This is a genomic window from Pseudomonas sp. PDM02 (genome assembly GCF_014852285.1).
Classification (GTDB): Bacteria; Pseudomonadota; Gammaproteobacteria; order Pseudomonadales; family Pseudomonadaceae; genus Aquipseudomonas; species Aquipseudomonas migulae.
The window spans coordinates 55,991-113,661 of record NZ_JACVBL010000004.1 but is presented as its reverse complement, the minus strand read 5'-3'; the positions used below and the strand labels follow the sequence as shown (position 1 = coordinate 113,661).

47 protein-coding genes and 2 pseudogenes (1 of these 49 cut by a window edge) are annotated in these 57,671 nt (G+C 60.1%); 24 read left to right on the top strand and 25 right to left on the bottom strand.

The features are described from left to right. The 14 genes from aceA to nuoN all read left to right on the top strand — a co-directional run. On the top strand, nucleotides 1-401 hold the 3' end of the coding sequence (aceA, locus tag IB245_RS08905) for an isocitrate lyase (RefSeq protein ID WP_008032724.1). The gene continues 925 nt to the left of window position 1, outside the view; 401 of the gene's 1,326 nt are visible here — the last part of the coding sequence; its start codon lies off the left edge, out of view; it ends in the stop codon at nucleotides 399-401. A 640-nt stretch (nucleotides 402-1,041) separates the two neighbouring features. Beyond that, nucleotides 1,042-1,455 (top strand): NADH-quinone oxidoreductase subunit A, encoded by a 414-nt coding sequence (locus IB245_RS08900; protein WP_003223812.1) that lies wholly within the window; start codon nucleotides 1,042-1,044, stop codon nucleotides 1,453-1,455. 10 nt (nucleotides 1,456-1,465) lie between these two features. Beyond that, nucleotides 1,466-2,140, top strand: coding sequence for a NuoB/complex I 20 kDa subunit family protein (locus IB245_RS08895; RefSeq protein WP_008032725.1), 675 nt, complete (start codon nucleotides 1,466-1,468; stop codon nucleotides 2,138-2,140). Between the two features lie 72 nt (nucleotides 2,141-2,212). Next, a complete protein-coding gene (gene nuoC, locus IB245_RS08890) occupies nucleotides 2,213-3,997 on the top strand; it encodes an NADH-quinone oxidoreductase subunit C/D (protein ID WP_008032726.1) in 1,785 nt (594 codons plus the stop codon). 2 nt (nucleotides 3,998-3,999) lie between these two features. Next, nucleotides 4,000-4,497: an NADH-quinone oxidoreductase subunit NuoE gene (gene nuoE / locus IB245_RS08885; RefSeq protein WP_008020715.1), complete on the top strand. Its 498-nt coding sequence runs from the start codon at nucleotides 4,000-4,002 to the stop codon at nucleotides 4,495-4,497. Further along, entirely contained in the window at nucleotides 4,494-5,849 is a 1,356-nt protein-coding gene (gene nuoF / locus IB245_RS08880; RefSeq protein WP_008032727.1) for an NADH-quinone oxidoreductase subunit NuoF, read from the top strand. The genes nuoE and nuoF overlap by 4 nt, the downstream gene beginning before the upstream one ends. A gap of 137 nt (nucleotides 5,850-5,986) precedes the next feature. Then, a complete protein-coding gene (gene nuoG / locus IB245_RS08875; protein ID WP_192227330.1) occupies nucleotides 5,987-8,701 on the top strand; it encodes an NADH-quinone oxidoreductase subunit NuoG in 2,715 nt (904 codons plus the stop codon). Further along, nucleotides 8,698-9,705, top strand: a complete 1,008-nt coding sequence (gene nuoH / locus IB245_RS08870; protein WP_008032732.1) for an NADH-quinone oxidoreductase subunit NuoH — start codon at nucleotides 8,698-8,700, stop codon at nucleotides 9,703-9,705. Before nuoG ends, nuoH begins: the two co-directional genes overlap by 4 nt. 12 nt (nucleotides 9,706-9,717) lie before the next feature. Further along, nucleotides 9,718-10,263 (top strand): NADH-quinone oxidoreductase subunit NuoI, encoded by a 546-nt coding sequence (nuoI, locus tag IB245_RS08865; RefSeq protein WP_008032736.1) that lies wholly within the window; start codon nucleotides 9,718-9,720, stop codon nucleotides 10,261-10,263. 9 nt (nucleotides 10,264-10,272) lie between these two features. Continuing rightward, nucleotides 10,273-10,776 (top strand): NADH-quinone oxidoreductase subunit J, encoded by a 504-nt coding sequence (gene nuoJ / locus IB245_RS08860; RefSeq protein ID WP_008032738.1) that lies wholly within the window; start codon nucleotides 10,273-10,275, stop codon nucleotides 10,774-10,776. A 2-nt stretch (nucleotides 10,777-10,778) separates the two neighbouring features. Further along, a complete protein-coding gene (nuoK, locus tag IB245_RS08855) occupies nucleotides 10,779-11,087 on the top strand; it encodes an NADH-quinone oxidoreductase subunit NuoK (RefSeq protein ID WP_007940879.1) in 309 nt (102 codons plus the stop codon). Continuing rightward, nucleotides 11,084-12,937 (top strand): NADH-quinone oxidoreductase subunit L, encoded by a 1,854-nt coding sequence (nuoL, locus tag IB245_RS08850; protein ID WP_008032743.1) that lies wholly within the window; start codon nucleotides 11,084-11,086, stop codon nucleotides 12,935-12,937. The genes nuoK and nuoL overlap by 4 nt, the downstream gene beginning before the upstream one ends. Nucleotides 12,938-12,977: 40 nt before the next feature. Then, nucleotides 12,978-14,510 carry an NADH-quinone oxidoreductase subunit M gene (nuoM, locus tag IB245_RS08845; protein WP_008032746.1) on the top strand — a complete coding sequence of 511 codons (1,533 nt, stop codon included), beginning with the start codon at nucleotides 12,978-12,980 and terminating at the stop codon, nucleotides 14,508-14,510. Between the two features lie 7 nt (nucleotides 14,511-14,517). Next, nucleotides 14,518-15,981, top strand: a complete 1,464-nt coding sequence (nuoN, locus tag IB245_RS08840) for an NADH-quinone oxidoreductase subunit NuoN (protein ID WP_008032749.1) — start codon at nucleotides 14,518-14,520, stop codon at nucleotides 15,979-15,981. Between the two features lie 596 nt (nucleotides 15,982-16,577). On the opposite strand, the pseudogene IB245_RS08835 reads toward nuoN, so the two are convergent. After that, nucleotides 16,578-16,799 (bottom strand): annotated as a pseudogene (locus IB245_RS08835) (carbohydrate ABC transporter substrate-binding protein); the annotation flags it as partial. 196 nt (nucleotides 16,800-16,995) lie between these two features. On the opposite strand from IB245_RS08835, the gene IB245_RS08830 reads away from it, so the two are divergent. Both IB245_RS08830 and IB245_RS08825 read left to right on the top strand, forming a co-directional pair. Continuing rightward, nucleotides 16,996-18,321, top strand: coding sequence for an OprD family porin (locus tag IB245_RS08830; protein ID WP_192227329.1), 1,326 nt, complete (start codon nucleotides 16,996-16,998; stop codon nucleotides 18,319-18,321). Nucleotides 18,322-18,543: 222 nt separating this feature from the next. Further along, nucleotides 18,544-19,239, top strand: a complete 696-nt coding sequence (locus tag IB245_RS08825; RefSeq protein ID WP_192227328.1) for a hypothetical protein — start codon at nucleotides 18,544-18,546, stop codon at nucleotides 19,237-19,239. A 181-nt stretch (nucleotides 19,240-19,420) separates the two neighbouring features. On the opposite strand, the pseudogene IB245_RS08820 reads toward IB245_RS08825, so the two are convergent. The 8 genes and pseudogenes from IB245_RS08820 to IB245_RS08785 all read right to left on the bottom strand — a co-directional run bounded on the left by IB245_RS08820 (nucleotide 19,421) and on the right by IB245_RS08785 (nucleotide 26,162). Then, nucleotides 19,421-19,754: pseudogene (locus IB245_RS08820) on the bottom strand (DUF2790 domain-containing protein). 79 nt (nucleotides 19,755-19,833) lie between these two features. Continuing rightward, complete coding sequence (locus tag IB245_RS08815; protein ID WP_192227327.1) at nucleotides 19,834-20,034, bottom strand: co-regulatory protein PtrA N-terminal domain-containing protein; 201 nt, start codon at nucleotides 20,032-20,034, stop codon at nucleotides 19,834-19,836. 191 nt (nucleotides 20,035-20,225) lie between these two features. Further along, complete coding sequence (locus IB245_RS08810; protein WP_192227326.1) at nucleotides 20,226-21,968, bottom strand: extracellular solute-binding protein; 1,743 nt, start codon at nucleotides 21,966-21,968, stop codon at nucleotides 20,226-20,228. A gap of 47 nt (nucleotides 21,969-22,015) precedes the next feature. Beyond that, nucleotides 22,016-22,288, bottom strand: coding sequence for a DUF2160 domain-containing protein (locus tag IB245_RS08805; RefSeq protein WP_032829048.1), 273 nt, complete (start codon nucleotides 22,286-22,288; stop codon nucleotides 22,016-22,018). Between the two features lie 10 nt (nucleotides 22,289-22,298). Continuing rightward, on the bottom strand, nucleotides 22,299-23,099 hold the full coding sequence (locus tag IB245_RS08800; protein ID WP_008032760.1) for a carbohydrate ABC transporter permease: 801 nt from the start codon (nucleotides 23,097-23,099) through the stop codon (nucleotides 22,299-22,301). 8 nt (nucleotides 23,100-23,107) lie between these two features. Then, on the bottom strand, nucleotides 23,108-23,974 hold the full coding sequence (locus IB245_RS08795; RefSeq protein ID WP_008032762.1) for a carbohydrate ABC transporter permease: 867 nt from the start codon (nucleotides 23,972-23,974) through the stop codon (nucleotides 23,108-23,110). Next, the gene (locus tag IB245_RS08790) at nucleotides 23,971-25,068 is read right to left on the bottom strand and encodes an ABC transporter ATP-binding protein (protein WP_008032763.1); all 1,098 of its coding nucleotides are present in this window, start codon (nucleotides 25,066-25,068) and stop codon (nucleotides 23,971-23,973) included. Before IB245_RS08790 ends, IB245_RS08795 begins: the two co-directional genes overlap by 4 nt. Further along, complete coding sequence (locus IB245_RS08785; protein WP_008032765.1) at nucleotides 25,068-26,162, bottom strand: ABC transporter ATP-binding protein; 1,095 nt, start codon at nucleotides 26,160-26,162, stop codon at nucleotides 25,068-25,070. Before IB245_RS08785 ends, IB245_RS08790 begins: the two co-directional genes overlap by 1 nt. Before the next feature lie 381 nt (nucleotides 26,163-26,543). Here IB245_RS08785 and IB245_RS08780 point away from each other — a divergent pair, with 381 nt between their 5' ends. Beyond that, entirely contained in the window at nucleotides 26,544-28,382 is a 1,839-nt protein-coding gene (locus IB245_RS08780; protein ID WP_192227325.1) for a sigma-54-dependent Fis family transcriptional regulator, read from the top strand. A 215-nt stretch (nucleotides 28,383-28,597) separates the two neighbouring features. On the opposite strand, the gene cysS is transcribed toward IB245_RS08780, so the two are convergent. Together cysS and IB245_RS08770 are read right to left on the bottom strand one after the other, a co-directional pair. Next, nucleotides 28,598-29,980 carry a cysteine--tRNA ligase gene (gene cysS, locus IB245_RS08775; protein WP_008032770.1) on the bottom strand — a complete coding sequence of 461 codons (1,383 nt, stop codon included), beginning with the start codon at nucleotides 29,978-29,980 and terminating at the stop codon, nucleotides 28,598-28,600. 17 nt (nucleotides 29,981-29,997) lie between these two features. Beyond that, nucleotides 29,998-31,698: a glutamine--tRNA ligase/YqeY domain fusion protein gene (locus tag IB245_RS08770; protein WP_192227324.1), complete on the bottom strand. Its 1,701-nt coding sequence runs from the start codon at nucleotides 31,696-31,698 to the stop codon at nucleotides 29,998-30,000. A gap of 250 nt (nucleotides 31,699-31,948) precedes the next feature. Between IB245_RS08770 and IB245_RS08765 the strand changes: the two genes are divergently transcribed. Next, nucleotides 31,949-32,452 (top strand): peptidylprolyl isomerase, encoded by a 504-nt coding sequence (locus IB245_RS08765; protein WP_008032775.1) that lies wholly within the window; start codon nucleotides 31,949-31,951, stop codon nucleotides 32,450-32,452. Then, entirely contained in the window at nucleotides 32,449-33,192 is a 744-nt protein-coding gene (gene lpxH, locus IB245_RS08760; protein ID WP_192227323.1) for a UDP-2,3-diacylglucosamine diphosphatase, read from the top strand. Before IB245_RS08765 ends, lpxH begins: the two co-directional genes overlap by 4 nt. Nucleotides 33,193-33,299: 107 nt before the next feature. Here lpxH and IB245_RS08755 read toward each other — a convergent pair whose 3' ends face one another. From IB245_RS08755 to IB245_RS08725, 7 genes are all read right to left on the bottom strand, one after another. Beyond that, entirely contained in the window at nucleotides 33,300-34,829 is a 1,530-nt protein-coding gene (locus IB245_RS08755; protein WP_008032779.1) for a DHA2 family efflux MFS transporter permease subunit, read from the bottom strand. A gap of 175 nt (nucleotides 34,830-35,004) precedes the next feature. Then, nucleotides 35,005-36,207, bottom strand: a complete 1,203-nt coding sequence (locus tag IB245_RS08750; RefSeq protein WP_192227322.1) for an efflux RND transporter periplasmic adaptor subunit — start codon at nucleotides 36,205-36,207, stop codon at nucleotides 35,005-35,007. 15 nt (nucleotides 36,208-36,222) lie between these two features. Then, on the bottom strand, nucleotides 36,223-37,692 hold the full coding sequence (locus tag IB245_RS08745) for an efflux transporter outer membrane subunit (RefSeq protein WP_192227321.1): 1,470 nt from the start codon (nucleotides 37,690-37,692) through the stop codon (nucleotides 36,223-36,225). Then, a complete protein-coding gene (locus IB245_RS08740) occupies nucleotides 37,689-38,162 on the bottom strand; it encodes a MarR family winged helix-turn-helix transcriptional regulator (RefSeq protein ID WP_008032787.1) in 474 nt (157 codons plus the stop codon). The genes IB245_RS08745 and IB245_RS08740 overlap by 4 nt, the downstream gene beginning before the upstream one ends. Nucleotides 38,163-38,398: 236 nt before the next feature. After that, nucleotides 38,399-42,067, bottom strand: coding sequence for a translocation/assembly module TamB domain-containing protein (locus IB245_RS08735; protein ID WP_192227320.1), 3,669 nt, complete (start codon nucleotides 42,065-42,067; stop codon nucleotides 38,399-38,401). Continuing rightward, complete coding sequence (locus IB245_RS08730) at nucleotides 42,064-43,791, bottom strand: autotransporter assembly complex protein TamA (RefSeq protein ID WP_032832898.1); 1,728 nt, start codon at nucleotides 43,789-43,791, stop codon at nucleotides 42,064-42,066. Before IB245_RS08730 ends, IB245_RS08735 begins: the two co-directional genes overlap by 4 nt. 67 nt (nucleotides 43,792-43,858) lie before the next feature. Next, nucleotides 43,859-44,509, bottom strand: coding sequence for a GNAT family N-acetyltransferase (locus IB245_RS08725; protein ID WP_192227319.1), 651 nt, complete (start codon nucleotides 44,507-44,509; stop codon nucleotides 43,859-43,861). Nucleotides 44,510-44,826: 317 nt separating this feature from the next. On the opposite strand from IB245_RS08725, the gene xthA reads away from it, so the two are divergent. Together xthA and IB245_RS08715 are read left to right on the top strand one after the other, a co-directional pair. Further along, nucleotides 44,827-45,639 carry an exodeoxyribonuclease III gene (gene xthA / locus IB245_RS08720; protein ID WP_008032791.1) on the top strand — a complete coding sequence of 271 codons (813 nt, stop codon included), beginning with the start codon at nucleotides 44,827-44,829 and terminating at the stop codon, nucleotides 45,637-45,639. Between the two features lie 201 nt (nucleotides 45,640-45,840). Further along, on the top strand, nucleotides 45,841-47,181 hold the full coding sequence (locus tag IB245_RS08715) for a substrate-binding domain-containing protein (protein ID WP_192227318.1): 1,341 nt from the start codon (nucleotides 45,841-45,843) through the stop codon (nucleotides 47,179-47,181). 1,147 nt (nucleotides 47,182-48,328) lie between these two features. Here IB245_RS08715 and IB245_RS08710 read toward each other — a convergent pair. Further along, the gene (locus tag IB245_RS08710) at nucleotides 48,329-48,847 is read right to left on the bottom strand and encodes an ankyrin repeat domain-containing protein (protein WP_008031507.1); all 519 of its coding nucleotides are present in this window, start codon (nucleotides 48,845-48,847) and stop codon (nucleotides 48,329-48,331) included. 96 nt (nucleotides 48,848-48,943) lie between these two features. Next, nucleotides 48,944-50,782 carry a long-chain-acyl-CoA synthetase gene (locus IB245_RS08705; RefSeq protein ID WP_192227317.1) on the bottom strand — a complete coding sequence of 613 codons (1,839 nt, stop codon included), beginning with the start codon at nucleotides 50,780-50,782 and terminating at the stop codon, nucleotides 48,944-48,946. Nucleotides 50,783-51,114: 332 nt separating this feature from the next. Here IB245_RS08705 and IB245_RS08700 point away from each other — a divergent pair, with 332 nt between their 5' ends. Beyond that, nucleotides 51,115-51,393, top strand: coding sequence for a DUF3509 domain-containing protein (locus IB245_RS08700; RefSeq protein ID WP_008031503.1), 279 nt, complete (start codon nucleotides 51,115-51,117; stop codon nucleotides 51,391-51,393). A 134-nt stretch (nucleotides 51,394-51,527) separates the two neighbouring features. On the opposite strand, the gene mtnC is transcribed toward IB245_RS08700, so the two are convergent. Genes mtnC through aroC form a run of 5 tightly spaced genes read right to left on the bottom strand, consistent with a single transcriptional unit; the run spans nucleotide 51,528 to nucleotide 55,662 of the window. Further along, complete coding sequence (gene mtnC / locus IB245_RS08695) at nucleotides 51,528-52,211, bottom strand: acireductone synthase (protein ID WP_192227316.1); 684 nt, start codon at nucleotides 52,209-52,211, stop codon at nucleotides 51,528-51,530. A 4-nt stretch (nucleotides 52,212-52,215) separates the two neighbouring features. Further along, complete coding sequence (locus IB245_RS08690; RefSeq protein WP_008031498.1) at nucleotides 52,216-52,761, bottom strand: 1,2-dihydroxy-3-keto-5-methylthiopentene dioxygenase; 546 nt, start codon at nucleotides 52,759-52,761, stop codon at nucleotides 52,216-52,218. Nucleotides 52,762-52,773: 12 nt separating this feature from the next. Continuing rightward, nucleotides 52,774-53,394, bottom strand: a complete 621-nt coding sequence (locus tag IB245_RS08685; protein ID WP_008042783.1) for a methylthioribulose 1-phosphate dehydratase — start codon at nucleotides 53,392-53,394, stop codon at nucleotides 52,774-52,776. Continuing rightward, the gene (locus tag IB245_RS08680; protein WP_008042787.1) at nucleotides 53,391-54,542 is read right to left on the bottom strand and encodes an MFS transporter; all 1,152 of its coding nucleotides are present in this window, start codon (nucleotides 54,540-54,542) and stop codon (nucleotides 53,391-53,393) included. Before IB245_RS08680 ends, IB245_RS08685 begins: the two co-directional genes overlap by 4 nt. Nucleotides 54,543-54,570: 28 nt before the next feature. After that, entirely contained in the window at nucleotides 54,571-55,662 is a 1,092-nt protein-coding gene (gene aroC / locus IB245_RS08675) for a chorismate synthase (protein WP_008031492.1), read from the bottom strand. An 83-nt stretch (nucleotides 55,663-55,745) separates the two neighbouring features. Here aroC and IB245_RS08670 point away from each other — a divergent pair, with 83 nt between their 5' ends. Both IB245_RS08670 and IB245_RS08665 read left to right on the top strand, forming a co-directional pair. Continuing rightward, on the top strand, nucleotides 55,746-56,744 hold the full coding sequence (locus tag IB245_RS08670; protein ID WP_008042789.1) for an alpha/beta hydrolase: 999 nt from the start codon (nucleotides 55,746-55,748) through the stop codon (nucleotides 56,742-56,744). Between the two features lie 110 nt (nucleotides 56,745-56,854). Then, the gene (locus IB245_RS08665) at nucleotides 56,855-57,646 is read left to right on the top strand and encodes a hypothetical protein (protein WP_008042791.1); all 792 of its coding nucleotides are present in this window, start codon (nucleotides 56,855-56,857) and stop codon (nucleotides 57,644-57,646) included. The last annotated feature ends 25 nt before the right edge of the window (nucleotides 57,647-57,671 follow it).

The following is a 57,671-nucleotide window of genomic DNA, read 5'->3' as shown; positions in this document are numbered from 1 at the left end:
TCGCTGAAGCGATCAAGAAGGAATACCCGGACCAACTGCTGTCGTACAACTGCTCGCCTTCCTTCAACTGGAAGAAAAACCTGGACGACGCGACCATCGCCAAGTTCCAGCGCGAACTGTCTGCCATGGGTTACAAGCACCAGTTCATCACCCTGGCCGGCATTCACAACATGTGGCACAGCATGTTCAACCTGGCGCACGACTACGCCCGCAACGACATGACTGCCTACGTGAAGCTGCAAGAGCAGGAATTCGCCGACGCCGCCAAGGGTTACACCTTCGTGGCTCACCAGCAGGAAGTGGGCACCGGCTACTTCGACGACATGACCACCGTGATCCAGGGCGGCTCGTCGTCGGTTACCGCACTGACCGGTTCGACTGAAGAAGAACAGTTCCACTGATCTGCTTCGCCTGAACGAACGGCCGTTGCGGACCGAATAAAAAGCTAACCGCAACGCCGCACATCTGACGCCCCGACTGGTTCGGGGCGTTTTTTTTGCGTTCATTTTTTACACGATACGGCCCCTGTAGGAGCGAGGCTTGCCCGCGAAGAATGCACCGCGACATGCCAGGTAGACCGCAGCGCATTCTTCGCGGGCAAGCCTCGCTCCTACAGAAGGAAGGGGGTGATTCAGGAAAAATCCTTGATCCAGCGCAGTTTCACGATCAGAAAAACAGGGTAAAACGGTGCCGCCCGCTACTTGCAGTAACGCGCATATAAGACAACTTTCCACCCACCTACCCGTTAAACAGTTTGAAAACCGCTTCAAACAATATTGATTATCATTTAGCTCAAACTATGTTCGTTACATTCCCTACAAAACATAATTGATGAAAAGCCTGCTAATGCCCGCAACGCATGGGCTGCGGGACTTTGGAGGTGCGCTATGTCCTTATTCCTATAAATAATTTCGCTATAGGAATTTTACTTGCACGGTGTTGTGCCATAAAATCAGCGGGATTGATTGCTGCGACATATCGTCACTGCTTTGTTTCTTTTTCAAGCTCAGAGACCTTTGCTCTCTGTTAAGGATTACCAGCATGCCCGAAGCGACAGGACTCATGGCCCACAACTGGGGCTTTGCCATTTTCCTTCTGGGCGTCGTCGGCCTTTGCGCCTTCATGCTCGGCGTCTCCAGCCTCCTCGGGTCAAAAGCCTGGGGCCGCAGCAAAAACGAACCGTTCGAGTCCGGCATGCTACCTACAGGTGGCGCCCGCTTGCGGCTCTCAGCCAAATTCTATCTGGTCGCGATGCTCTTCGTGATCTTCGATATCGAAGCCCTTTTTCTCTTTGCCTGGTCTGTGTCCGTCCGCGAAAGCGGCTGGACCGGATTCGTCGAAGCTCTCGTTTTCATAGCAATTCTGTTGGCAGGCCTTGTCTACCTATTCCGAGTGGGCGCCCTTGACTGGGCTCCGGAAGCTCGTCGTAAGCGGCAAGCGAAGCTGAAACAATGAGGCTTTGGCAATGCAATACAATCTCACCAGGATCGACCCCGATGCTCCTAACGAGCAGTATCCGATTGGCGAACGGGAAACCGTTTCCGATCCGTTAGAAGATCAAGTCCACAAAAACATCTTCATGGGCAAGCTCGAAGACGTGCTTAACGGCACGATCAACTGGGGGCGCAAGAACTCCCTGTGGCCGTATAACTTCGGCCTTTCGTGCTGCTACGTGGAAATGACCACCGCCTTCACGGCGCCCCACGACATCGCGCGCTTTGGCGCCGAGGTTATCCGGGCATCGCCGCGTCAGGCGGATTTCATGGTTATCGCCGGTACCTGCTTCATCAAGATGGCGCCGATCATTCAGCGTCTCTACGAGCAAATGCTCGAACCTAAATGGGTCATCTCCATGGGTTCGTGCGCCAACTCCGGTGGCATGTACGACATCTACTCAGTCGTTCAAGGGGTGGACAAGTTCCTGCCCGTGGACGTCTACGTGCCTGGCTGCCCGCCTCGTCCTGAAGCTTTTCTGCAAGGCTTGATGCTCTTGCAGGAGTCGATTGGACAGGAGCGTCGTCCGCTTTCCTGGGTCGTTGGCGATCAAGGCGTGTATCGCGCCGAGATGCCTTCCGAGAAGGACAAGCGCCGCGAACAGCGAATCGCAGTCACCAACCTGCGCAGCCCCGACGAAGTCTGATCCAGATCTGCTTCTTATATAGAACGAGACACTGGCTTCATTCTTTACGTTGACCGAAAGCGATAAATAACCATGACTACAGGCAGTGCTCTGTACATCCCGCCTTACAAGGCAGACGACCAGGATGTGGTCGTCGAACTGAATAACCGTTTTGGCCCCGAGGCGTTCACCGCCCAGCCTACCCGCACCGGCATGCCGGTGCTTTGGGTTGCCCGCGCCAAACTCGTCGAAGTGATGACCTTCCTGCGCAACCTGCCCAAGCCGTACGTCATGCTCTATGACCTGCACGGCGTGGACGAGCGTCTGCGCACCAAGCGTCAAGGGCTGCCAAGCGGCGCCGACTTCACCGTGTTCTATCACCTGATGTCGATCGAACGTAATAGTGACGTGATGATCAAGGTCGCCTTGTCCGAGAGCGACCTCAGCGTGCCGACCGTCACCGGGATCTGGCCGAACGCCAACTGGTACGAGCGTGAAGTGTGGGACATGTACGGCATCGACTTTGCCGGCCACCCGCACCTGACCCGCATCATGATGCCGCCGACCTGGGAAGGTCACCCGCTGCGCAAGGACTTCCCGGCCCGCGCAACCGAGTTCGACCCGTTCACCCTGAACCTGGCCAAGCAACAGCTTGAGGAAGAAGCCGCGCGCTTCAAGCCTGAAGACTGGGGCATGAAGCGTTCCGGTGCGAACGAGGACTACATGTTCCTCAACCTCGGTCCCAACCACCCTTCCGCGCACGGTGCGTTCCGCATCATCCTGCAGCTGGACGGTGAAGAGATCGTCGATTGCGTACCGGACGTCGGCTACCACCACCGTGGTGCCGAGAAGATGGCCGAGCGTCAGTCCTGGCACAGCTTCATCCCGTACACCGACCGTATCGACTACCTCGGCGGCGTGATGAACAACCTGCCGTACGTGCTCTCGGTCGAGAAGCTGGCCGGCATCAAGGTGCCCGAGAAGGTCGACGTCATCCGCATCATGATGGCCGAGTTCTTCCGGATCACCAGCCACCTGCTGTTCCTGGGTACCTACATCCAGGACGTCGGCGCCATGACCCCGGTGTTCTTCACCTTCACCGACCGCCAGAAGGCGTACACGGTGATCGAAGCCATTACCGGTTTCCGTCTGCACCCGGCCTGGTACCGCATCGGTGGCGTCGCCCACGACCTGCCGCGCGGCTGGGAAAAGCTGGTGAAAGACTTCGTCGAGTGGATGCCAAAGCGTCTGGACGAATACCAGAAAGCCGCTCTGGACAACAGCATCCTGCGTGGCCGGACCATCGGCGTCGCTGCCTACAACACCAAAGAGGCCCTCGAATGGGGCGTCACCGGTGCAGGCCTGCGTTCGACCGGTTGCGACTTCGACCTGCGTAAAGCGCGTCCATACTCGGGCTACGAGAACTTCGAATTCGAAGTGCCGCTGGCCGCCAATGGCGATGCCTACGACCGTTGCATCGTGCGCGTCGAAGAAATGCGCCAGAGCATCAAGATCATCGACCAGTGCATGCGCAACATGCCGGAAGGCCCGTACAAGGCGGATCACCCGCTGACTACGCCGCCGCCGAAAGAGCGCACGCTGCAGCACATCGAGACCCTGATCACGCACTTCCTGCAAGTTTCGTGGGGCCCGGTCATGCCGGCCAACGAATCCTTCCAGATGATCGAAGCGACCAAGGGCATCAACAGTTATTACCTGACGAGCGATGGCGGCACCATGAGCTACCGCACCCGGATTCGCACCCCAAGCTTCCCGCACCTGCAGCAGATCCCTTCGGTGATCAAAGGCAGCATGGTCGCGGACTTGATTGCGTACCTGGGTAGTATCGATTTCGTTATGGCCGACGTGGACCGCTAAGCATGAACAGCACGCTTATCCAGACAGACCGTTTCACCTTGAGTGAAACCGAGCGCTCGGCCATCGAGCACGAGCTGCATCACTACGAAGACCCGCGCGCGGCGTCGATCGAAGCCCTGAAGATCGTCCAGAAGGAACGTGGCTGGGTGCCTGACGGCGCGCTCTACGCCATCGGCGAGATCCTCGGCATCCCGGCGAGCGACGTTGAAGGCGTGGCTACTTTCTATAGCCAGATCTTCCGTCAGCCAGTCGGTCGCCACATCATTCGCGTCTGCGACAGCATGGTCTGCTACATCGGCGGCCATGAATCGGTAGTCAGCGAAATCCAGAGCAAACTCGGCATCGGCCTGGGCCAGACCACAGCCGACGGTCGTTTCACCCTGCTGCCGGTCTGCTGCCTCGGCAACTGCGACAAGGCGCCGGCGTTGATGATCGACGACGACACTTTCGGTGATGTGCAGCCTGCCGGCGTTGCCAAATTGCTCGAGGGCTACGTATGACCCTGACTTCCTTCGGTCCTGCCAACCGCATCAAGCGTTCGGCCGAGACTCACCCGCTGACCTGGCGTCTGCGTGACGACGGCGAAGCTGTCTGGCTCGACGAGTACCAGGCCAAGAACGGTTACGCGGCTGCGCGCAAAGCCTTTGCCGACATGGCTCAGGACGACATCGTCCAGACCGTGAAAGACGCCGGCCTGAAAGGTCGCGGCGGTGCAGGCTTCCCCACGGGCGTGAAGTGGGGCCTGATGCCGAAAGACGAATCCATCAACATCCGCTACCTGCTGTGCAACGCGGATGAAATGGAGCCGAACACCTGGAAAGACCGCATGCTGATGGAGCAACTGCCCCATCTGCTGATCGAAGGCATGCTGATCAGTGCCCGTGCACTGAAAACCTACCGTGGCTACATCTTCCTGCGTGGCGAATACACCACCGCCGCCAAGCACCTCAACCGTGCCGTGGAAGAAGCCAAGGCAGCTGGCCTTTTGGGCAAGAACATCCTGGGCAGCGGCTTCGATTTCGAGCTGTTCGTCCACACCGGCGCCGGGCGTTACATCTGCGGTGAAGAAACCGCACTGATCAACTCCCTCGAAGGCCGCCGCGCCAACCCGCGCTCCAAGCCGCCCTTCCCTGCCGCCGTTGGCGTGTGGGGCAAGCCGACTTGCGTGAACAACGTTGAAACCCTGTGCAACGTCCCGGCGATCATTGCCGACGGCGTGGACTGGTACAAATCGTTGGCGCGCGAAGGCAGTGAAGACATGGGCACCAAGCTCATGGGCTTCTCCGGCAAGGTCAAGAACCCGGGCCTGTGGGAATTGCCATTCGGCGTCACCGGTCGCGAGTTGTTCGAAGACTACGCCGGCGGCATGCGCGACGGTTACAAGCTCAAGGCCTGGCAGCCAGGCGGCGCCGGTACCGGTTTCCTGTTGCCTGAACACCTGGACGCACAAATGTACGCCGGCGGCATCGCCAAAGTGGGCACCCGTATGGGTACCGGCCTGGCCATGGCGGTGGATGACAGCGTCAACATGGTTTCCCTGCTGCGTAACATGGAGCAGTTCTTCGCCCGCGAATCCTGCGGCTTCTGCACCCCTTGCCGCGATGGCCTGCCATGGAGCGTCAAGCTGCTGATGGCCATCGAGAACGGCGAAGGCCAGCCAGGCGACATCGAGACCCTGCTGGGTCTGGTCGGTTTCCTCGGCCCAGGCAAGACCTTCTGTGCCCACGCACCGGGTGCCGTGGAGCCGTTGGGCAGCGCAATCAAATACTTCCGCCATGAGTTCGAAGCCGGCATCGCGCCTGTCAGCGCCGTCGTCCCGCCTCTGGCAAGGCCGATCGTAGTCGGCGCTTAACGCTTAAAAAAGGCGAACGGTCCGTGCCGTTCGCCTTCTCGTGTGATGACGCCTTGAACGGCTGTGTTGATTCACGCGAATAACAAGATTCCATTAGCCACGCCCGCTGACACCGGGCCAACGAAGAACTTTGAACCATGGCCACTATCCACGTAGACGGCAAAGAGCTCGAAGTCGATGGGGCAGACAACCTGTTACAGGCATGTCTGTCGCTAGGCCTCGATATCCCTTATTTCTGCTGGCACCCTGCCCTTGGCAGCGTTGGCGCTTGCCGCCAGTGCGCGGTCAAGCAGTACACCGACGAGAACGACACCCGCGGTCGCATCGTCATGTCCTGCATGACCCCTGCCACCGACGGCACCTGGATCTCCATCGAAGATGAAGAGTCCAAGGCCTTCCGCGCCAGTGTTGTTGAATGGCTGATGACCAACCACCCGCACGACTGCCCGGTCTGTGAGGAAGGCGGTCACTGCCACCTGCAAGACATGACCGTGATGACCGGCCACAACGAGCGCCGTTATCGCTTCACCAAGCGTACCCACCAGAACCAGCAACTGGGCCCGTTCATTTCCCACGAAATGAACCGTTGCATCGCTTGCTACCGCTGCGTGCGCTTCTATAAGGATTACGCTGGCGGCACCGACCTTGGTGTGTTCGGCGCCCACGACAACGTGTACTTCGGTCGCGTTGAAGACGGCGTACTGGAAAGCGAATTCTCCGGCAACCTCACCGAGGTCTGCCCGACCGGTGTGTTCACCGACAAGACTCACTCCGAGCGCTACAACCGCAAGTGGGACATGCAGTTCTCGCCGAGCATCTGCCATGGCTGCTCTAGCGGTTGCAACATCTCCCCGGGCGAGCGTTACGGCGAACTGCGTCGGATCGAAAACCGCTTCAACGGTTCGGTCAACCAGTACTTCCTGTGCGACCGTGGCCGTTTCGGCTATGGCTACGTCAACCGCGAAGACCGCCCGCGTCAGCCATTGCTGGCCAACGGCACCAAGCTGAGCCTCGACGAAGCGCTGGACAAAGCGGCTGACCTGCTGCGCGGTCGCAACATCGTCGGTATCGGTTCCCCGCGTGCCAGCCTCGAAAGCAACTACGCGTTGCGCGAACTGGTCGGCGCCGAGCACTTCTACTCCGGTATCGAAGCCGCCGAGCTGGAACGCATTCGTCTGGTCATGCAGGTGCTGAAAGACAGCCCGCTGCCGATCCCGAACATGCGCGACATCGAAGACCACGACGCCATCTTCGTCCTCGGCGAAGACCTGACCCAGACCGCCGCCCGTATGGCGCTGTCCCTGCGTCAATCGGTCAAGGGCAAGGCAGAAGACATGGCCGACGGCATGCGCGTTCAGCCTTGGCTCGACGCTGCGGTGAAGAACATCGGTCAGCACGAGCTGAACCCGCTGTTCATCGCCAGCCTGGCTGAAACCAAGCTCGACGACATCGCCGAAGAATGCGTTCACGCCGCTCCAGACGACCTGGCCCGCATCGGTTTCGCCGTGGCTCACGCCCTCGACGCCAGCGCCCCAGCGGTTGAAGGCCTCGACGCCGAAGCCCTCGAACTGGCCAAGCGCATTGCCGACGCCCTGCTCGCCGCCAAGCGCCCACTGATCATTGCCGGCACCTCGCTGGGTTCCAAAGCATTGATCGAAGCCGCCGCGAACATCGCCAAAGCCCTGAAGCTGCGCGAGAAGAACGGTTCCATCAGCCTGATCGTGCCAGAGGCCAACAGCCTCGGCCTGGCCATGCTCGGTGGCGAATCGGTCGACGCCGCGCTGCAAACGGTGATCGATGGCAAGGCCGACGCCATCGTCGTGCTGGAAAACGATCTGTACACCCGCACCGACAAAGCCCGTGTCGATGCCGCCCTGACCGCCGCGAAAGTGGTGATCGTTGCCGACCACCAGAAAACCGCCACCAGCGATCGCGCGCACCTGGTTCTGCCAGCCGCCAGCTTCGCTGAAGGCGACGGTACGCTGGTCAGCCAGGAAGGCCGCGCCCAGCGCTTCTTCCAGGTCTTCGATCCGAAGTACATGGACGCGAGCATCCTGGTTCACGAAGGCTGGCGCTGGCTGCATGCCCTGCGCGCTACCTTGCTGAACCAGCCGATCGACTGGACCCAACTGGACCACGTCACCGCTGCCGTCGCTGCAAGCACGCCGCAACTGAACCGCATCGTCGATGCTGCACCGTCCGCCTCGTTCCGCATCAAGGGCATGAAGCTTGCCCGCGAACCGCTGCGTTACTCGGGTCGTACCGCCATGCGCGCTGACATCAACGTGCACGAACCGCGTACCCCGCAAGACAAGGACACCGCGTTCGCCTTCTCCATGGAAGGTTACTCGGGCTCGGCCGAACCGCGTCAGCAAGTGCCATTCGCCTGGTCTCCGGGCTGGAACTCGCCGCAAGCCTGGAACAAGTTCCAGGACGAAGTTGGTGGTCACATCCGCGCTGGCGACCCGGGCACCCGCCTGATCGAAAGCACCGGTGATTCGCTGAACTGGTTCTCGGCTGTTCCGCGCGCCTTCAACCCGGCGCCGGGCACCTGGCAGGTCGTGCCGTTCTTCCACCTGCTCGGCAGCGAAGAGAACTCTTCGAAAGCCGCACCGGTTCAGGAACGCATTCCGGCCGCCTACGTCGCCTTGGCCAAGTCCGAAGCCGATCGCCTGGGTGTCAATGACGGTGCCCTGCTGAGCTTGAACGTTGCCGGCCAGACCCTGCGTCTGCCGCTGCGCATCAACGAAGAGCTGGGTGCTGGCCTGGTCGCATTGCCGGCCGGTATCGCGGGCATTCCGCCAGCGATCTTTGGCAAATCCGTTGACGGTCTGCAGGAGGCAGCTCAATGACCTGGTTCACGCCTGAAGTGATTGACGTGATCATCGCGGTCCTCAAGGCCATCGTGATTCTGCTCGCCGTGGTGGTGTGCGGCGCGCTGCTGAGCTGGGTCGAGCGTCGTCTGCTCGCCCTCTGGCAGGACCGTTACGGTCCGAACCGCGTCGGCCCGTTCGGCGCGTTCCAGATCGCGGCCGACATGATCAAGATGTTCTTCAAGGAAGACTGGACCCCGCCGTTCGCCGACAAGATGATCTTCACCCTGGCACCGGTAGTCGCCATGAGCGCCCTGCTGATTGCCTTCGCGATCATCCCGATCACCCCGACCTGGGGCGTGGCGGACATCAACATCGGCATCCTGTTCTTCTTCGCCATGGCCGGTCTGTCGGTCTACGCGGTGCTGTTCGCCGGCTGGTCGAGCAACAACAAGTTCGCCCTGCTGGGCAGCTTGCGGGCCTCGGCACAGACCGTGTCGTACGAAGTGTTCATGGGCCTGTCGCTGATGGGCATCGTGATCCAGGTCGGCTCGTTCAACATGCGCGACATCGTTGAATACCAAGCGCAGAACCTGTGGTTCATCATTCCGCAGATCTTCGGTTTCCTGACCTTCTTCATCGCCGGCGTCGCCGTGACTCACCGTCACCCGTTCGACCAGCCTGAAGCGGAACAGGAACTGGCTGACGGTTACCACATTGAATACGCCGGCATGAAATGGGGCATGTTCTTCGTCGGCGAGTACATCGGCATCGTGTTGATTTCGGCGCTGCTGGTGACCTTGTTCTTCGGTGGCTGGCACGGTCCGTTCAACATTCTGCCGCAGATCCCGTTCATCTGGTTTGCGCTGAAAACCGCGTTCTTCATCATGATCTTCATCCTGTTGCGCGCCTCGATTCCGCGCCCACGGTATGACCAAGTGATGGACTTCAGCTGGAAGTTCTGCCTGCCGCTGACCCTCGTCAACATGCTGGTGACCGCTGCGATCGTGTTGCTCAACACGCCCGCCGTCGCGGCTCAGTGAGGATAGAGAATCATGAAGTACATATTTGACATCGTGCATGGCTTCTTCACCCAGCTTCGCAGCCTGGTGATGATTTTCGGCCACGCCTTCCGCAAGCGCGACACGCTGCAGTACCCGGAAGAACCGGTCTACCTGCCGCCGCGCTACCGTGGCCGTATCGTCCTGACCCGCGACCCTGATGGCGAAGAGCGTTGTGTAGCCTGCAACCTGTGCGCCGTGGCGTGCCCGGTCGGGTGCATCTCGCTGCAGAAAGCTGAAACCGAAGACGGTCGCTGGTACCCGGACTTCTTCCGCATCAACTTCTCGCGCTGCATTTTCTGCGGCCTCTGCGAGGAAGCCTGCCCGACCACCGCGATCCAGCTGACACCGGATTTCGAGATGGCCGAGTTCAAACGTCAGGACCTGGTTTACGAGAAAGAAGATCTGCTGATCTCCGGCCCCGGCAAAAACCCTGATTACAACTTCTATCGTGTTGCAGGTATGGCGATTGCCGGGAAGCCGAAAGGCTCCGCGCAGAATGAAGCCGAACCGATCAACGTGAAGAGCTTGCTGCCTTAAGGAAGAAAGATGGAATTCGCTTTCTATTTCGCATCGGGTATCGCTGTGGTGTCCACGCTTCGCGTGATCACCCACACCAACCCTGTGCACGCCCTGCTCTACCTGATCATTTCGCTGATCGCCGTGGCCATGACGTTCTTCGCCCTCGGCGCACCGTTTGCCGGTGTTCTGGAAGTGATCGCCTACGCTGGCGCCATCATGGTGCTGTTCGTGTTCGTGGTGATGATGCTGAACCTGGGCCCGGCCTCGGTTCAGCAAGAGCGCGTCTGGCTCAAGCCCGGCATCTGGCTCGGCCCGGTGATTCTCGGTGCCCTGCTGCTGGCTGAACTGCTGTACGTGCTGTTCTCCCACCAGAGCGGCCAGGCCGTCGGCCACACCACCGTAGACGCCAAGGCCGTGGGTATCAGCCTGTTCGGTCCGTACCTGCTGGTGGTCGAACTCGCCTCGATGCTGCTGCTCGCCGCAGCCGTGACGGCGTTCCACTTGGGCCGTAACGAAGCCAAGGAGCAATGACGATGCCTGCTATCCCTTTGGAGCATGGTCTGGCGGTCGCCGGCATCCTGTTCTGCCTCGGTCTGGTCGGCCTGATGGTCCGCCGCAACATTCTCTTCGTGCTGATGAGCCTGGAGGTCATGATGAATGCCTCCGCTTTGGCGTTCATCGTTGCCGGTAGCCGCTGGGCGCAGCCGGATGGACAGATCATGTTCATCCTGGTGATCAGCCTGGCAGCCGCCGAGGCCAGTATTGGCCTGGCGATCCTGCTGCAACTGTATCGCCGCTTCCACACGCTCGATATCGACGCTGCCAGTGAGATGCGCGGATGAATCTTCTCTATCTGACTTTCGTATTCCCTCTCATAGGTTTCCTGCTGCTGTCGTTCTCCCGTGGACGCCTCTCGGAAAACCTGTCGGCGCTGATCGGCGTCGGTTCCATCGGCCTGTCTGCCATCGTCACCGCTTACGTGATCTGGCAGTTCAACGTCGCGCCACCTGAAGGCGGTCACTACACCCAGGTGTTGTGGCAGTGGATGGCGGTGGAAGGCTTCACGCCGAACTTCGCGCTGTACCTGGATGGTCTGTCCCTGACCATGCTCGGTGTCGTGGTCGGTGTCGGCTTCCTGATCCACCTGTTCGCGTCCTGGTACATGCGCGGTGAAGCCGGTTACTCGCGCTTCTTCGCCTACACCAACCTGTTTATCGCCAGCATGCTGTTCCTGGTCCTGGGCGATAACCTGTTGTTCCTGTACTTCGGCTGGGAAGGCGTGGGCCTGTGCTCGTACCTGTTGATCGGTTTCTACTACAGCAACCGCAACAACGGTAACGCAGCACTCAAAGCCTTTATCGTGACCCGCATCGGCGACGTGTTCATGGCCATCGGCCTGTTCATCCTGTTCGCCCAGCTGGGCACGCTGAACGTCCAGGAACTGCTGGTGCTGGCACCGCAGAAATTCCAGGCCGGCGATTTCTGGATGGTCATGGCCACCCTGATGCTGCTGGGCGGCGCTGTCGGTAAATCCGCGCAACTGCCGCTGCAAACCTGGCTGGCGGATGCGATGGCCGGTCCTACCCCGGTTTCGGCACTGATCCACGCCGCGACCATGGTGACCGCCGGTGTCTACCTGATCGCCCGTACCCACGGCCTGTTCACCCTGGCGCCAGAAATCCTGCATCTAGTAGGAATCGTCGGTGGCGTGACCCTGGTACTCGCCGGTTTCGCGGCACTGGTTCAGACCGACATCAAACGTATCCTCGCCTACTCGACCATGAGCCAGATCGGCTACATGTTCCTGGCACTGGGCGTTGGCGCATGGGATGGCGCGATCTTCCACCTGATGACCCACGCCTTCTTCAAGGCGCTGCTGTTCCTTGCGTCCGGTGCGGTGATCGTTGCCTGCCACCACGAGCAGAACATCTTCAAGATGGGCGGCCTGTGGAAGAAACTGCCACTGGCCTACGCCAGCTTCATCGTCGGCGGCGCGGCCCTGGCGGCCCTGCCACTGGTGACCGCAGGCTTCTACTCCAAGGACGAAATCCTTTGGGAAGCGTTTGCCAGCGGCAACCAAGGTCTGCTGTACGCAGGTCTGGTCGGTGCGTTCATGACTTCGCTGTACACCTTCCGCCTGATCTTCATCGCGTTCCACGGTGAAGTGAAGACCGAAGCGCACGCCGGTCACGGCATCGCTCACTGGCTGCCACTGTCGGTGCTGATCGTATTGTCCACCGCCATTGGCGCGATGATCGTTCCGCCACTGCACGGCGTGCTGCCGGAAAGCGTCGGCCATGCCGGCGGCGAAGCCAAGCACAGTCTGGAAATCGCCTCGGGCGCCATCGCCCTGGCCGGTATCCTGCTGGCCGCATTGCTGTTCCTCGGCAAGCGTCGTTTCGTCACTGCAATCGCCAACAGCGGCATCGGCCGCTTCCTTTCGGCCTGGTGGTTCGCTGCCTGGGGCTTCGACTGGATCTACGACAAACTGTTCGTCAAGCCATACCTGGCGATCAGCCATGTACTGCGCAAAGACCCGCTCGACCAGACCATCGGTCTGATCCCGCGTATGGCCAAAGGCGGTCACACCGCCCTGAGCCGTACCGAAACCGGTCAACTGCGTTGGTACGCGGCATCGATGGCAGCCGGCTCCGTGCTGGTCATCGGCGCCATCGTGCTGGTAGCGGTCTGAATATGAACCTTGCGAACTTGCGAAAGGAATTGAGCCCGTCATGATTCTGCCTTGGCTAATCCTGATCCCCTTCATCGGCGGCCTGCTGTGCTGGATGGGTGAGCGCTTCGGCGCCACCCTCCCCCGCTGGATTGCGCTGATCACCATGTCCCTGTTGCTTTCCCTCGGCCTCTGGCTGTGGGCCACCGGTGACTATTCATTTGCCCCGGCGCCTGGCGCCGACCCGACCTGGGCGCTTGAGTTCAAGCACATCTGGATCGAACGCTTCGGCATCAGCGTGCACCTGGCCCTCGACGGCCTGTCGCTGCTGATGATCATGCTGACCGGTCTGCTGGGTGTGCTTTCGGTACTCTGCTCGTGGAAAGAGATTCAACGTCACGTTGGCTTCTTCCACTTGAACCTGATGTGGATCCTGGGCGGTGTCGTCGGCGTGTTCCTCGCCCTCGACCTGTTCATGTTCTTCTTCTTCTGGGAAATGATGCTGGTGCCGATGTACTTCCTCATCGCGCTCTGGGGTCACAGTTCTTCAGACGGCAAGAAAACCCGGATCTACGCGGCGACCAAGTTCTTCATCTTCACTCAGGCTTCCGGCCTGATCATGTTGGTGGCGATCCTGGGTCTGGTACTGGTCAACTTCAACGACACCGGCGTGATTACTTTCAACTACGCCGATCTGTTGAAAACCAAGATGTCGCTGACCACCGAGTACATCCTGATGCTCGGTTTCTTCATCGCCTTCGCGGTCAAGCTGCCAGTCGTACCGTTCCACTCCTGGTTGCCTGATGCTCACGCCCAGGCGCCGACCGCAGGTTCCGTCGACCTGGCCGGTATCTTGTTGAAAACCGCTGCGTACGGTCTGCTGCGTTTCGCCCTGCCGCTGTTCCCGAACGCGTCGGCCGAGTTTGCGCCGATCGCCATGACCCTCGGTCTGATCGGGATTTTCTACGGCGCGTTCCTGGCCTTCGCACAAACCGACATCAAGCGTCTGATCGCCTTCTCGTCCGTTTCCCACATGGGCTTCGTACTGATCGGCATCTACTCCGGCAGCCAACTGGCGCTGCAGGGCGCGGTGATGCAGATGCTGGCGCACGGTCTGTCGGCCGCGGCACTCTTTATCCTGAGCGGTCAGTTGTACGAGCGCACCCACACTCGCGACATGCGTGAAATGGGTGGCCTGTGGTCGAAGATCGCTTACCTGCCGGCCCTCAGCCTGTTCTTCGCTGCCGCGTCGCTGGGCTTGCCGGGCACCGGTAACTTTGTCGGTGAGTTCCTGATCCTGATCGGTACCTTCCCTGCTGCACCGTTGGTCACCATCATCGCGACGTCCGGCCTGGTGTTCGGTTCGGTCTACTCGCTGATCATGATCCACCGTGCGTACTTCGGTCCGGCCAAATCGGACGCGGTACTGCATGGCATGGACGGTCGCGAACTGATCATGGTGGTCGGTCTGGCGGCACTGCTGATCTACATCGGCGTGTACCCGCAACCGTTCCTCGATACCTCTGCTGCGACGATGCATGGCGTGCAGCAATGGCTCGGCACCGCCTTCACTCAACTCGCTTCGGCCCGGTAAGAGCGCTATGGAATTCACGACTCAACACTTTATCGCGCTAGCGCCGTTGTTGATCACCAGCGCCACGATCATCGTGGTGATGCTGGCGATTGCCTGGCGCCGCAACCACTCGCAGACCTTCCTGATTTCCGTGGCGGGCCTGAACCTGGCGTTGCTGTCGATCCTGCCAGCCTTGAAAGTCGCGCCATTGGCCGTGACCCCACTGCTGCAGATCGATAGCTTTGCCTGCTTGTACATGGCGCTGATCCTGGTCGCCACCCTGGCCTGTGTGACCCTCGCCCACGCCTACCTCGGCGATGGCGGTTCGGGTTACCCGGGCAACCGCGAAGAACTGTACCTGCTGATCCTGATGGCCGCCGCCGGTGGCTTGGTTCTGGTCAGCGCGCAGCACCTGGCCGGGTTGTTCATCGGTCTGGAACTGCTCTCGGTGCCGGTCTACGGTCTGGTGGCCTACGCCTTCTTCAACAAGCGCTCGCTGGAAGCCGGTATCAAGTACATGGTGCTGTCGGCCGCCGGTTCCGCGTTCCTGTTGTTCGGTATGGCCCTGCTCTACGCCGATTCCGGCAGCCTGAGCTTTGTCGGTATCGGCCAGGCCCTCGCGGCCACCGGCCTGCCAAGCTCCCTGGCGCAGATGGGCCTGGGCATGATGCTGATCGGTCTGGCGTTCAAACTGTCGCTGGTACCGTTCCACCTCTGGACCCCGGACGTTTACGAAGGTGCTCCGGCACCGGTGGCGGCGTTCCTGGCGACCGCTTCCAAAGTCGCTGTGTTCGCGGTGATGGTGCGTCTGTTCCAGATCTCGCCAGCGGCGAGCAGCGGTGTACTCAGCGACGTGCTGACCATCATCGCCATCGCGTCGATCCTGTTCGGTAACCTGCTGGCCCTGACCCAAAGCAACCTCAAGCGTCTGCTGGGTTACTCGTCCATCGCGCACTTCGGCTACCTGCTGATCGCCCTGGTGGCGAGCAAGGGGCTGGCCGTGGAAGCCATCGGCGTGTACCTGGTCACCTACGTGATCACCAGCCTCGGCGCCTTCGGCGTGATCACCCTGATGTCCTCGCCGTACAACGGCCGTGACGCGGATGCCCTGTACGAATACCGCGGCCTGTTCTGGCGCCGTCCGTACCTGACCGCCGTGCTGACCGTGATGATGCTGTCCCTGGCTGGTATCCCGCTGACCGCGGGCTTCATCGGCAAGTTCTACATCATCGCCACCGGTGTCGAGTCTCACCAATGGTGGCTGGTTGGTTCCCTGGTACTGGGCAGCGCCATCGGCGTCTTCTACTACCTGCGCGTCATGGTCACTCTGTACCTGATGGAGCCAAACCTGCGTCGCCACGATGCGCAACTGCATTGGGAGCAACGTGCAGGCGGCGTGATGCTGCTGGCCATCGCCGTACTGGCGTTCTTCCTCGGGCTGTATCCGCAGCCGTTGCTGGCTCTGGTTCAACAGGCTGGTCTGGCGGGTTGATCGCTTAGCGATACTCGGTAGAAAACAGAAACGGCACCTTCGGGTGCCGTTTTTGCGTTTGTGGGGTTTGGTTCTGCTGTTTTTCCCCCTCCTCCGGCGTACATATCCATTTTTGCGGTAACGGCGGCTATGGGTTTCGCCCTTACGGCGAGTCACTTGGAAGAGCCCCAAGTAACCAAGGGCTCTTGCCCCTTTCGTTCGGTGCCTCGCCATGGCTCGGCATTCCCTCGCTCCGGTCCTGCTCCGTGGGCCTCTCGAGGGGGCGCTCAGATCAAAAGCGGAAGGCGAGCTAACGCTCGGCCTGATGAGTGGTGAAAGGCAAAAGCAAACACCGAACCCTGTAGGAGCGAGGCTTGCCCGCGAAAAACGACCGGACAACGCGTTCATTCAGACAGCCCGCGTTATCGTTGACGTCCATCGTTGGCAAGCCAGCTCCTACAATTTCGAACCGTGTGAACCCAATCCCCGTGTAGGAGCCAGCAAGCTGGCTCCTACACGGGAACGTGTCCAACTGGGCAATCAGGTCGCTGATACTGGATCTGACACCAACAAAAACGGCACCTTACGGTGCCGCTCGCCTTTCTCAGTGCCGCCGTTTACTTACGCGCATCTGCCCACGACTTCAGCAGTTCGTTGTAGCTCACGGTTTCACCCTTGGGCTTTTCGTTCGCCAGTTTCGGTTTTGGTGCACCCGGCTGATCGAACCAGTATTGCGCATCGCGCTCGGGGTTCATTTTCGGGGCGCAGGTGGCTTGGGCCTTCGAGCGTTCCAGACGGGACATGATCGCGTCCTGATCCTTGGCCAGACCATCGAGCAGCTCGCGGCGCTGACTTGAGTCGCCGCGCGCTGTACCCACCCACATGACGAAATTGTAATAACCCCATCACCTTGGCGTTATCCGCAGATTGCAACGATGTCTCCCGGCGATCACGCGGGTGGGCCCTGCCCTCCCGCCGAACAATAAAACCCACGCCGAAGAACGTTCCAGTTCTGCCGATCCCAAGGAGTGCTTGATGGTTAACAATACAAAAATGTCGATGGCGGCTTTAGCCGTGGTGGTCGGTTCGGGGCCGACCCTGGTGTTAGCGGAAGAAAAAGCCGAGGGGTTTATCGAAGGCAGCAGCCTGACGCTGCTCAACCGCAACTACTACTTCAATCGTGATCACCGTGACGGTCAGTCCAGTCCCACCGGCAACGGTTATTCCGAAGCCTGGGCCCACGCCATCATCAGCAAGTTTGAATCCGGGTTTACACAAGGCACTGTCGGGGTGGGTGTCGATGCGTTTGCGATGATCGGGTTAAAACTTGATACCGGTGATGGCCGCAACGGAGGCCGCAGTTCGTTCGACGTACTGCCGGTCAACAGTGAAGGCCAGGCGCGGGACGAATACACCAAGGTCGGGGGCGCGGCGAAAGTGCGAGCCTTTGATACGGTGGTTAAAGTGGGCGATGTCTTTCCCTCCAACCCGGTCGTCGCGGCAGGCGACTCCAGGCTGCTGCCGGAAAGCTTCCGGGGTGTCACCGCCACCAATACCAGTATCGAAGGCCTGTCAGTACAGGGCGGTCGCCTGCATGCGATGAGCCAACCGGTTTCCAGCGACATGCGCGAAAACTTCGCGACGTTCTACGCGGGGCCGGTCAATTCGCCGTGGATTGGTTACTTCGGTGGGGACTACGCACTCAACAACAACCTCAGCTTCAGTCTGTATTCCAGTCGCCTCAAGGATGCCTGGATTCAATACTACGCAGGCAGCGCGTGGACGTACCCGCTGTCGGATGACCTGTCGTTGTTAGGCGGCCTGAACTACTACACGGCTGTCGACGAAGGCAAACAACTGCTCGGCGAGTTCGACAACAACATCTGGAGCGGCCGCGTCGGAGTGAAACTCGGCGCGCACTCCGTGGCCCTCTCGCACCAGCGCAACAACGGCAATGACGACTTCGATTATCTGCGCCAATCCGATTCGATCTTCCTCGACAACTCCATCCAGTACAGCGACTTCAACTCGCCCAAGGAACGTTCGTGGATGGTGCGTTACGACCTCGACATGACGACCTACGGCGTGCCGGGATTATCGTTCATGACCCGTTACGCCCGTGGCACCGACGCCGACTATTCCAGCGCCAACGCCGTGTACATGCGCCGCGATACCGACGGCAATCCGCTGACCGACCAGAAGCGCTGGGAACGCGACATCGAAGTCAAATACGTGGTGCAGAGCGGCTCGTTGAAAGACCTGTCACTGCGTTTGCGCCAGGCCAATACCCGCGCCACTGCGTATGAATCGGATCTGGATGAAGTGCGGGTGATTATCGAATACCCGCTGGCGATTCTCTGAGTTACCCCTTCATACCCATTCACCTTTAGAAGCTCCTTGCTCCTTTGGTAAGAGGTGAATCCTTTGGCGTCCTTCGGGGCGCCTTTTTTCGCCCGCTGATTAACCGATTTTGTAGCGAGGGAGCGTGGTCCCGCTCGCTTGCGACTCCACGGCCGTGGGCTTTTCAGATGCGCGATATTAGAATGTCATCACTTTAAAACTGTAAATCAAAAGGAATGAATCGTGGTGGTACTAATAGGGTTGGTGGCGTTGTTTGGATTGCTGTCTTTGGTGGTGGCGGTTGTCGGGCTGATAGCGCCGACTGTTTTCAAGAGCAAAAAAACCGGCAAGGTCCCGACACGATGGACCTTGTTCATGGGTGGGTTGGGCTTCATGCTTCTGGCCTCTGCTCTTGTTGACTACCTCAACCCCAAAACTCAAGGCTTCGAGTCCGTGGCAACTGTTGAAGCAAACGCCAACCGTTCCGCAGACTCCATGGGTTTGACTGTCAATGAGTTCCATAACGCGTTCAACGACGCGGTAGGTCGATACAACAAGGAATTCAAAACTGCCGACTTTGAAGTTCAGACGGGTGGGGCCACCGACACGTTCTCGCATGCTTTCAGCCAGGACCTGGCGATGATGGGAACCATCGATAAAAATGACGGCAACGTGGACATGGTGATCCTTAACATCTCACCAAATGAGGAGCAATCACTTCAGATATTTTCTGTTCTGCTTGCGATCACTGAAGCACTCAACCCTGGCATCCCGGTTGAGCAGAACAAAAAAATGGTCATGGACGTTTTCCATGAGTCGGTCAAGAATTTCGACGCTAAAGAACCAACCGAGCGCAAGGTGGGCGACCTTAATTACTCAGCGACGACGACTCGTTACACAGGAATGATGTTTTCTATCGTAAAGAGCAGCAAAAACTGAGTCATCCAGCACACTAAAAAACCGCGTCCCTCAACGGGTCGCGGTTATTCAAGGAATGCCAAAGCGCTAAATCCCCCTTCATAAGCTAAAGGTGGATTAGTTACACAGAAGGCTCCCCATCTCCCAAACAACCTTTAAACACCCCGAATTGAAATACGCACTGTTGGGGGATTGTGTGGCCTCAGCCACCGTTGTTTCGGCAGGCACCCACCACGCTGTATTTGAGGGTGTTGAGCTGTCCTTTCGAATCTTCATAGGTCATGGCGGCGGGGGCGACAGCGCAGGCTGGCTGCGGCTTCACAACGCTGACAATTTTCACTACATCCAGCTTCATGCCGTATTCATAGTCCTTCACTACCGGCGCCGCTTTGCCTTGGCTCACGGCGTATTGCTCCATGGCTTTGACGTTGGCGCTAAACGCGCGCTCAAAGGTTCGGTCGCCGCCCCCCTTCGGCCAGTGCATTCAGAGACACGGCCATGACGCCGGCAAACGCGAGCAACTTGAAACCTTCCATATCCATATCCCTCCAGTGCGGACTCATGAAAAAGCCCGGCATCGGCGTTCGATGACAGGCTTGGTGCGATGCGGCACGCTTACAGATCTTTGGTTTTTTCGTCTTTCTTTTCGTTGACGACGACCGGATCGCGGGCCTGTTCCTTGGCGACGAACAGCTCAATGGAGCGGTCGTTGGCGGTCATCATTCTGTCGAAGGTGCGGTCACCGCCGCCTTCGGCCATCGCCAGAGAAGACATCACCAGAGCTGCTGCAACGGCACCGATTTGGGCAAGTTTCATGTTTGATTCCTCGTTTAAGTAGCTGACGGGATCAAGGTAACAAGCCGAACCTTTCGTGACGGTGGCGTGCAAATTACATATCCGTTATGTGGCACAAACTTGTGGGAGCGAGCCTGCTCGCGAAAGCAATGGATCAGGCACACACAAAAACGGCACCTTCCGGTGCCGTTCGCCTTTCTCAGTGCCGCCGTTTACTTACGCGCATCTGCCCACGATTTCAGCAGTTCGTTGTAGCTCACGGTTTCACCCTTAGGCTTTTCGTTCGCCAGTTTCGGTTTCGGTGCACCCGGCTGATCGAACCAATATTGCGCATCGCGCTCGGGGTTCATTTTCGGGGCGCAGGTGGCTTGGGCCTTTGAGCGTTCCAGGCGAGACATGATCGCGTCCTGATCCTTGGCCAGGCCATCGAGCGCCTGTTGCGGGGTTTTGTCGCCGCTGGCGGCTTCGGCGATGTGGCTCCACCACAGTTGCGCCAGACGCGGATAGTCCGGCACGTTGGTCCCGGTCGGGGTCCATTGCACGCGGGCCGGGCTGCGGTAGAACTCGACCAGACCACCGAGTTTCGGCGCCAGGTCGGTCATCGCTTGCGAGTTGATGTCCGACTCGCGGATCGGTGTCAGGCCGACGATGGTTTTCTTCAGCGATACGGTTTTCGACGTCACGAATTGCGCATAGAGCCAGGCAGCCAGTTTCTGTTTCTCAGGCGTGGACTTCATGAACGTCCAGGAACCCACGTCCTGATAACCCAGCTTCATGCCCTCTTCCCAATACGGACCGCGCGGCGAAGGCGCCATGCGCCATTTCGGTGTGCCATCGGCGTTCACCACGGGCAGACCCGGTTTGGTCATGTCGGCGGTGAAAGCGGTGTACCAGAAGATCTGTTGGGCGATGTTGCCCTGGGACGGCACCGGGCCGGACTCGGAGAAGGTCATGCCCGCCGCTTCCGGTGGTGCGTAGGCCTTGAGCCAGTCGACGTATTTGGTGGTGGCGAATACCGCCGCCGGGCCGTTGGTGTCGCCACCGCGAGTCACGCTGGAACCGACCGGGTGGCAGTCCTCTACGCGAATGCCCCACTCGTCCACCGGCAAACCGTTAGGCAAGCCCTTGTCGCCACCACCCGCCATGGAGAACCAGGCATCGGTGAAGCGCCAGCCCAGGGACGGGTCTTTCTTGCCGTAATCCATGTGCCCGTAGACCCGCTTGCCGTCGATTTCCTTGACGTCTTCGCTGAAGAATTTGGCGATGTCTTCATAGGCCGACCAGTTCACCGGAACGCCCAGCTCGTAACCGTACTTTTCCTTGAACTTGGCTTTAAGGTCCGCACGCTCGAACCAGTCGGCGCGGAACCAGTAGAGGTTGGCGAATTGTTGGTCGGGCAGTTGATAGAGCTTGCCGTCGGGCGCGGTGGTGAAGGAAAGGCCGATGAAATCCTTGAGGTCCAAGGTCGGCGAAGTGAAGTTTTTACCTTCATTGGCCATCAGGTCGGTGATGGATTCAGTCTTGCCGTAACGGAAGTGCGTACCGATCAGGTCCGAGTCGTTGACCCAGCCGTCATAGATGCTCTTGTCCGACTGCATCACGGTCTGCAGCTTTTCCACCACGTCGCCTTCCTGCAGCAAATCGTGGGTCACCTTGATCCCGGTGATCTCGGTAAAAGCCTTGGCCAACACCTTGGACTCATATTCGTGAGTGGTCAGGGTTTCCGAGACGACCTTGATGTCCATCCCGCGAAACGGCTCGGCGGCCTTGATGAACCACTTCAGTTCCGCGAGCTGCTGATCCGCCGTCAGGGTGGACGGCTTGAACTCGCTGCCGACCCATTTTTTCGCAGCTTCTTCGTAGGCATCGGCCCAGGCCGAAGCGCTCAAACCGCTGAGTGCCAGCATGGCTGCCAATGAAATGCTATGTCGCAGCTTATTGTTTTTGTCGAACATAGAGACCTCCTTTTAGGGTTTCGGAGCAACATTGCCGAGCGATTCGACTAGCCCCAACGCATCACAGCCAACAGCCACACCAGGGACAACGCGAACGCTACCCAGATGCTCCAGTCGGTGACGCCGATTACCAGCAAATGCAGGTAGGCGCTGCCGAGAAGACCGATAAACAGCCGATCGCCACGGGTGGTGGCAATCGGCAAAAAACCACGCCGAAGAACGCTCGGCGAACGTAGTTCCCACGTCGTCATGCCCACCAGAATCAGGCCAATGACGGTGAAGAACGCCGCTGTGGGGACAGTCCAACTCATCCATTCCATCATCAGTTCCTCATACTCGGCCGAGGGCAAAGCCCTTGGCCACGTGGTTACGGACAAACCAGATCACCAGCATGCCCGGCAGGATGGTCAACACCCCCGCCGCCGCCAGCACGCCCCAGTCGATGCCGGACGCCGAAACGGTTCGGGTCATCACCGCGGCAATCGGCTTGGCGTTGACCGAGGTCAGCGTCCGCGCCAGCAACAGCTCGACCCAGGAAAACATGAAGCAGAAGAACGCCGTCACGCCGATCCCCGAGCCAATCAGCGGCACGAAAATCTTCACGAAGAACTTGGGAAAACTGTAGCCATCAATGTAGGCGGTTTCGTCGATTTCCTTCGGAACGCCGGACATGAAGCCCTCGAGAATCCACACCGCCAACGGCACGTTGAACAGGCAATGCGCCAACGCCACGGCGATGTGGGTGTCGAACAGACCAATCGACGAATACAACTGGAAGAACGGCAACAGGAATACCGCCGGTGGGGCCATGCGGTTGGTCAGCAGCCAGAAGAACAGGTGCTTGTCGCCGAGAAAGCGATACCGCGAGAACGCATACGCCGCCGGCAACGCCACGCTCAGGGAAATCAGCGTGTTCAGGCTCACGTAATACAGCGAGTTGAGGTAACCGGTGTACCAGGCCGGATCGGTGAAGATCACCTTGTAGTTGGCAAACGTGAAATCCTGCGGAAACAGCGTCAGGCCGCTGAGGATTTCGGTGTTGCTCTTGAAGGACATGTTCAGCAGCCAGTAGATCGGCACCAGCAGGAACAGGATGTAGATCAGCAGTGGAATCAGCTTTCTCTTGCTCATGGCGGACCTCAGCGGTTGGCGTCAGAGTGAGTCATGGCGGTGTAGAACAGCCAGGACACCAACAGGATGATCAGGAAGTACACCAGCGAGAATGCCGCCGCCGGGCCGAGGTCGAACTGGCCGATGGCCATTTGCGTCAAGGTCTGGCTGAGGAACGTCGTGGCATTGCCCGGCCCGCCGCCCGTGAGCACGAACGGCTCGGTGTAGATCATGAAACTGTCCATGAACCGCAGCATCACTGCGATCAACAGCACGCTCTTGAGCTTGGGCAACTGGATGTGTCGGAACACCGCCCAGGCCGATGCCCGATCGATCCGCGCCGCCTGGTAGTACACGTCCGGAATCGCCCGCAACCCGGAGAAACACAACAGCGCCACCAGCGACGTCCAGTGCCACACGTCCATCACCAGCACCGTGACCCAGGCGTCCATGGTGTTGGCCGCATAGTTATAGTTGATGCCCATCGCATTGAGGCTCGAACCGAGCAAGCCGATGTCGGCCCGGCCGAAGATCTGCCAGATGGTGCCGACCACGTTCCATGGAATCAGCAGCGGAATCGCCAGGATGATCAGCACCAGGGAAGACCAGCGGCCCTTGGTCGGCATGGTCAGGGCGATGGCGATGCCCAGCGGGATTTCGATCAGCAACACGCAGCCGGAGTAGATGAACTGACGCAGCAGCGAGTCGTGCAGCCGTGGGTCGAGCAGCACCTGTTTGTACCAGTCGGCGCCGACGAAGTAGCGGCTGGACTGGTCGAAGATGTCCTGCACCGAATAGTTGACCACGGTCATCATCGGGATCACCGCACTGAACGCCACCAGCAAAAACACCGGCAGCACCAGCCACCAGGCCTTGTTGTTCTGCACCTTGTTCATGGCAGCACCTCCAGCAGGTAATCGTCGGCATAGACCATCAACCATTGCGCCGGAAAGCTGATGTACGCCGTGCCCTCCGGCACCGGTTTGTCTTCGGCCAACCGCACTTTCAACGTCACGCCGTCGAGGTTCAGGGTCATGATCTTGTAGGTGCCGAGGTCTTCGACGTGTACGACCTTTGCCTGCATCGCGTCGTCAAACGGTTCGTCCCACACGTGTACAAACTCAGGTCGGATGCCAACCTTCAGGGTTTTCCATTCGGACCCGGCGATGCGTTGCAGTTGCGCCTCGGACAACGGCAAATGCGTCGAGGCAAAACCGACACCGCCCGGTTGCGGCTGCACGTCGATCAGGTTCATCCCCGGGCTGCCGATGAAATAACCGACAAAGGTATGGCTCGGCCGTTCGAACAATTCCCGTGGCGTGCCGAATTGCACGATCTGCCCGCCGTACATCACCGCAATCTTGTCGGCGAAGGTCGAGGCTTCGAGTTGATCGTGGGTGACGTAGACCATGGTGATGTTGAATTGCTCGTGGATCTGTTTGAGTTTGCGCCGCAGCTTCCACTTCAGGTGCGGGTCGATCACCGTCAGCGGTTCATCGAAGAGGATGGCGGAGACGTCATCGCGCACCAGCCCTCGGCCCATCGAGACTTTCTGTTTTTCGTCAGCGGTGAGGTTGCGCGCCTTCTTGCTCAGCAACGCCTGGAGGTCGAGGACCTCGGCAATTTCCTGCACCTTGCTGTGAATTTTCGCTTCGGCCATGCCCTGATTGCGCAGCGGAAAGGCGAGGTTATCGAACACCGTCATGGTGTCGTAGACCACCGGAAACTGGAAAACCTGAGCGATGTTGCGCTTCTCCGGGGTCAGGTCGTTGACCGCTTTGCCGTCGAACAGCACATGACCCTGGGACGGGCTGAGCAACCCGGAAATGATGTTGAGCAAGGTTGACTTGCCGCAACCCGAAGGCCCGAGCAAGGCGTAGGCACCGCCCTGCTCCCAGATGTGATCCATCTCGCGGATCGCGTAATCCTCGGGGCCGCTCGGCGTGCGCGTGTAACTGTGGGCGAGGTTCTGCAAACGGATTTCGGCCATCAGGCAACCCTCGATATACGGCGACCGGGCGCCTGGACCAGCCGCCCCTGCGCATCGAACACAAACAGTTTATGGGTCGGGATGTAGATGCGGATCGGCGCATCGACGTCGTATTCGTGAACCCCGGGCAAATGCAGCACCAGCAGGAAATGCTCGTTGCGCACGTGGAGGAAGGTTTCCGAGCCGCTGATCTCGGCGACCTCGACGGTCACTGCCAGTTCGAGGTCATCGTCGTTGCTCGGCACCAGCGAGATATGGCTCGGACGCACGCCGAAGCGGAACTCGCCTTCGCCCACCGGACGCAAATCGACGTTCAACGGGAAGTGAACGAAATTGGCGAAGCTGACTTCGTTGCCGGCGATGCGCCCGGGCATCAGGTTGATCGGCGGTTCGGAGAACAGCTCGGCGGCCAGCACCGATTGCGGCTGGTGATAGACCTCGGAGGACTTGCCGCTCTGGATCACCCGGCCTTCGTGAAGAATGGTCGTGGTGCCACCGAGCGCCAGCGCTTCGTTGGGCTCGGTGGTGGCGTAGATGGCGATGGTGTGCCGCGCCTTGAACAGCTCGCGCATTTCCTGGCGCAGTTCTTCGCGCAACTTGTAGTCGAGGTTGACCAGCGGCTCGTCGAACAGGATCAGTTCGGCGTCCTTGACCAGCGCCCGGGCCATCGCGGTGCGCTGTTGCTGACCGCCGGAGAGCTCCAGCGGATAGCGCTGGAGAAACTTCTCGATGCGCAGCATCTTCGCGGTTTCCAGCACCTTGCTCTGGATCAGTTCGTTGGACACGCCGGCCTGGCGCAGCGGCGAAGCGATGTTCTCGAACACCGTCATGGTCGGGTAGTTGATGAACTGCTGATAGACCATCGACACGTTGCGCAAACGCACCGGGCGTTGGGTGACGTCGACGCCGTTCATCAGGATGCGGCCGCTGTCGGGCTTGTCCAGGCCCGCCATCAGGCGCATGAGACTGGTTTTGCCGGACAGCGTGCGGCCCAGCAAAACGTTGAAGGATCCAGGTTCGAAACTCAGGCACGCATCGTCGATCCAGGTCTGGCCCTCGACGGTGCGGCTGACGTGCTCCAGAGTGAGTGACATGGCTCGGCCTTTTTATTATTGGAGTCAAGCGACCGGAGCAGTAGAGCGAGTTTCATGCCAGAAATTGCAAGTGGTTGATCTGGTTTGGAAATCCGTGAAACAGCGGTGAAAGCGCTTTCGTTGCTGAACAGAAATGAACAACGACGGTTGAACAATTGAACAATCGAACCGTTGACAATGAACAATAGTGAACAACACTCTACGGACTGTTCACGGTCCCTGTAGGAGCCAGGCTTGCCGGCGAAGGCGTCTTTGAAATCGCCTTCGCCGGCAAGCCTGGCTCCTACAGGTCAGTGGTGTGTCAGTACCATCACGCGAGAGATTCGACGTGATGTGCAAACCCCATAAAAACAATAAAAGCTTGCTCAGAGATCGACTGCCATGGCCGCACCTGCCTCGCCGCTCTCCCACGACGCCATCATCCAGGACTCCTGGTCCCGTTGCCGCGCGTTCGGGCTCGATCATCAGAGTGCCCCGGCATTCGACCAGCTACCGGCAGCGGACATCGCGCAGTTGCTGGAAAGCCAGCATTCATTGGTGCAGACCACCCATCAGGAGGTCCTGCCCTATTACGAAAACATCCTCAGCAATTCCAATTGCCTGATCATGCTCGCCGACAATCAGGGCCAGGTCCTGACCTCCTGGGGCACCCAGCGCTTCATCGAGCCGAGCCTGACCCGCGGCTTCAGCGCCGGCGCCAGCTGGATGGAGCGTTGCAGCGGCACCAATGCCATCGGCACCGCCCTGGCCTGTGAGCAGGCGGTGCACATCGAGCACGATGAACATTTCCTCAAGGCCAACCGTTTCATGACCGGTTCCGCCGCGCCGATTTTCGATGCCGAACGCAAGGTCATCGCGGTGCTGGACGTGTCCAGCGACAGTTACCTGCCGCCGTCCCACACCCTCGGCATGGTCAAGATGATGAGCCAGACTGTGGAGAACCGGCTGATCCTCAACCTGTTCCATGGCCAGCATTTTCAACTGACGTTCAACACCGGGTTGAACAATCTCGACAGCCAATGGGCCGGTCTGTTGATTTTCGATGAGACCGGCCAGGTGCTCTCAGCCAATCGCCGCGCCGATAACCTGCTGGGCATCAGCCTGTCGCGGGTCAGTGTCGAGAGCCTGTTCAAGGTCTCATTGCTCGAACTGCTGAATCAGCCGGATGGCCTGCCCTTCTCCCTCCAGGCGTCTGGGCGCAACCGCTTCCAGTGCCTGTTGAAGCGACCGAAACAGGCACCGATCCAGGCAAGAATGTTCGCCGAGCCCGCCGTGGCGGCACCCGCACCCGCCGCGATCAGCCTCAATACCCTGCACTTCGGCGACAGCCGTGTGGAAAAAGCCGTGCGCCAGGCCGAGCGCCTGCTGGAGAAAGACATTCCGCTGCTGATCCACGGCGAAACCGGGGTCGGCAAGGAAGTGTTCGTCAAGGCGCTGCATCAGGCCAGTTCTCGCAGCAAACAACCCTTCATTGCCGTCAACTGTGCAGCGATCCCCGCCGAACTGGTGGAGTCCGAGCTGTTTGGCTACGAGAAAGGCGCGTTTACGGGTGCCAATCAGAAAGGCAGCATCGGGCTGATTCGCAAGGCCGACAAAGGCACGCTGTTTCTCGATGAAATCGGTGACATGCCATTGCCGACTCAAGCCCGGCTATTAAGGGTTTTGCAGGAGCGCTGCGTGCAGCCGGTGGGCAGCAGCGAGCTGTTCCCGGTGGATATCCGCATTATCTCGGCGACTAACCGTTCGTTGCGCGAGCAGGTTCAGTTGGGACGGTTTCGCGAAGACCTGTATTACCGGATCGGCGGCTTGACCCTGGAATTGCCGCCGCTCAGGGAACGCAGCGACAAGCAGGCGCTGTTCAAACGCTTGTGGGAACAACACCGTGAACCGTCGCAGTGGGCCGGGTTGAGCCGTGAGGTGCTGGAGTTGTTCGGCCGTCATCCGTGGCCGGGGAATTTGCGCCAGGTCAGCAGCGTGATGCAGGTAGCGCTGGCCATGGCGGAAGAGCAACCGGTGCGGCCGGAGCATTTGCCGGATGATTTTTTTGTCGATCTGGAGATGGAACCGATCGAGGTGGATGAACCGTTGGCGGTTGATTTGAATGATGTGGAGGATTTGAATCGGCAGTTGCAGGCGGCTGGGGGGAATATTTCCCATCTCGCCCGGCGGTTGGGGGTTAGTCGCAATACCCTTTACAAGCGGTTGCGCCAGTCGGAATGATGGGGCATCCGCAGCGGCGGCGCCCGGTTTGAGACCATTCGCGGGCAAGCCTCGCTCCTACAGGGTCCGCGCCGTTCGCCAACACCGTGAACGACGCGGTCCCTGTAGGAGCGAGGCTTGCCCGCGAAGACGTCAGCCCTGTCACCGCTGAATCAATCCCACCCCAAAAACAAAAACCCGCACAAGGCGGGTTTTTTTTGTAACAAACGCAGCAATCAGTCAGCCAGACGCCAGGTCGTGCCACCCTTGCCGTCTTCCAGCACCACACCCATCGCGGTCAGCTGATCGCGAATACGGTCGGATTCCGCCCAGTCCTTACCGGCACGAGCCGCCAGACGCGCAGCAATCAGCGCATCAACCTCAGCCGCATCAACCCGCCCTTCGGCACCGGCCTGCAGGAAGTCATCGGCCTCAAGCTGCAACACACCCAGCACGCTCGCCAGTTCTTTCAGACGCGCCGCCAGACCGGCCGCCGCATCCAGATCGCTCTCGCGCAGACGGTTGATCTCGCGAACCATCTCGAACAGCACCGCGCAGGCTTCCGGCGTGCCGAAGTCGTCGTTCATCACCTGGGTGAAGCGCTCGACAAAAGCTTCGCCGCCAGCAGGCGCGACAGTCGGCAGGCCTTTCAACGCATGGTAGAAACGCTCGAGTGCGCCTTTGGCGTCCTTGAGGTTGTCTTCCGAATAGTTGATTGCGCTGCGGTAGTGGCTCGACACCAGCAGGTAACGCACGACTTCCGGGTGGTACTTTTCCAGCACGTCACGAATGGTGAAGAAGTTGTTCAAGGACTTGGACATCTTCTCGCCATTGATGCGAATCATGCCGCAATGCATCCACGCGTTGGCGTAGGTCTTGCCGGTGGCCGCTTCGCTCTGGGCGATTTCGTTTTCATGGTGCGGGAACTCAAGGTCGCTGCCGCCGCCATGAATGTCGAAGGTCTCGCCCAGGCAGCAGGTCGACATCACCGAGCACTCGATGTGCCAGCCCGGACGACCGTCGCCCCACGGCGATGGCCAGCTCGGTTCACCCGGCTTGGCGCCTTTCCACAGCACGAAGTCCAGCGGGTCCTGCTTGGACTCGTCGACTTCGATCCGCGCGCCGATGCGCAGGTCTTCGATCTTCTTGCGCGACAGCTTGCCGTAGCCCATGAACTTGGCGACGCGGTAGTACACGTCGCCATTGCCCGGTGCGTAGGCGTAACCCTTGTCGATCAGGGTCTGGATCATGGTCTGCATGCCAGCGATGTGATCGGTGGCCCGCGGTTCCATGTCCGGCTTGAGGATGTTGAGGCGCGCCTCGTCCTCGTGCATCGCGGTGATCATGCGCTCGGTCAGCACGTCGAACGGCTCGCCGTTCTCCTTGGCCCGATTGATGATCTTGTCTTCAATGTCGGTGATATTGCGCACATACGTCAGGTTATAACCGCTGAACCGCAACCAGCGGGTCACCAGGTCAAACGCGACCATGCTGCGGCCGTGGCCAATGTGGCAGTAGTCGTACACGGTCATCCCGCAGACGTACATGCGCACATTGTTGCCATCCAGCGGTTTGAATACTTCTTTGCTCTTGGTGAGCGTGTTGTAGATCGAAAGCACGTTAGAGGTTCCTTGAATCACTGGCCCCACGAATCACGCAAGGTCACGGTACGGTTGAATACCGGAGCACCTGGTTTCGAGTCCTTGATATCCGCGCAGAAGTAACCTTCGCGCTCGAACTGGAAACGGTCTTCCGGCTGTGCATTGCCCAGCGAGGGTTCAGCACGACAACCAGTGAGTACTTGCAGCGAATCAGGGTTGATGTTGTCCAGGAAACTGGCACTGTCTTCGGCCTTTTCAGGGTTCGGCGAGCGGAACAGGCGATCGTACAGACGCACTTCGCACTCGACGCTGGCCGCGGCCGGCACCCAGTGAATCACGCCTTTGACCTTGCGGCCTTCAGGGTTCTTGCCCAGGGTTTCCGGGTCGTACGAGCAACGCAGTTCGACGATGTTGCCATCAGCGTCCTTGATCGCTTCGTCGGCACGGATCACATAGCTGCCACGCAGACGCACTTCGCCAGCCGGTTCCAGGCGCTTGTAGCCTTTTGGCGGCTCTTCCATGAAGTCATCACGGTCGATGTAGATTTCACGGGCGAACGGCAGCTTGCGCACGCCGAGTTCTTCTTTCTGCGGGTGACGAGGCAGTTCGAGGTGATCGACCTTGTCTTCCGGGTAGTTGGTGATCACGACTTTCAACGGACGAAGCACGCACATGGCGCGCGGGGCGTTCGCGTCGAGGTCCTGACGGATGCTGAACTCAAGCATGCCGAAGTCAACCACGCCGTCGGAACGGTTGGTGCCGATCATGTCGCAGAAATTGCGGATCGACGCCGGGGTGTAGCCACGGCGGCGGAAGCCGGACAGCGTGGACATGCGCGGATCGTCCCAGCCATTGACGTGCTTCTCATCCACAAGCTGCTTGAGCTTGCGCTTGCTGGTGATGGTGTAGTTCAGGTTCAGGCGGCTGAACTCGTACTGGCGCGGGTTCGCCGGCACCGGCAGGTTCTCGAGGAACCACTCGTACAGCGGACGGTGGCTTTCGAATTCCAGGGTGCAGATCGAGTGGGTGATGCCTTCGATGGCGTCCGACTGACCGTGGGTGAAATCGTAGTTCGGGTAGATGCACCACTTGTCACCGGTCTGGTGGTGATGCGCATGGCGGATGCGATACATGATCGGATCGCGCAGGTTCATGTTCGGCGAAGCCATGTCGATCTTGGCCCGCAGCACACGTGCGCCGTCCGGGAACTCGCCGGCGCGCATGCGGGCGAACCAGTCGAGGTTTTCTTCGACGCTGCGATCACGGAACGGGCTGTTGCGGCCCGGCTCGGTCAGAGTGCCACGGTATTCCTTGGCCTGTTCAGGGCTCAGGTCGTCAACATAGGCCTTGCCGGCCTTGATCAGTTCAACGGCCCAGTCGTGCAACTGGTCGAAATACTGCGAGGCATAGCGCACTTCGCCGGACCATTCGAAACCCAGCCATTTGACGTCGCTTTCGATGGCGTCGATGTATTCCTGGTCTTCCTTGGCCGGGTTGGTGTCGTCGAAACGCAGGTGGGTGACGCCGCCAAACTCCTGGGCCAGACCGAAGTTCACACAGATCGACTTGGCGTGACCGATGTGCAGGTAGCCGTTGGGCTCAGGCGGGAAACGGGTGACGATCTGCGTGTGCTTACCCGAGTCCAGGTCCGCCTGGATGATCGGGCGCAGGAAATTGACCGGCACGGCAGGGCCGGTCTTGGAATTCGAGGTAGGGTCGACAGTGGGCTTGCTCATAGGATCCTTGAACGTACAAGTGCGCGGCCGGAACACGGGCCTGATAAAACAAAGCCGCTATCATAGCCGAAGCCGTCAAGTCGCTGACAGTACAGGCCCGAAAACGGCTGCATTTAATCGGATGCAAATGAAAAACAGCCTCGAAATTGGCGTCTGTCGCGCTAAACTGCGCACCTTGGCCGACATCGGCCGGACCGGTTGAGGGCTCGACAGCCCTGAAACCCACGAATTCCCAGAAAGAGTACCGATCATGACCCAAGTCAAACTGACCACCAACCACGGCGACATCGTCCTGGAACTGAACGCCGAGAAAGCCCCGATCACCGTGGCCAACTTCATCGAGTACGTTAAAGCCGGTCACTACGAAAACACTGTTTTCCACCGCGTCATCGGTAACTTCATGATCCAGGGCGGCGGTTTCGAGCCAGGCATGAAAGAAAAGAAAGACAAGCGCCCAAGCATCCAGAACGAAGCCGACAACGGTCTTTCCAACGACAAATACACCGTCGCCATGGCCCGCACCATGGAGCCGCATTCGGCTTCCGCCCAGTTCTTCATCAACGTCGCTGACAACAGCTTCCTGAACCACAGCGGCAAGAACGTTCAGGGCTGGGGCTACGCAGTGTTCGGCAAAGTGACCGCCGGTACCGACGTTGTCGACAAGATCAAAGGCGTGTCCACCACCTCCAAGGCCGGCCACCAGGACGTACCAGCAGACGACGTGATCATCGAGAAAGCCGAGATCATTGAGTGATATTGCTGATTTCAGACTTGCATCTGGAAGAGGAGCGCCCGGACATCACCCGGGCGTTTCTGGATTTGCTCGCCGGACGCGCCCGCTCGGCGAGTGCGTTGTACATCCTCGGCGACTTTTTCGAAGCGTGGATTGGCGACGATGCCATGACGCCCTTCCAGCGTTCCATCTGCCAGGCCCTGCGCGACCTCAGCGACAGCGGCACGGCGATTTTTCTGATGCACGGCAATCGCGACTTCATGCTCGGCCAGGCCTTTTGCAAACAGGCCGGTTGTACGTTGTTGAAGGACCCGAGTGTCGTGCAGTTCAACGGCGAGCCGGTGCTCTTGATGCACGGCGACAGCCTCTGCACCCGCGACGAAGCTTATATGAAGCTGCGTCGTTACCTGCGCAACCCGATCACCCTGTTCATCCTGCGCCACTTGCCGTTGCGCACCCGCCATAAACTGGCGCGCAAACTGCGCAGCGAAAGCCGTGCGCAGACGCGGATGAAGGCCAATGACATTGTCGATGTCACGCCGGACGAAGTGCCACGGGTGATGCAGGCCTATGGAGTGAAAACCCTGATCCACGGGCACACCCATCGCCCGGCCATCCACAAGTTGCAGATTGGCGAGCAAGCGGCCAAGCGCATTGTGCTGGGGGATTGGGATCGCCAAGGGTGGGCGTTGCAGGTGGATGAGAGCGGGTTTGCGTTGGCGCCGTTTGATTTCGGCCCCCCGCGCGTTACCGTTGAATGAGGTCCCTGTAGGAGCGAGGCTTGCCCGCGAAGGGGTCGTATCATTCAACATTGATGTCGACTGACACACCGCCTTCGCGGGCAAGCCTCGCTCCTACAGGGATTCGCTCAATGGCCGGAGGCCGCGGGCCCGGCCTTTGCGGCAAACGGCGGTTTCGCCAGCCACACCAGCACGATCAATCCCATGAACGCCCACCCCAGCAACGTGAAGTAATCCACGGTGGAGAGCATGTACGCCTGGCTGGTCAGCACATGATCGAGCTGCGCATACGCCGGGTTGTTCGCACCGCCCAGCGCATTCAGGGCCTCGCGGGTCGCCGGTTCGTAGGTGCTGATGCTCTCGCTCATGTACGCGTGATGCTGATCCGCCCGGCGAATCCAGATCCACGTGGTCAACGACGCCGCAAAACTGCCGCCCAGTGTCCGCAGGAACGTCGCGAGGCCCGCGCCATCGGCAATCTGGCTCGGTGGCAGGTCCGACATCAAAATGCTCAAGGTCGGCATGAAGAACAGCGCCACGCCAATGCCCATGAACAGTTGCACCAGGGCGATGTGCTGGAAGTCCACTTCGTTGGTGAACCCGGCGCGCATGAAGCAGCTGAGGCCAATTGCCAGGAACGCCAGGCCTGCCAAAAGCCGCAGGTCGAACTTGTGCGCGTACTTGCCGACAAACGGCGAGAGGATCACCGGCAGAATCCCGATCGGCGCCACCGCCAGCCCGGCCCACGTTGCCGTGTAGCCCATCTGCGTTTGCAGCCATTGCGGCAGGATCAGGTTGATGCCGAAGAACCCGGCGTAACCCAACACCAGCACAATCGTGCCGATGCGAAAGTTGCGATACGCGAACAAGCGCAGGTTGACCACCGGGTGTTTGTCGGTCATTTCCCAGATCACGAACACCGCCAGCGCAATCGCGGAAATGGCAGCGCCGATGAGGATGAAATTCGATTCGAACCAGTCGAGGTCGTTGCCCTTGTCGAGGATCACCTGCAACGCGCCGACACCGATGATCAACGTGATCAGGCCGACGTAATCCATTGGCTGATAACTGGTCACCACCGGCCGCGCCTTGAGCTGCGAACGCACCACCATCACCGCGAAAACCCCGATTGGCACGTTGATGAAGAAGATCCACGGCCAGCTATAACTGTCGGTAATCCAGCCGCCCAGAATCGGCCCGGCAATCGGCGCCACCACCGTGACCATCGCCAGCAACGCCAGGGCCATGCCGCGCCTGGCGGGTGGATAGACCGCGATCAGCAGCGTCTGGGTCATCGGGTACAACGGCCCGGCCACCAGACCTTGCAACACCCGAAAGCCAATCAGCTCCGGCATCGAGGTGGAAATACCGCAGAGAAACGAAGCCAGCACAAACAGGATCGTCGCCCACAGAAACAGTTTCACTTCGCCAAAGCGCCGACTGAGCCAGCCAGTCAGCGGCAGCGCAATCGCATTGCTCACCGCAAACGAGGTGATCACCCAGGTGCCCTGCTCCGAACTCACGCCCAGGTTGCCGGAAATCGTCGGCAACGCCACGTTGGCGATGGTGGTGTCGAGCACTTGCATGAAAGTCGCCAGCGACAGGCCGATGGTGCTGAGCAGCAGGCTGGGCGGGGTGAAAGACGCGTTATTGCTCATCGCGAATCCTTTGAAACCTGATGGGCGCTGCGCCCCTTACAGACGCAGCTGACCGTGTAGGAGCGAGCTTGCTCGCGATGGTGGTCCAGACAACGCGGGTATCCAGACAGCCGCGCGTTATCGTTGACATCCATCGCGAGCAGGCTCGCTCCCACAGGGTCGGTGTCATGGCGAATCAGCGTTGCGCGGTTTTGCTGACCGCTGCGCTGTTGTCGTGGATCAACTGCGTGATCATCGCGTCGGCCTCGGCCAACTGACGGTCGTAGACGCTGGTGCTGAACGACGCCTTTTGCGGCGGCTGTTGCGCCAGCACCGGGCCGCTCCGGTCGCGCAGGTTCACATCGACCTGAGTCGACAGGCCCACGCGCAACGGGTGCTTGGCCAGTTCTTCGGCGTTGATGTGAATCCGCACCGGCACACGCTGCACGATCTTGATCCAGTTCCCGGTGGCGTTCTGCGCCGGCAGCAAGGCAAACGCACTGCCGGTGCCCGCGCCGAGGCTGTCGATGGTGCCGCTGAATTTCACGTCGCTGCCGTACAGGTCAGCCTGGATATCCACCGGTTGGCCAATGCGCATGTCGCGCAGTTGGGTTTCCTTGAAGTTGGCGTCGATCCACAACTGATCCAGTGGAATGACGGCCATCAGCGCGGTGCCCGGCTGAACCCGTTGACCGAGTTGTACCGAGCGCTTGGCGACGTAACCGGTCACCGGTGCAATCAGAGTGCTGCGGGAATGGTTCAGGTACGCCTGGCGCAGTTGCGCGGCGGCCGACATCACGTCCGGGTGCGACGACACCACGGTGTCATCCACCAGGGCGCTGGTGGTTTTCAGCTGCTGTTTGGCGTTGGCCAGGGCGTTTTGCGCCGAGGTCAGGTCATCGCGAGCGTGGGACAGTTCTTCCTGGGAAATAGCCCCGCCCGCCGCGAGATTTTTCCGGCGGTTGAAGTTGTCCTGAGCCTTCTGCACTTCCGCCTGCTGGGCGTTGACCTGGGCTTTCATGCCGTCGACGTTGCTGTACAAGCCGCGCACCTGACGCACGGTGCGCGCCAGGTTGGCCTGGGCACTTTGCAGACCGACTTCAGCGTCGTTCGGGTCGAAATTCACCAGTACCTGGCCTTCATGAACCAGGTCACCGTCATCAGCGCCGATGCTCACGACGGTGCCGGTGACCAGCGGAGTGATTTCCACCACGTTGCCGTTCACATAGGCGTCGTCGGTGCTTTCATTCCAGCGCCCGTAGAATTCGTGATAACCCCAGACGCCGACACCGGCGAGGACCACCACGATGGCCAGGACCACCAGCATGACTTTGCGTTTGCGCGGGTTGCTGGTGTCCTGCGGGTTGCCGGAGGTTTGTGTGTTTTGTGCAGTGGCCATGACCATTACCTTGAATTAGTTGTGCTGCGTGGCTGGGGTTGCGTTGGCCGCGGTCAGGGTTTCGCCCTGAAAACCGCCGCCCAGCGCCTGCATCAGTTGGATCGACAGGTCGATCTGCTCGGCATTCAGGTTGGCCAGCTGACGCTGGGCCTGGAGCAATTGCTGCTCGATGCTGAGCACGTCCAGGTAGTTGCCGATGCCGGAACCGTACCGCTGGACCACGGTGTTGTAAGAATCCTGGGCAATGTCGGTGGCGTGCTGCTGAGCGCCGATCTGCCGGCCGATGTCACGCAACTGGTTGATGGTGTCGCTGACATCACCGAGGGCTTTCACCAGGCTTTTGTTGTACTGCGCAACGGCGAGGTCGTAATCGGCGTCGCGGGCATCGAGGTCGGCGCGCAGGCGGCCGCCGTCGAAAATCGGCAGGGAAATGGTCGGTGCGATGTTGAAGAAACGACTGGCGGACCCAAACATCGCGTCACCCAGCAACGACTCGGCACCGGCCGCCGCGCTGAGGTTCAGGTTGGGATAGAACCGGGTCTTGCCGGCGTCGATGCTCTTGCTCGCCGCCTCGACCCGCCAGCGCGCGGCCACCAGATCGGGACGACGACCGAGCAACTCGGCGGGCAGGACCGACGGCAAAGCCACGGCGCTGGCCTGAAGAATCTTCGGCCGGGCGATTTCATTGCCGCGATCCGGGCCTTTGCCGAGCAAGACCGCCAAGGCGATTTTCGCGCTTTGCAGGCGTTTCTCGGCGTCGATCAAGCTGGCTTCAGACGTGGCTTCCAGGCTTTCGGTTTGCTGGAACTGGTACTGGCTGTCGATCCCGGAGCTCAGGCGACGCTGGCTCAGGTCGAGCATTTGCCGGGTGCGCTTGAGGTCTTCGTTGGCGAGGTCATAAACGATGTGCGCCTGCCCCAGATCGCTGTAGGCGCGAGCGACGTCGGCAGACAACGTCAGCTGCGCGGCCTGCTGATCGACTTCGGCAGCCCGGGCTTGGCCCAACGCAGCTTCCCAGGCGTCGCGCTGACCGCCCCAGAGGTCGAAGTTGTAATTGAAACTGGCGCCGATGTTGCGCACGGTGGAGTAGGCATCGCCCTCGCCCCTCGGGTCTTGATCCCGGGCCAGACGCGAACGGCTGACGCCGGCGCTGGCATCGAGGGTCGGCATCCGCGCGGCGTCGGCGGCATACGCGGCGGCGCTGGCCTGATGGGCGCGGGCGTCGGCGATCTGCATGTCGGGGCTGTCGTGCAGGGCTTCGCGGATCAGACCGTCGAGCTGCGGGTCGCCGAGGCTTTTCCACCAGTCGCTTTTCGGCCAGGCCGCAGGCGACAGGGTCACGCCGCTGAGGGATTGCCCGGCCTTGAGGGTTTTCGCATCGAGGCTTTTGCCTTCGGTGGTCAGGCCGCTGTAGCTGGCGCATCCGGCCAGGGTCATGGCCGCGAGCACCAGGCCCAGGCCGGCGCGCAAGGTTTTGCTGCTCATTTGTCACCTACCCGCAGCAGCGTGATCGAGTCACCGGCTGCCACCAAAATTTTCTTCAGGATCTGTTCCAGGGTTTTCAGCTCATCCGGAGTGATCGCACCGGCCAGTTCGTTCATCGCGTCGGCGCCGATCACCGGCAAGCGGTCAGCCAACTGCTGGCCTTGCTCAGTCAACACAAGCTGCACCTGACGGCGGTCCGCTTCGGAGCGTTGGCGGGCGAGGAAACCTTTCTGTTCCAGACGATCGAGCATGCGGGTCATCGAACCGCTGTCGAGTGACAGGTGCCGGCACAGCTCGGCCGGGGTATCGACGCCGTATTGGGCGATGATGATCAGCACTTTGAACTGCGCGGCGGTGATGCCGTGGGGTTCCATGTGCGTGTCGATGATCCGGTCCTTGAGCAGCGCGGCGCGCCCGAGCAGGAGACCGAGATGGCAGTTCTTGAATTCGTCCGGGGTGAAATGTTTCATCTGACCACCAATTAGCTGCCTAGGCAGAGAATGTATGTCGAGATGTTACTGCCTAGGCAGCCAATGTCAACGTAATAGTTAGGTTGCTTTGTATTTGATGGATAAATGGTGCGGATTTTGTGGCGGGCACAATGACGCCTTCGCGGGCAAGCCTCGCTCCTACAGGGATTACACCGAACCCGTAGGAGCGAGGCTTGCCCGCGAAGAAAGCAACTCGGTTTTGGAGAGGACGGGCGTTAGAAATCCCGCTTGTAAAAGATATCCAGCGAACTGGCCACGCCACCCGCCGCTTCGAGGTACACCTTCTTGCTCAGCTTGTAGCGCAGGGCAATGGTGTTGGCCGGCTCAAACACGCCAACGCCATAACGCAGGCTGAGCTTCTCGGAGATATTGCCGCTGGCGACCACACTCGTCGTATTGCCGCTGCCCTCGGTATCGAGCTGGAAATCCTGAATCCCCAGATCGCTGGCCAGTTTGCCGGTCACCCCGGCACTGCCCATCAGGCCCAACCCCAGCGCGGCCTGCGCCAGCATGTTGTTGTCTTCACCGGTGGTGCTCAGCGGACGCCCGAGCACCAGATAGGACAAGGCCTGTTCCTGGCTCATCGCCGGCTCGGAGAAGATCTGCGTGGCCGGCTGCTCGGCGCTGCCGCTCAGGCGAATACCGGCGATGACGTCGTCAGTCTGGCGAATCGCCTCGATGTCCAGGTACGGCTGATCGATCGGGCCGGCAAACAGCAAACGTGCCCGGCGCACCGTCAGCCGCTGGCCGTAGGCCCGGTAACGCCCGTCGTTGAGCCACAGCTCGCCGCGGGTGTCCATGTTGTCGCCGATGTGCACGTGCCCTTGCAGGTTGGCGGTCAGGCCAAACCCGGCGAAGCTGAGTTTGTCTTCGCCGACCGCCACGTCGATGTCCATTTTCATCGCCAGCGGCGGTTTGCCCTCTTCGGTCTGCGCACCAATGATCACCGTGTCATCAGAGACCTTGACCGTCGATGGCGGCAACTCGCGCACGGTGATTTCGCCTTTGGGTACCAGCACTTTGCCAGCGATGGCCAGCTCGTCGTCCTTCATCGAAATCTTCAAGTCCGGCGCCACTTCGAGCTTGGCGTACGGTTCGACAGTGACCGGCAATTGCGTGCCTTTGAGCGCCAGGTCCACCACCAGCGCCTGACCCCAGGCGATGCTGCCGGTCAAGCGGCCCTGCCCGCTCTTGCCGCTTTTCCAGCCACCGTTCAACTGCACGGTTTCGCCGGCGATCAGCGCTTGAAGCTGCAACGCTTCAAGGTCCATCGGCAATTCGGGGCCGGAAATCTCGCCGTCGCTGAGCAGCAGGTTGCCGTTGACCAAAGGCGCCAGCAGCCCACCGGAAATCGTGCCGCTGCCATTCAGGCGTCCGGTGAGTTTCTCGACCATCGGCACAAACGGTCGCGCCACGGACAGGTCGAGGCCATTGAGGCGGAACGCGCCGGTCAGCGGTTTGTTCTTCGGCAATGGATTGATCTGCGCCTGCACACTCAATTCGCCGAGCTTGCCGCCGACGAAGTTGAGGTCGGTGTCGATGCGCTTGGGCGTGAGTTTGCTGGTGAGTTTCAGGGTCTGGTAGGGGAAGTCCAGCCACTGATCCTTTTCCTTGATGCGCAGGGTGCCGCCGCTGGCATCAAGGCTGATCTGGCCGTTCGGGCCGCTGGCCGGCAGGTCCAGTTGCAGATCGGCGTTGAGCCGGCCCTTCCAGGCGAAATCCTTTGGCAGCCATTGCGCAAGGCTTTCAATCGGGAATTGCTTGAGGTGATAACGCAACTTCGGTTCCGGCATCAGGCGCTGGTCTTCACCGCACAGACTGGCCGGGCCGGACATCCAGCAATGGGCGCCGAAGTTGATTTTGCCGTCCGCCAGTCGTTCGAGTTTCGCCGGGTTTTGCAGCTTCCAGTCCTGGCCACCGGCCTGAATATCACCGCTGGCCAAACGTCCGCGCCAGTTGCCTTTGTCCAGATTGCCGTCGAGGCCCAGGGCCAGTTTCAGTTGCGGGCCTTGCAGGTCGAGTGTCAGTTTCTGGTTTTTGATATCACCCTGACCGCTGGCCGTCAGCGTGCCCAGCGACGTGTCGCCGGCCTGCATGCCGCTGCCCTTGAAATCGATTTTCGCCCGTTGCGCACTGTCGAGGGTCGCGTCGAGGTTCAGGCTTTGCAGGCGATTATCTTCGAAGGCCAGTTGCGTGCCTTGCAGCCCGAGCTTGCCTTGCGGTGCCTTGAGCGTGCCGGCGACATCGACGCGGCCATTGAGCTGGCCGCGCAGTTGCGGCCACAGCTGCGCCAGGCGCGACAGCTTGATGTCGATCTGGCCGGCGAGTTTCTGTTGCAGGCTGCCCTTGCCGGTGATGCTGTTGTCACCGAGGCGGATTTGCAGCGCGCTGAGGTTCCATTGCTCGCCGCTGCCATCGGCCTTGGCTTGCAGGATGGCCGGCTGGCCACGCAGTTTGCCCTTCAGATCGAGGTCCGCGTTCAGGCTGAGTTTTTCATTCTTCATCTCGCCTTTGCTGCGCAACGGTCCGGCCAGAGTGCCCGGCAATTCCGCGACCCAGTACGCCGGGTTGATCGCCGAGAGGTCCAGCGCGGTGTCCCAGGCAATGCCATCGGCAAATTGCAGGTTCAGGTGGCCTTCGGCCTTGCCCTGCCCGGCTTCGAGCTGGATTTGTTGCAGGTAGATTTTCGTCAGGTCGCCGGCGAACGGGCTGCTCAGGCTGAACGCCCCGGCCGGGCCATCCAGCGCAGCCTTGAAGTTGCCGAGGTATTTGCCGTCGGTGTAGGAGACTTCGCCGTTGAAGCTGCGCAATGCCACTTCAGGTTCGTCGATCAGCGGATAGAGCCGGTGCCAGGGGAAATCCAGCCAGTCGATTTTCGCCGTGGCGTTCAGGCCTTTACTCCAGTCCAGAACACCCGTGAGTTTGAGACTTTGCTTGTCGTTGGCGGTCAGGTCCAGCGCGGCGATCTGCGCGCCGTTGGCGTCGACTTTGCCTTGCAGCATCAGTGCAACCGGGCCTTGCTCAGCGGGCAGCGTGGCGTTGCCGCGCAATTGGTAGCCGTTTTTCAGGTCGCCGTCGCCGGTCAGTTCAAGCTGATTGAGTTGCAGAGTGTCCGGCAGGTCCGCACTGGGCTTGAAGCCGTCGGCGGTGATCCGCACCTTGGCCGGCAGGTTGTCCACCAGCGGCTGCAACTCGCCGGTCAGTTGGCCGTTCAGGTAACCGCTGCTGTCGGCGGTGAGCTTCAGGGTTTTCAGCAGGTCGCCGTTGATTTTCAGCGTCAGCGCCCAGGGCTCGGGCGCCGGCAGGGTCAGTTTGCCTTCAGCCTTGAGCGGCCAGTTGCCGCTGGGTTGCAGGAGACCGGACAGGTTCAGGCTGAGGTCGTCGCGTTGCAGTTGCACGGAGTCGATCTGCATCCCCTGCTCGGTCCAGTGCGCCGCCAGTTGCAGGCCTTTGAGTTCTTCGCTGCCGTTGAACAGCAAGCTGCCGACCTGCACGTCGCCCAGCTCGATGGCCAGTGGCAACTTCAGATCCGGCAAGGTGATCGGTCCGCTGCTCTGCTCTTCAGGACCCGGTGGAAATTGCAGGCTGACCTGATCGGTTTTCAGTTGCTCGATGCACAGGGCCATGCGCGTCAGGCACAACGGCGACCAGGCGAAAATCACCTTGCTCAGCTCAACCCGGCTGGTGTCCTGCTGCCAGACCAGATGATCGGCGCTCCACTGACCACCCAAACGGCCCTGGAAATTCTCGACCGTCAAACCCGGCACAAAGCCGAGCGCCCAGCGGCTGCCTGTCGCGGTGCCCAGCACCGTGGTCACGGCCAGCAGCACCAGCATCATCAGCGCCAGAATCGTCAGCAGCGTTACTTTCAAACCACGCTTCACAGCTCAGGCCCCATGGAAAAGTGCAGTCGTATGCCGCCGTCGTCGTCCATCGCGTGGGCCAGGTCGAGGCGAATCGGCCCCACCGGTGACACCCAGCGCACGCCGATACCGACGCCAGTCTTGAGATCAGGCAGTTCGAGTTTGTTGAAGGAATTGCCCTGATCGACGAACGTTGCGACCCGCCATTTTTCGGCGATGGAATACTGATACTCCACGCTTCCGGCAATCATGTAGCGGCCACCGATACGGTCGCCGTCGGAGTTTTCCGGGGACAGGCTCTGGTAGTCGTAACCGCGCACGCTCTGATCGCCACCGGCGAAGAAGCGCAGCGACGGCGGCACCGATTTGTAGCCATTGGTGGCACTGCCACCCACCTGCACCCGGCCGAGGAAACGGTGTTTATCAAAGACTGTGGTCAGGCCTTTGACCAGCGCGGTGCCGTAAAGCAGGTTGTTGTCGGAACCCAAGCCTTCCTTGGCCACTTTGGTTTCGAACTGCAGCCGATAGCCGTTGTGCGGGTCGATGCGATTGTCGCTTTTCAGGTAGGAATAGCTGACGCCGGGCATCAGCAGATTGCTCAGCCCCGAGTCATCGCCGAGTCGATACTCTTCGCGCTGCCATTTCAGCGACACCACCCGCTGCCAGCCGCTGGGCAACTTGCTGTGCCATTCGGGTCCGAGGGTCAGGAGTTTGCTCAGGCTGTCCTTGTCAGCGATTTCTTCGCTCTGATAACCACCGGCGAAGCGCAGTTTGTCGGTCAGCGGCGGGTCCAGCGGAATGTCATAGAACAACCCGACGTTTTGCCGTGGCGCCGAGACTTCGGTTTCCCAGCCATAGCTGTGGCCTTGAGGGTTGACCCAGTGCCGGGTCCAGTTGGCCTTGACCCGTGGGCCGACGTCCGTGGAATAGCCCAGGCCGAGGCCCATGGTCCGCGGCTTGCGGGTGTCGAGCTTGACGTCCACCGGGATCACATCGTTCTTGGACGCCGTCGGCGCGGCGTCGACGCGCACGCCTTCGAAGTACCCGCTTGCCTGCAGATTCTGATTCAGTTCGGCGATCAGTTCGGAGTCATAGGGCTCACCCGCCTTGAACGGCACCATGCGTTGCAGCAACTCTTCGTCGAACGGCGTATCGCCTTCGAAACTGACTTTACCCAAGGTGTAACGCGGGCCGCTTTCGTAGATCAGTTCGATGTCGGCAACGCCGGCTCGCGGGTCGACCGCGAGTTTCTGCCGGGTGAAATAACCGCTGAAGAAACCGTAACGCGAAGCCTGGTTCTGGATCAGCCGCTTGGCGTCTTCGTAGCGGCCATGATTGAGCACCGCGCCGGTTTTCAGCGCATTGCTTTTGGGCACACGAAAGGTTTTGAGGGAGGCCGCAGGGCCGTCGATGCGAATAGTGACATTGCGCAAATGCACAGGCTCGCCGGGATCGATGTTCATGACCAGGCGCGGTGTCTTGCCGCCCTTCACGTCCGTGTCGATCTGCGGCTGGTAATAACCCAAGGCCTGGGCGGCCTTGCGCGCCTGTTCTTCGGCGCCACGACTGAAGCGCAACAAGGCCTCCTCGTCACGATCGCCGAGGCTGCCGATATAGCCCTCTATATTGGCCTTCAGTTCATCGTTGGACGGTTTGATCCGCACATCCAATTCACTTTGCGCCAACGCCGCGCAGCTGGTGATCAGCATCAGCACGCCGCTGGTAATTCTTCCTGGAAACTTCATAGGCGCGGATGCTATCACGAGCGTGGGAGCGTGATAGAGCCTCGCGCCCCGCGAAAGTTCTACCGTTTTATGCCGAAGCGGTTTGCAGCACCTGTGGGTTGGCGTGGAAAAACACGTGCTCGCGGATCGGTCCTACCGCCACTTCACCGATTTCCTCGTAGCCCTGACGTTTATAGAACTCCAGATAACGCGGATTCCCGGTATCGAGGACTACACCCTGGGAATGCTCATCGACCGCGCACCAGTTATGGACCGCCTGCAGCAGTTGTTCGCCGAAGTGCTTGCCCTGAAATTGCGGGTGAACCCCCAGCAAGGGCAGCAGGTGCACCGAATCGGACGGCACGCAGGCCATCACCGCGTCGTGGTATTCGAGGTAGCGGCGGGTGCAGCGAAACCCGGTGCTGAGCACCATCCGCAGGCGCCACGCCCAGCTTTCAGTGATGCCCAGGCGTCGTTGCGGCGGCGCGATCAGCGCGATACCGATCAAGCGGTCGTTGACCAGCAGACCGATGGCCGGCAAATCCTGAAGAAAGTGTTGCTTGACCAGTTCCCGCACGGTGGCGCGTACACGCTGTTCATAACCGGGACGTTCGGCTTCGAAGAGGTAACCGAAGGTCGGTTCGTGGCGGTAGGCCTGGTACAACAGGGAGCGGGCTTCGCGGGAATAACCGCTGTCGAGCATGTGGATATCGGCTATGACGGTCGAGGTTTCGGGCATAACGGTCATTCTCCCCGGCGCGGCTCGGGTGGCTGCGCTCTTATTGGTACGAGCGTTTGGGTGGCTTCACAGTTCCCCAGACAGGTATAGACCAAAGTCAGGATCTTCATCGACTGAACTGGCCTCTTCGCGGGCAAGCCTCGCTCCTACAGGTGAATCAATTGGGTGCAACTCAAAACCTGTAGGAGCGAGGCTTGCCCGCGAAGAGGCCGGTACTGCCAATGAAGATCTGACAGAACACCGAGAATCCCCTCACCCCACACTGGCCCCAATCCCACAGGTCAGCTAGCATCGCCCTTTTGCCAGGACTGCCGACCATGAAGATCGTCTCCTTCAACATCAACGGGCTGCGCGCTCGTCCTCATCAGCTGGCGGCGCTGATCGAAAAGCATCAGCCGGACGTGATCGGCCTGCAGGAAACCAAGGTCCACGACGATCAATTCCCGCTGGCCGAAATCCAGGCGCTGGGCTATCACGTGTATTTCCACGGGCAAAAAGGTCACTACGGCGTTGCCCTGCTCTCGCGCAAGGAACCGCTGGAACTGCACAAAGGTTTCGTCACCGATGAAGAAGACGCCCAGCGCCGCTTCATTTGGGGCACTTTCGCCGACGCCAATGGCGTGCCGGTGACCATCATGAACGGCTATTTCCCACAGGGTGAAAGCCGCGACCATCCAACCAAATTCCCGGCCAAGGAACGTTTCTACAACGATCTTCAGCACCTGCTGGAAAGCCAGTTCAACAACGAACAGCCGCTGGTGGTGATGGGCGATGTGAACATTTCCCCGGAAGACTGCGACATCGGCATCGGCCCGGACAACATGAAGCGCTGGCTGAAAACCGGCAAATGCAGCTTCCTGCCGGAAGAACGCGAGTGGATGGCACGCTTGAAGAACTGGGGCCTGGTGGACAGCTTCCGCCACCTGAACCCGGACGTGGCCGACCGATTCAGCTGGTTCGACTACCGCAGCCGTGGCTTTGAGGATGAACCGAAGCGCGGGCTGCGGATTGACGTGATCATGGCGTCCCACGGCTTGTTGCCGCGCGTGAAGGATGCCGGCGTGGATTACGAGTTGCGCGGGATGGAAAAACCGTCGGACCACGCGCCGATCTGGCTTGAGTTGAGCTGATCCCCCGGCTCAACGCAACTCAACTGTAGGAGCAAGCTTGCTCGCGATAGCGGACTGTCAGCCAACTTAGATGTTGAATATCAGCCCCCATCGCTGGCAATCGAGCGTCGACCGGCCGCTCCTACAAGGTAAACTGTCATCTTTCAGAAACCTTACTGACTTAATCTCCCGGCACTTTCTTTGTTCTTTAAAGGTGCCGGCATGACGCTGCGCGTTTTCTTCCTGTTAATGCTGTGCGCCGGGCTGCCCATCACCGCGTCGGCCGCTGACTTGCCGACGCCCAAACAGGGACCGGTGCTGCGCATCCAGGGTTCCAACACCATTGGCGCGGCATTGGGCCCGGCGCTGGTCGAGGGCTTGATGCGCGAGCAAGGCTTGCTCAAGGTCCACAGCGAAACCCCGGACAAAGCCAACGAATTGCGCGTGGTCGGCGAAACCGCTCAGGGCCGCCGGGTCACGGTGGACATCGCGGCCCACGGTTCCAGCACCGGTTTCACCGCCCTGAAAAACGCCACGGCGGACCTTGCCGCCTCTTCGCGCCCGATCAAGGACAGCGAACTGCTGGCCCTGCAATCCCTCGGTGATCTGAAGAGCCCCGGCGCCGAGCAGGTCATCGCCATCGACGGCCTGGCAATCATCCTTCATCCGCAAAACCCGCTTAATCAACTGAACACCGAACAACTGGCGCAAATCTTCAGCGGTGAAGTGAGAACCTGGGAAGAACTCGGCGGCAGCGGCGGAGCCATTCACCTGTATGCACGGGATGACCAATCGGGCACGTACGACACGTTTAAGGAAGTGGTGCTCAGCCGTCGTGGGAAAACGCTGAACAGCGCAGCGAAACGTTTCGAATCCAGCGAGCAGTTGTCCGACGCGGTCAGCCTCGATCCGCAAGGCATCGGTTTTATCGGCCTGCCCTACGTGCGCCAGGCCAAAGCCGTGGCGATCGTCGATGGCCAATCCCAGGCCATGCCGCCGCTCAACAGCCTGATCGCCACGGAAGACTATCCGTTGTCGCGGCGGTTGTTCTTTTACCTGCCGCCCAACGCCAAAAACCCCTGGGCCGAAGCGTTGGTGGCGTTTGCGCAAAGCAGCAACGGCCAGGCCATCGTCGCGGCCAACGGGTTTATTGCCCAGACCGTCCAGGCGATGGCCGTTACGCCCAATGCATTGATGCCCGAGGGTTATCAGGCGCTCAGTCGCCACGCCCAGCGCTTGACCGTGAATTTTCGTTTCGAGGAAGGCAGCGCAACGCTGGACAACAAGGCCCGACAGGATCTGACGCGGGTGCTCGATTACCTCCAGCAGAACCAGAAAACCAACCGGCAGGTGACGTTGGTGGGGTTTGGCGATGCCAAGAGCGATCCGGCGCGGGCTGACCTGCTGTCGAAATTGCGGGCCATGGCGGTGCGGCGGGAGTTGGTGAAAAGCGGCGTGGTGTTTCGCGAGATTCGCGGTTTTGGCGCCGAGATGCCGGTGGCGGCCAATAGTGCGGATGAGGGGCGGATCAAGAATCGGCGGGTTGAGGTTTGGGTGTATTGATTGGGTTTTGAGTGTATATCCGTTGCTGCGGTAACGGCTTCTATTGGTTTCGCCCTTACGGCGAGTCACTTGGAGAAGCGCCAAGTAACCAAGCGCTCTTGCCCCTTTCGTTCGGTGCCTCGCCTAGGCTCGGCATACCCTCGCTCCGGTCCTGCTCCGTGGGCCCGCCGCCATCGGCCATCCATGGCCGGGGGCGGCTAACCCGGCATCCATGCCGGGTTGCCCACTGCGCAGAACCTCCACTCGGCCTCTCGAGGGGGCGCTCAGATCAAAAGCGGAAGGCGAGCTAACGCTCGGCCTGATGAGTGGTGAAGATCAAAGGCGTACGCGCGCCCTGTAGGAGCCGGCTTGCCGGCGAAAATCGTCTGGGCACCGCGTTCATTCAGACAGCCCGCGTTATCGTTGACGTCCATCGCCAGCAAGCTGGCTCCTACAAGGGAAATGCATATGCATTTGGATAAATACGATCAACTGTAGGAGCCGGCTTGCTGCGGGCGGCGTTCCGACGATGGCGGTGGGTCAGTCACCCTCCTTTTCGACTGGACGGACGCCATCGCCAGCAAGCTGGCTCCTACGGGGAAATGCATATGTGTTCGGAATGTACACGATCAACTGTAGGAGCCGGCTTGCCGGCGATGGCGGTGGGCCAGCCAACAAATTCATCGCCTGAACAGACGCTATCGCCAGCAAGCCGGCTCCTACAGGGGAGCGGTGTACATGTCGGGAATGAGTGAACGCATCAAAGAAGGACAACGCGGACAACTGAAGAGCCAGGTCGGCTTTCAGGCCGCCTCGGCGGCTGTGGCGGTGGTCGCCCCCTCGAGAGGCCAAGTGGAGGTTCTGCGCAGTGGGCAACCCGGCATGGATGCCGGGTTAGCCGCGCACGGCCAAGGATGGCCGATCGCGGCGGGCCCACGGAGCAGGACCGGAGCGAGGGCATGCCGAGCCTAGGCGAGGCACCGAACGAAAGGGGCAAAAGCGCTTTGGTTACTTTGGGGCTTTTCCAAAGTGACTCGCCGTAAGGGCGAAACCAATAGAAGCCGTTACCGCAGCAACGGATATGTACTCCGACAAAAAAATGATCGACTATCAGGCCGCCATCGCCAGCAAGCCGGCTCCCACAGAGGTTCCGGGGCCAGATGCTCAATCAGCCCAGCAGTTTCTCCAATTGCGCAACAGTATCCACCGCACCCAGCGTTTTCGCAGCATCCAACGCCGAAACCCCATTGGCATCCTTGGCCTTCGGATCCGCCCCTTTACTGATCAGGTAATCAACGATTTCCACGCGGTTGAACATCGCCGCCATCATCAACGCCGTGCGACCGTCAAACGAAGCACCTTCCACCAGCGCACCGCCCTCGACCAACGCCTTGACCACCGCCAGGTCCCCTTTGAACGCCGCGCCAGCAATCGGGCTCTGGCCATTGTCGTTGCGGATTTCCGGATCGGCCTTGTGCTCAAGCAGCACTTTCACCGTGTCCACATGGCCGTGGTAAGCGGCCAGCATCAGCAACGTGTCACCCTTGTGGTTGCGCAGGTTCGGCGGCAGGCCTTTGGTCAGCAGCGCAGCCATCATCGCCGCATCACCCTCGCGCGCCTTGTTGAAAACCTGTTCGGCAAATTCGGCGGCTTCTTCGGGGGTCATCTGGCGGCTTTGATCGGACATTGGAAACTCCACTTACAGTTATTCGCAAAGCCGACAGTTTCCCGAGCGCCCCCGACACTGTCACTTGTTTTTTCTCAAGGCACGCCATAGCCACAATCAATAGCGGTACTTGCCGCCGTGAATATCCGCCAGCAATTGTTCGTCGACCTGCACGTAAGTGTCAGTACCCGGCAGCCAGGCATAGATCGGGTCGTCGCCGGTTTTGCCAGGGTCGAAGGCTTCGTCCTTGAGTCGGGTCTTCTGGTATTTGAAGGTGCCGGTAGTCTCCATCTTCACTTTCACCCGCAGAAACAGCGGCACCGCATACGCCGGCATTTGCTCACGGGCGAAGGCCAGCAGCTCGCTGAAATCCAGGGTCGCCAGGGACTCGGCGGGCGTGATCGCCGCCATCCCGGCGCGCCCGTTGGTGTTGCGGACCTCCACGCCATAAGCCACGGCTTCGGAAATGTTCGGGTGTTGCAGCAGGATGTTTTCGACCTCGGTGGTCGAGACGTTTTCACCCTTCCAGCGATAAGTGTCCCCCAGGCGGTCGACGAACTGCGCGTGACCAAAACCGATGTTGCGCAGCAGGTCACCGGTGTTGAAGTAACGGTCACCCTTCTCGAACACGTCGTGCAGCACGACTTTTTCAGTCTTCTGCGGATCGGTGTAGCCATCCAGCGGCGCCTTGTCGTCGATCTTCGCCAGCAACAGCCCCTGCTCACCCTTGGCTACCTTGCGCATGAAGCCGTTGGCGTCCCGCGTCGGCGCGCCGCTGTCATGGTCGTAGGCTGCAAGCTCCCAGGACATCAGGGAAAACCCGACGGTGTTGTCGAAGTTGAGGATGTTGGTGAAACCGATATTGCCGTCGCTGGCCGCGTACAACTCGCAGATGTGGTTCACGCCAAAGCGCGTCTTGAATTCGTGCCATGCGCCGGGGCGCAGGCCGTTGCCGATCATTTTCGTCACGCCGTGCTTGTTGTCCTCGGCGCTGGGCGGTTGATCCACGAGGTAGCGGCACAATTCGCCGACGTAACCGAGGGTGGTCGCGCGGTAATTGCGCACGTCGCTCCAGAACTGGCTGGCGCTGAACTTGCGGCGGATGGCAAACCCCGAGGCGCCGCTAATGGCCGAGCCCCAGCACACGCACAACCCGGTGGCGTGATACAGCGGCAAGGTGCAATAGACGATGTCCTCGGGGCGCATGTCCAGCGCGATCAAGCCGAAACTGGCCGAGCTGCGCATCCAGCGGCCATGTTTGAACACCCCGGCCTTGGGCAGCCCGGTGGTGCCCGAGGTGTAGATGTAGAAACACGGGTCGTCGAAAAAAACCTGCTGGCTGCTGGCAGGGTTGTCGCTGGGGCTGTCGACAATCGCGGTCATCAGGTTGATGAAACCGTCGGGTGCAATGCCCGGTTGGCGGTAGGTGTCCTGGTCGGCGACGAACCAGGTGCGCGCCGCGTCGATCGAGACCCGTTCGCGCACTGCCGCAAACGCCGGTACCAGCTCCTCACCGACAATGATCGCTGCCGGCGCCACCAGGTTCAGGCTGTGGGCCAGGGTATCGCGGGTTTGAGACGTGTTGAGCAAGGCACTGATCGCCCCGACCTTGGCCACCGCCAATATGTTCACCAACAGTTCCGGGCGGTTTTCGATGAACACCGCGACCACGTCGCCCTTGCCGATGCCTTGAGCAATCAGGTGATGGGCGATGCGATTGGCCCATTGATTGACTTGCGAGTACGTGAGCACCACCGCGCCCTGCAGCAAGGCCGGGCCGGCGGGATTGCGCAATGTCGCTTGTTCGAAGCTCCAGCCCAGGCCACACGGTTGGGTCGGGTCCTTGACGTTGGCGGCCTTCATGCCTTTCACCACCCGGGGGATGGCTTTGGCAATGGACGGCAGCTTGCGGAGCATCATGCCCCAGGTAATCGTGTCGTTCGTCGTGCGGCTCATGGATGCTCCCGTTCGATCTTTTTATTGTCGGGCGACGGTGATTGAGCCCGAAAATACGTCAACGGTTCTTGAGCTGTACACGCGGTTTTTGAAATGTTTTGTATCCGCGAAAAACGCGAACCCGGAGGATGTGAATGGTTCCATCGAACCGACATCGACCCCGCAAAATGCAGGATGCACGATGGCCATTCATGCAGATTGCACGAAAGCAAAAAACTGGCTTTAAATTAACTTATTGATTTATAACGAATTTTAAAAAAATCAGGTGCTGGCACAATCACTGCAACTACCTCTGCATGCTTGCAATTCAAGCGCTTACGGAGCTGATAGACATGAACCTGATCCAGGAAAAATTTTCGTCCCTGTTCTCCAACTTCGAAGTCACCACCCAGCCACGTCCCGACGGTGGCATTCTGCTGACCTTGCGCAGCAGTGAAGGCAGAGTCTTCAAGCGCTCGGTTTCCTACCAGCAGTTGCATGCCGGTGATCAGCTGTCGTGGGTGATCAGTGCGATCCGCCGTGACCTGGCCGAACAGGCCAGCGAATTGCCGCAGATCTCCATGCTGCAAAGCCAACAGCGCTTTGCGCTGCCGACGTATCACTCGGCATAAACCGTTTCAACGCCGCAAACCAGCCCTTGTAGGAGCGAAGCTTGCTCGCGAAGGCGGCGTATCAGTCAACATTAATATCGCCTGATACGCCGCCTTCGCGAGCAAGCTTCGCTCCTACAGGTTAGCGTCGTGAATTAGTACGCGGAAGGGTTGATCCGGGCGAAGCTGTCCACGGTCACATGCCCTGCCAACTCCCCGCCTTCACGTGCCAGTCCGCAGGTTGCCATACCTGCCGTGCGCGCCGCGTCCAGCTCTTCGACGATGTCCGACAGGAACAGAATCTGCGCCGCTTCAAGGCCGATGGCCTGGGTGATGCGCTGGTACGACTGCGCTTCACGCTTGGGTCCCGATGTGGTGTCGAAATAGCCGCTGAACAACGGCGACAAATCCCCCGCCTCGGAGCAGCCGAAGATCAGTTTTTGCGCCTGAATCGAACCCGAGGAATAAACAAACAGTTTGAAACCTTGCTGATGCCAACGCTTGAGCGCTTCAACGGCGTCCGGGTACACGTGACCTTTCAACTGCCCGGCCTGATAGCCCTGCTCCCAGACCATGCCTTGCAACGCCTTGAGCGGTGTGGCTTTGCGGTCTTCGGCGATCCAGCCGAGGAGTATCTCGATGACACGTTCGACGTTGGCGTCCGGCTCATGGCTATCCCGGCGCACGGCGTGCAGTTGCTCCGCCACATCGGCGCGCGCGGCGTGCTGGCGAACGAAGTCCGGCAGGTGTTTGGCGGCGTAGGGAAACAGCACCTCGAACACAAAACTCACCGCGCTGGTGGTGCCTTCGATGTCGGTGAGAATCGCTTTGATCGGCATCGACTCAGTCCTCAAGACGCGGGAAGCGGCTGGCGATGTCTTCGCCGGTGAAATTGGCCACCCAGCCTTCCGGGTTGTTGAACAGCCGGATCGCGACGAAATGCGGATGCTCGCCCATGTCGAACCAGTGCGGTGTGCCGGCCGGTACCGAGATCAGGTCGTTTTTCTCGCAGAGCACGGCGTAGACGTAATCGTCGATGTGCAGGGTAAACAAGCCACGGCCGGCGACGAAAAATCGTACTTCGTCTTCGCCATGGCGGTGCTCGTCGAGGAACTTGGCGCGCAATTCGGCTTTTTGCGGATGATCGCTGTTCAGGCTGACCACATCGACGGTGATGTAACCGCGTTCGGTCATCAGCTTGTCGATTTGCTCCTGGTACGCGGCAATCACTTCTTCCTGACTGGCGCCGGGCTGGATTTTCGCCGCCGCTTGCCAGCGGTCGAAGCGCACACCTTGCTCGGCCAGGGTCGAGGCGATGTCTTCGAAATGGGTCAGCACCTTGTTCGGAATGTCAGGGCTTGAGACATGGTAGACGGACAGGCTGCTCATCAGGGCAACTCCTTAACGGTTTAGGATCGAACGCGTCTTCAACTCGCACTCGAACAAAAATTCAAAGGCCTCGATCTGCCGCAACGCATCACTCATGCGGGCGCCCCAGGTGTAGAGGCCGTGACCGCGAATCAGATAGCCGACGCAATCGGGATGGGCTTCCAGCCAAGGCTGCACCTTGGCGGCCAAGCGCGCAATGTCCTGATCGTTGTCGAAAATCGGCACGCGCACCCGGGATTCGTGGGTCGAGATGCCGCTGAACGCCTTTTGCAGCTCGTAGTCTTCGAACTCGATGAAATCTTCCGGCGTCAGTCGCGACAGCACCGTGGCGTTCACCGAATGGGTGTGCAGCACCGCGCCGATCTCCGCACGCCAGCTATAGAGCTGGGTGTGCAACAAGGTTTCGGCGGACGGTTTCTTGCCCGGTTCCAGACTGTTGCCCGACAGATCAGTGGCCAGCACATCGTCGATGCCCAACTGGCCTTTGTGCTTGCCGGACACGGTCAGCAAGGCTTCGTTCGCCGACAGTCGGGTCGAATAGTTACTGCTGGTGGCCGGCGACCAGCCGCGGCCATACAAAAAACGCCCGGCGTCGATGATTTCCTGGGCGAGGTGTTCACGGGTCAGGCTCATGGCCGGTCCTCTTGCATACGTGTGGCAATGATAACGGCAGCCGCGAAGGCTGCCAGACTGGCAATACTAAAGGTGAACGAGGCCCCGAGGGCATTCCAGCTGTAGCCGGAGTACAACGCGCCCAGTGCGCCGCCGGTGCCGGCCAATGCCGCGTACAACGCCTGGCCCTGCCCTTGCTGGCGCGCACCGAAGCTACGTTGCACGAACTGGATGGCAGCGGCGTGAAAGCTGCCGAACGTCGCCGCGTGCAATACCTGGGCAAACAGCAGTACCGATAAAAATTCAGCGAGCGACCCGAGCAGCAACCAGCGCAGCGCCGCCAGCAGAAAACTCGCCAGCAGCACCCGGCGCACGGAGAAGCGCGCAAGGATCTTGCTCATGGCCAGAAACATCAACACTTCGGCCACCACGCCCACTGCCCAGAGCAGGCCGATCAAGCCACGGCTGTAACCCAATCGCTCAAGGTGCAACGTCAGAAAGGTGTAATACGGGCCGTGACTCATCTGCATCAGCGCCACGCACGCGTAAAACGCCAGCACACCGGGGCTGCGCAACTGCTTGAGAAACCCGTCAGCCGCCAGTTTTTCACTCTGGACCGGTTGCGCGTTCGGCACCCACAGGCTGCTGACGACGATCCCGGCCATGATCAGCACCAACGCCACCGGGTAGATGTCGAGGCTGAGCCATTCGAACAAGCGACCGAGCGCGACCACGGTGATGATGAAACCGATGGAACCCCACAAGCGGATCTGGCTGTAACGGGACGTCTGCCCTTTCAGATGCGCCAGGGTGATGACTTCGAACTGCGGCAACACCGCGTGCCAGAAGAACGCATGCAACGCCATGACCATCGCCAGCCAGGCGTAGGTTTTGCTGACGAAAATCAGCGAGAACGTCAGCAGCGTGCAGACCGCGCCGAAGCGCACGATGGCCAGGCGCTGGCCGGTGTAATCCCCGAGCCAGCCCCAGATGTTCGGCGCGACGCAACGCATCAGCATCGGGATCGCCACCAGCTCGCCGATGCGCGCGGCAGAAAAACCCAGGTGATCGAAGTACAGCGCCAGGAACGGCGCTGTCGAACCGAGCAAGGCGAAATAGAACAGATAGAAACTGGAGAGCCGCCAGTACGGGAGCGCCGCCACGGTCATCAGACCGCAGCGACTGAGAGGTCAGCCATTAAAGCTGACCCAGCACCGGCGTGCTCACGCGCACATCGGCGTTCTGCCCGCGGTGACGCAACAGGTGATCCATCAGCACGATGGCCATCATCGCTTCGGCAATCGGCGTGGCGCGGATGCCGACGCACGGGTCGTGACGGCCCTTGGTGATGACCTCCACCGGGTTGCCATTGATGTCGATGGAACGGCCCGGCGTGGTGATGCTCGACGTCGGTTTCAACGCCAAATGCGCAACGATTGGCTGGCCGGAGGAAATGCCGCCGAGGATGCCGCCAGCGTTGTTGCTGAGGAATCCTTCCGGGGTCATTTCATCGCGATGCTCGGTGCCGCGCTGGGAAACACTGGCGAAACCGGCGCCGATTTCCACGCCTTTGACCGCGTTGATGCTCATCAGCGCGTGGGCCAGTTCGGCGTCGAGACGGTCGAAGATCGGTTCGCCGAGGCCTGGCATCACGCCTTCGGCAACGACGGTGATCTTCGCGCCAACCGAATCCTGGTCGCGGCGCAACTGGTCCATATAGGCTTCCAGTTCTGGCACCTTGTCCGGATCAGGGCTGAAAAACGCGTTTTCTTCCACTGAATCCCAGGTCTTGAACGGGATTTCGATCGGGCCGAGCTGGCTCATGTAACCGCGAATGACGATGCCCTGGGTGGCCAGGTATTTCTTGGCAATCGCGCCAGCCGCCACACGCATGGCGGTTTCCCGCGCCGAGCTACGGCCGCCACCGCGGTAATCGCGTTCACCGTACTTGTGGTGATAGGTGTAGTCGGCGTGGGCCGGGCGGAACAGGTCCTTGATCGCCGAGTAGTCCTTGGACTTCTGGTCGGTGTTGCGGATCAACAGGCCGATAGAGCAGCCCGTGGTGCGACCTTCGAAAATGCCGGAGAGGATTTCGACTTCGTCGGCTTCCTGGCGTTGGGTGGTGTGGCGGCTGGTGCCGGGTTTGCGGCGATCGAGGTCGCGCTGCAAATCTTCCAGGGAAATTTCCAGCCCCGGCGGGCAGCCGTCGACAATGGCGACCAACGCCGGACCATGGCTTTCGCCCGCGGTGGTGACAGTGAACAGCTTGCCGTAGGTATTGCCGGACATGCAGGACGCTCCGTGAAATGAACCTGAATACGTAATGCGCGCCAGTATACGCAGGCTACCCAACTAGTTCATCCTCGAACCTTATGGGTGCCTGCGAGTCCAACCGGCATCTTGTTCATGATGGCGTGATGATGCTGCGAGTTTTAGCCTTGAGCCTTACCTTGTTTACCGGCTTTGTACAGGCCACCGTCCTGCAACGGCCGATCACATTGGATACCGGCACCGGGGAGCTTTTCGGCTCGTTGTTGCTGCCAAAATCCGACAAACCCGTACCGGTTGTCCTGATCATTTCCGGCTCCGGTCCTACAGACCGTGACGGCAATAACCCCGACGGCGGACGCAACGACAGCCTCAAGCGCCTCGCCTGGGTACTGGCCAAACACAACATCGCCAGTGTGCGTTACGACAAACGCGGCGTGGCGGCGAGCCTCGCGGCGACCCCCGACGAACGCAATCTGACGGTGGAAGCCTATGTGGCCGACGCCGAGGCCTGGGGCCACAAGCTCAAAAGCGATCCGCGCTTTGGCCAGTTGATTCTGCTGGGCCACAGCGAAGGCGCGTTGATCGCCAGCCTCGCGGCGCCGAGCGTCGATGCCGCCGGGGTGATTTCCCTGTCCGGCAGCGCACGGCCGATCGATCAGGTGCTGCGCCAGCAACTGAGCAATCGCTTGCCTCCTCCGCTGATGCTGCGCAGCAATGAACTGCTCGACAGCCTCAAGGCCGGCCGCACCGATGACAACGTACCGCCACAACTTCAGGTGATATTCCGTCCGAGCGTGCAGCCGTACCTGATCTCACTGTTCCGCCAGGACCCCGCCGCCGCATTCGCCAAACTGAAAATGCCGGCGCTGATCATTCAGGGCAGCAACGACATCCAGGTCGGTGTCGGCGACGCCAGGTTGTTGCAGGCCGCCAAACCGGACGCCGAACTGGCGTTGATCGAGGGCATGAACCACGTCATGCGCATCGTGCCCAACGACGTCAAACGGCAATTGGCCTCCTACAAAGATCCGCAATTGCCGCTGGCAGCCGAACTGGGCACACGGATCCTCGGGTTTATTGACGGACTTCGCTCCAGTTGAGCGCTTTTTTAAGCGCTTTTTCCCTCCAGTCCTGAAAAAAACGGCCGATAAGCCTTTGTCGCCAGCGTTATGACTGGCGACAAGCTGAGCTTGGACAGGATCTCGCCGTTATGACTGATACCCCGACTTCACCCGACACCACCGCTGAAAAAGACGCACCGCCAGCGGTCGAGCTGCCGTGGGCGGACGTCCACGTCGAGCACCACAAGATGCTCCGCCTGGCACCGTTGCAGACCGACCGCAACACCGGCGGGCGGCCACTGCGCTTTGTCGAATTCGGTTATGCCGAACGCAACGACAAGAAACACAGTCTGTTGCGCATGACCATTTCCCTGCCCGGCCAGCGCGTGCGCAAGGAACAGAACCACCTCGACGTGTGGGTCGACCACACCACAAAACGTGTGCATTTCGGACCGGAAAGCGGTTTGCAGATCGAACCGATGAACCGTGGCATCGGCCGCTACATGGCAGCCCAGGGCATTACCTGGGCGAAAAAGCGCTGGCCCGGCTACACCGTCGACGGCACCGACCTGAACAACAAGGACGCGCTGAACGAAGACACGCGCCTGCGCCGTGATCGCTTTCTGAAGGCGCATGGTTTTGAGGTGGTGTATGCCGACGCCCAGCATTTGAAGGGCAGCGTCAAAGAGGTGCAGGTCGGCGACCTGTTGGCCGACTGGAACACCGAGAAGCTGCAGCAGGTGGAAATTCTCGAAGCGGCGCAGATGCTGCAGCAGGCCGAGCAGAACCTGGCCGAGCAGGAAGTGAAGCTGAAGAAACACGAAGAAAAGGTCAGCAAATACAAACGCGAAGACGCGGGGCTGCGGTTCACCATTACGTGCCTGGTGGCGTTTGCGGTGTTTCAGGCGGGGTTGTTGATCTGGATTGCGACGCACCGTTGAAGGCTTGAGACCGCGGCGCGGCCTT

Bases quoted from the DNA above. Each gene is read 5' to 3' on its own strand.
- IB245_RS08740 (WP_008032787.1), bottom strand. From the start codon at position 38,162: ATGAAACATTTCACCCCGGACGAATTCAAGAACTGCCATCTCGGTCTC.
- IB245_RS08745 (WP_192227321.1), bottom strand. From the start codon at position 37,692: ATGAGCAGCAAAACCTTGCGCGCCGGCCTGGGCCTGGTGCTCGCGGCC.
- IB245_RS08900 (WP_003223812.1), top strand. From the start codon at position 1,042: ATGCCCGAAGCGACAGGACTCATGGCCCACAACTGGGGCTTTGCCATT.
- IB245_RS08685 (WP_008042783.1), bottom strand. From the start codon at position 53,394: ATGAGCCTGACCCGTGAACACCTCGCCCAGGAAATCATCGACGCCGGG.
- nuoC (WP_008032726.1), top strand. From the start codon at position 2,213: ATGACTACAGGCAGTGCTCTGTACATCCCGCCTTACAAGGCAGACGAC.
- IB245_RS08705 (WP_192227317.1), bottom strand. From the start codon at position 50,782: ATGAGCCGCACGACGAACGACACGATTACCTGGGGCATGATGCTCCGC.
- aroC (WP_008031492.1), bottom strand. From the start codon at position 55,662: ATGTCCGGCAATACCTACGGCAAGCTGTTCACTGTCACCACCGCGGGC.
- xthA (WP_008032791.1), top strand. From the start codon at position 44,827: ATGAAGATCGTCTCCTTCAACATCAACGGGCTGCGCGCTCGTCCTCAT.
- IB245_RS08670 (WP_008042789.1), top strand. From the start codon at position 55,746: ATGGGTGCCTGCGAGTCCAACCGGCATCTTGTTCATGATGGCGTGATG.
- IB245_RS08800 (WP_008032760.1), bottom strand. From the start codon at position 23,099: ATGAGCAAGAGAAAGCTGATTCCACTGCTGATCTACATCCTGTTCCTG.
- IB245_RS08815 (WP_192227327.1), bottom strand. From the start codon at position 20,034: ATGAAACTTGCCCAAATCGGTGCCGTTGCAGCAGCTCTGGTGATGTCT.
- nuoE (WP_008020715.1), top strand. From the start codon at position 4,000: ATGAACAGCACGCTTATCCAGACAGACCGTTTCACCTTGAGTGAAACC.
- IB245_RS08665 (WP_008042791.1), top strand. From the start codon at position 56,855: ATGACTGATACCCCGACTTCACCCGACACCACCGCTGAAAAAGACGCA.
- IB245_RS08830 (WP_192227329.1), top strand. From the start codon at position 16,996: ATGGTTAACAATACAAAAATGTCGATGGCGGCTTTAGCCGTGGTGGTC.
- IB245_RS08680 (WP_008042787.1), bottom strand. From the start codon at position 54,542: ATGACCGTGGCGGCGCTCCCGTACTGGCGGCTCTCCAGTTTCTATCTG.
- IB245_RS08765 (WP_008032775.1), top strand. From the start codon at position 31,949: ATGACCCAAGTCAAACTGACCACCAACCACGGCGACATCGTCCTGGAA.
- IB245_RS08725 (WP_192227319.1), bottom strand. From the start codon at position 44,509: ATGCCCGAAACCTCGACCGTCATAGCCGATATCCACATGCTCGACAGC.
- mtnC (WP_192227316.1), bottom strand. From the start codon at position 52,211: ATGCCGATCAAAGCGATTCTCACCGACATCGAAGGCACCACCAGCGCG.
- nuoJ (WP_008032738.1), top strand. From the start codon at position 10,273: ATGGAATTCGCTTTCTATTTCGCATCGGGTATCGCTGTGGTGTCCACG.
- IB245_RS08690 (WP_008031498.1), bottom strand. From the start codon at position 52,761: ATGAGCAGCCTGTCCGTCTACCATGTCTCAAGCCCTGACATTCCGAAC.
- IB245_RS08805 (WP_032829048.1), bottom strand. From the start codon at position 22,288: ATGGAATGGATGAGTTGGACTGTCCCCACAGCGGCGTTCTTCACCGTC.
- IB245_RS08770 (WP_192227324.1), bottom strand. From the start codon at position 31,698: ATGAGCAAGCCCACTGTCGACCCTACCTCGAATTCCAAGACCGGCCCT.
- nuoH (WP_008032732.1), top strand. From the start codon at position 8,698: ATGACCTGGTTCACGCCTGAAGTGATTGACGTGATCATCGCGGTCCTC.
- nuoG (WP_192227330.1), top strand. From the start codon at position 5,987: ATGGCCACTATCCACGTAGACGGCAAAGAGCTCGAAGTCGATGGGGCA.
- IB245_RS08790 (WP_008032763.1), bottom strand. From the start codon at position 25,068: ATGGCCGAAATCCGTTTGCAGAACCTCGCCCACAGTTACACGCGCACG.
- IB245_RS08750 (WP_192227322.1), bottom strand. From the start codon at position 36,207: ATGGCCACTGCACAAAACACACAAACCTCCGGCAACCCGCAGGACACC.
- IB245_RS08700 (WP_008031503.1), top strand. From the start codon at position 51,115: ATGAACCTGATCCAGGAAAAATTTTCGTCCCTGTTCTCCAACTTCGAA.
- nuoL (WP_008032743.1), top strand. From the start codon at position 11,084: ATGAATCTTCTCTATCTGACTTTCGTATTCCCTCTCATAGGTTTCCTG.
- nuoM (WP_008032746.1), top strand. From the start codon at position 12,978: ATGATTCTGCCTTGGCTAATCCTGATCCCCTTCATCGGCGGCCTGCTG.
- IB245_RS08810 (WP_192227326.1), bottom strand. From the start codon at position 21,968: ATGTTCGACAAAAACAATAAGCTGCGACATAGCATTTCATTGGCAGCC.
- IB245_RS08785 (WP_008032765.1), bottom strand. From the start codon at position 26,162: ATGTCACTCACTCTGGAGCACGTCAGCCGCACCGTCGAGGGCCAGACC.
- IB245_RS08730 (WP_032832898.1), bottom strand. From the start codon at position 43,791: ATGAAGTTTCCAGGAAGAATTACCAGCGGCGTGCTGATGCTGATCACC.
- IB245_RS08715 (WP_192227318.1), top strand. From the start codon at position 45,841: ATGACGCTGCGCGTTTTCTTCCTGTTAATGCTGTGCGCCGGGCTGCCC.
- IB245_RS08895 (WP_008032725.1), top strand. From the start codon at position 1,466: ATGCAATACAATCTCACCAGGATCGACCCCGATGCTCCTAACGAGCAG.
- nuoK (WP_007940879.1), top strand. From the start codon at position 10,779: ATGCCTGCTATCCCTTTGGAGCATGGTCTGGCGGTCGCCGGCATCCTG.
- nuoN (WP_008032749.1), top strand. From the start codon at position 14,518: ATGGAATTCACGACTCAACACTTTATCGCGCTAGCGCCGTTGTTGATC.
- IB245_RS08710 (WP_008031507.1), bottom strand. From the start codon at position 48,847: ATGTCCGATCAAAGCCGCCAGATGACCCCCGAAGAAGCCGCCGAATTT.
- nuoI (WP_008032736.1), top strand. From the start codon at position 9,718: ATGAAGTACATATTTGACATCGTGCATGGCTTCTTCACCCAGCTTCGC.
- IB245_RS08780 (WP_192227325.1), top strand. From the start codon at position 26,544: ATGGCCGCACCTGCCTCGCCGCTCTCCCACGACGCCATCATCCAGGAC.
- IB245_RS08755 (WP_008032779.1), bottom strand. From the start codon at position 34,829: ATGAGCAATAACGCGTCTTTCACCCCGCCCAGCCTGCTGCTCAGCACC.
- nuoF (WP_008032727.1), top strand. From the start codon at position 4,494: ATGACCCTGACTTCCTTCGGTCCTGCCAACCGCATCAAGCGTTCGGCC.
- IB245_RS08795 (WP_008032762.1), bottom strand. From the start codon at position 23,974: ATGAACAAGGTGCAGAACAACAAGGCCTGGTGGCTGGTGCTGCCGGTG.